General features: G+C 48.9%; 59 protein-coding genes and 2 pseudogenes (1 of these 61 cut by a window edge). 30 read left to right on the top strand and 31 right to left on the bottom strand.

Annotation, left to right across the window (positions count from 1 at the left end):
* On the bottom strand, positions 1–908 hold the 5' portion of the coding sequence (gene ydgH / locus D9734_RS17655) for a DUF1471 family protein YdgH (RefSeq protein ID WP_130209317.1). 37 nt of this gene lie to the left of the window's left edge; the window shows 908 of its 945 coding nt (coding positions 1–908); the start codon lies at positions 906–908; its stop codon lies beyond the left edge, outside the window.
* A gap of 522 nt (positions 909–1,430) precedes the next feature.
* Between ydgH and pntA the strand changes: the two genes are divergently transcribed.
* Together pntA and pntB are read left to right on the top strand one after the other, a co-directional pair.
* On the top strand, positions 1,431–2,963 hold the full coding sequence (gene pntA / locus D9734_RS17650) for a Re/Si-specific NAD(P)(+) transhydrogenase subunit alpha (protein WP_130209315.1): 1,533 nt from the start codon (positions 1,431–1,433) through the stop codon (positions 2,961–2,963).
* A gap of 10 nt (positions 2,964–2,973) precedes the next feature.
* On the top strand, positions 2,974–4,362 hold the full coding sequence (gene pntB, locus D9734_RS17645; RefSeq protein WP_130209313.1) for a Re/Si-specific NAD(P)(+) transhydrogenase subunit beta: 1,389 nt from the start codon (positions 2,974–2,976) through the stop codon (positions 4,360–4,362).
* A 24-nt stretch (positions 4,363–4,386) separates the two neighbouring features.
* Here pntB and tqsA read toward each other — a convergent pair whose 3' ends face one another.
* A complete protein-coding gene (tqsA, locus tag D9734_RS17640) occupies positions 4,387–5,421 on the bottom strand; it encodes an AI-2 transporter TqsA (protein ID WP_130209311.1) in 1,035 nt (344 codons plus the stop codon).
* Between the two features lie 406 nt (positions 5,422–5,827).
* Between tqsA and mdtJ the strand changes: the two genes are divergently transcribed.
* Both mdtJ and mdtI read left to right on the top strand, forming a co-directional pair.
* Positions 5,828–6,193: a multidrug/spermidine efflux SMR transporter subunit MdtJ gene (mdtJ, locus tag D9734_RS17630; RefSeq protein ID WP_130209307.1), complete on the top strand. Its 366-nt coding sequence runs from the start codon at positions 5,828–5,830 to the stop codon at positions 6,191–6,193.
* Complete coding sequence (gene mdtI / locus D9734_RS17625; protein ID WP_130209305.1) at positions 6,180–6,509, top strand: multidrug/spermidine efflux SMR transporter subunit MdtI; 330 nt, start codon at positions 6,180–6,182, stop codon at positions 6,507–6,509. Before mdtJ ends, mdtI begins: the two co-directional genes overlap by 14 nt.
* Positions 6,510–6,547: 38 nt before the next feature.
* On the opposite strand, the gene D9734_RS17620 is transcribed toward mdtI, so the two are convergent.
* From D9734_RS17620 to D9734_RS17605, 4 genes are all read right to left on the bottom strand, one after another.
* The gene (locus D9734_RS17620; protein WP_130209303.1) at positions 6,548–7,369 is read right to left on the bottom strand and encodes a serine protease; all 822 of its coding nucleotides are present in this window, start codon (positions 7,367–7,369) and stop codon (positions 6,548–6,550) included.
* Positions 7,370–7,468: 99 nt separating this feature from the next.
* Positions 7,469–7,552 carry a hypothetical protein gene (locus D9734_RS17615; protein ID WP_000233091.1) on the bottom strand — a complete coding sequence of 28 codons (84 nt, stop codon included), beginning with the start codon at positions 7,550–7,552 and terminating at the stop codon, positions 7,469–7,471.
* 92 nt (positions 7,553–7,644) lie between these two features.
* Entirely contained in the window at positions 7,645–7,953 is a 309-nt protein-coding gene (gene asr, locus D9734_RS17610; RefSeq protein ID WP_214678558.1) for an acid resistance repetitive basic protein Asr, read from the bottom strand.
* 413 nt (positions 7,954–8,366) lie between these two features.
* Positions 8,367–9,620: an MFS transporter gene (locus D9734_RS17605; protein WP_130209299.1), complete on the bottom strand. Its 1,254-nt coding sequence runs from the start codon at positions 9,618–9,620 to the stop codon at positions 8,367–8,369.
* 106 nt (positions 9,621–9,726) lie between these two features.
* Here D9734_RS17605 and D9734_RS17600 point away from each other — a divergent pair, with 106 nt between their 5' ends.
* The 3 genes from D9734_RS17600 to bioD all read left to right on the top strand — a co-directional run bounded on the left by D9734_RS17600 (position 9,727) and on the right by bioD (position 12,796).
* The gene (locus D9734_RS17600; RefSeq protein WP_130209297.1) at positions 9,727–10,620 is read left to right on the top strand and encodes a LysR family transcriptional regulator; all 894 of its coding nucleotides are present in this window, start codon (positions 9,727–9,729) and stop codon (positions 10,618–10,620) included.
* Positions 10,621–10,754: 134 nt separating this feature from the next.
* A complete protein-coding gene (gene mlc, locus D9734_RS17595) occupies positions 10,755–11,975 on the top strand; it encodes a sugar metabolism global transcriptional regulator Mlc (RefSeq protein WP_130209295.1) in 1,221 nt (406 codons plus the stop codon).
* Positions 11,976–12,100: 125 nt separating this feature from the next.
* Positions 12,101–12,796, top strand: coding sequence for a dethiobiotin synthase (gene bioD, locus D9734_RS17590; protein WP_130209293.1), 696 nt, complete (start codon positions 12,101–12,103; stop codon positions 12,794–12,796).
* Here the strand turns inward: bioD and clcB are convergent.
* The 4 genes and pseudogenes from clcB to D9734_RS17570 form a co-directional block, all read right to left on the bottom strand.
* Positions 12,749–14,041: a voltage-gated ClC-type chloride channel ClcB gene (gene clcB, locus D9734_RS17585; RefSeq protein WP_130209291.1), complete on the bottom strand. Its 1,293-nt coding sequence runs from the start codon at positions 14,039–14,041 to the stop codon at positions 12,749–12,751. The genes bioD and clcB overlap by 48 nt on opposite strands.
* 159 nt (positions 14,042–14,200) lie before the next feature.
* Complete coding sequence (gene dmsD / locus D9734_RS17580; protein ID WP_130209289.1) at positions 14,201–14,815, bottom strand: Tat proofreading chaperone DmsD; 615 nt, start codon at positions 14,813–14,815, stop codon at positions 14,201–14,203.
* Between the two features lie 42 nt (positions 14,816–14,857).
* A pseudogene (locus D9734_RS23575) lies at positions 14,858–14,944 on the bottom strand (hypothetical protein); the annotation flags it as partial.
* 52 nt (positions 14,945–14,996) lie between these two features.
* Positions 14,997–15,302, bottom strand: coding sequence for a DUF1161 domain-containing protein (locus D9734_RS17570; protein ID WP_130209367.1), 306 nt, complete (start codon positions 15,300–15,302; stop codon positions 14,997–14,999).
* Positions 15,303–15,408: 106 nt separating this feature from the next.
* Here D9734_RS17570 and D9734_RS17565 point away from each other — a divergent pair, with 106 nt between their 5' ends.
* Positions 15,409–16,119, top strand: coding sequence for a YnfC family lipoprotein (locus D9734_RS17565; RefSeq protein ID WP_130209287.1), 711 nt, complete (start codon positions 15,409–15,411; stop codon positions 16,117–16,119).
* Between the two features lie 2 nt (positions 16,120–16,121).
* Here the strand turns inward: D9734_RS17565 and speG are convergent, their stop codons facing one another.
* Positions 16,122–16,682, bottom strand: coding sequence for a spermidine N1-acetyltransferase (gene speG / locus D9734_RS17560; protein WP_064529978.1), 561 nt, complete (start codon positions 16,680–16,682; stop codon positions 16,122–16,124).
* A 34-nt stretch (positions 16,683–16,716) separates the two neighbouring features.
* On the bottom strand, positions 16,717–17,058 hold the full coding sequence (locus D9734_RS17555; RefSeq protein WP_130209285.1) for a DUF1283 family protein: 342 nt from the start codon (positions 17,056–17,058) through the stop codon (positions 16,717–16,719).
* A 134-nt stretch (positions 17,059–17,192) separates the two neighbouring features.
* On the opposite strand from D9734_RS17555, the gene D9734_RS17550 reads away from it, so the two are divergent.
* The 7 genes from D9734_RS17550 to D9734_RS17520 all read left to right on the top strand — a co-directional run bounded on the left by D9734_RS17550 (position 17,193) and on the right by D9734_RS17520 (position 24,433).
* Complete coding sequence (locus tag D9734_RS17550) at positions 17,193–17,519, top strand: YnfA family protein (protein ID WP_130209283.1); 327 nt, start codon at positions 17,193–17,195, stop codon at positions 17,517–17,519.
* A 219-nt stretch (positions 17,520–17,738) separates the two neighbouring features.
* On the top strand, positions 17,739–18,953 hold the full coding sequence (gene rspA, locus D9734_RS17545; RefSeq protein ID WP_130209281.1) for a starvation-sensing protein RspA: 1,215 nt from the start codon (positions 17,739–17,741) through the stop codon (positions 18,951–18,953).
* An 11-nt stretch (positions 18,954–18,964) separates the two neighbouring features.
* A complete protein-coding gene (locus D9734_RS17540) occupies positions 18,965–19,984 on the top strand; it encodes a Zn-dependent oxidoreductase (RefSeq protein ID WP_130209279.1) in 1,020 nt (339 codons plus the stop codon).
* A 44-nt stretch (positions 19,985–20,028) separates the two neighbouring features.
* Positions 20,029–21,003, top strand: coding sequence for a TRAP transporter substrate-binding protein (locus D9734_RS17535; protein WP_130209277.1), 975 nt, complete (start codon positions 20,029–20,031; stop codon positions 21,001–21,003).
* 49 nt (positions 21,004–21,052) lie between these two features.
* Positions 21,053–21,529: a TRAP transporter small permease gene (locus tag D9734_RS17530; RefSeq protein ID WP_130209275.1), complete on the top strand. Its 477-nt coding sequence runs from the start codon at positions 21,053–21,055 to the stop codon at positions 21,527–21,529.
* Positions 21,530–21,553: 24 nt separating this feature from the next.
* Entirely contained in the window at positions 21,554–22,837 is a 1,284-nt protein-coding gene (locus tag D9734_RS17525) for a TRAP transporter large permease (protein WP_130209273.1), read from the top strand.
* Between the two features lie 135 nt (positions 22,838–22,972).
* Positions 22,973–24,433 (top strand): mannitol dehydrogenase family protein, encoded by a 1,461-nt coding sequence (locus tag D9734_RS17520; RefSeq protein ID WP_130209271.1) that lies wholly within the window; start codon positions 22,973–22,975, stop codon positions 24,431–24,433.
* A gap of 39 nt (positions 24,434–24,472) precedes the next feature.
* Here the strand turns inward: D9734_RS17520 and ydfZ are convergent, their stop codons facing one another.
* The 3 genes from ydfZ to ydfG form a co-directional block, all read right to left on the bottom strand.
* Complete coding sequence (gene ydfZ / locus D9734_RS17515; RefSeq protein WP_000214710.1) at positions 24,473–24,676, bottom strand: putative selenium delivery protein YdfZ; 204 nt, start codon at positions 24,674–24,676, stop codon at positions 24,473–24,475.
* Positions 24,677–24,851: 175 nt separating this feature from the next.
* Entirely contained in the window at positions 24,852–25,538 is a 687-nt protein-coding gene (gene rspR, locus D9734_RS17510) for a DNA-binding transcriptional regulator rspR (RefSeq protein ID WP_130209269.1), read from the bottom strand.
* Positions 25,539–25,626: 88 nt separating this feature from the next.
* Positions 25,627–26,373 (bottom strand): bifunctional NADP-dependent 3-hydroxy acid dehydrogenase/3-hydroxypropionate dehydrogenase YdfG, encoded by a 747-nt coding sequence (gene ydfG / locus D9734_RS17505; RefSeq protein ID WP_130209267.1) that lies wholly within the window; start codon positions 26,371–26,373, stop codon positions 25,627–25,629.
* A gap of 136 nt (positions 26,374–26,509) precedes the next feature.
* On the opposite strand from ydfG, the gene dcp reads away from it, so the two are divergent.
* A complete protein-coding gene (dcp, locus tag D9734_RS17500; protein ID WP_130209265.1) occupies positions 26,510–28,555 on the top strand; it encodes a peptidyl-dipeptidase Dcp in 2,046 nt (681 codons plus the stop codon).
* A gap of 363 nt (positions 28,556–28,918) precedes the next feature.
* Positions 28,919–29,809 (top strand): diguanylate cyclase, encoded by an 891-nt coding sequence (locus D9734_RS17495; protein WP_130209263.1) that lies wholly within the window; start codon positions 28,919–28,921, stop codon positions 29,807–29,809.
* A 114-nt stretch (positions 29,810–29,923) separates the two neighbouring features.
* Here the strand turns inward: D9734_RS17495 and D9734_RS23570 are convergent.
* From D9734_RS23570 to ftrA, 3 genes and pseudogenes are all read right to left on the bottom strand, one after another.
* Positions 29,924–30,026 (bottom strand): annotated as a pseudogene (locus tag D9734_RS23570) (hypothetical protein).
* Positions 30,026–30,121, bottom strand: a complete 96-nt coding sequence (gene mgtS / locus D9734_RS17490) for a protein MgtS (RefSeq protein ID WP_064529968.1) — start codon at positions 30,119–30,121, stop codon at positions 30,026–30,028. Before mgtS ends, D9734_RS23570 begins: the two are co-directional and overlap by 1 nt.
* A gap of 107 nt (positions 30,122–30,228) precedes the next feature.
* Positions 30,229–31,200: a transcriptional regulator FtrA gene (gene ftrA, locus D9734_RS17485; RefSeq protein ID WP_130209365.1), complete on the bottom strand. Its 972-nt coding sequence runs from the start codon at positions 31,198–31,200 to the stop codon at positions 30,229–30,231.
* Between the two features lie 94 nt (positions 31,201–31,294).
* Between ftrA and D9734_RS17480 the strand changes: the two genes are divergently transcribed.
* Complete coding sequence (locus tag D9734_RS17480; RefSeq protein WP_001271101.1) at positions 31,295–31,690, top strand: rhodanese-like domain-containing protein; 396 nt, start codon at positions 31,295–31,297, stop codon at positions 31,688–31,690.
* Between the two features lie 40 nt (positions 31,691–31,730).
* Here D9734_RS17480 and ydeE read toward each other — a convergent pair whose 3' ends face one another.
* Positions 31,731–32,918 (bottom strand): efflux MFS transporter YdeE, encoded by a 1,188-nt coding sequence (gene ydeE, locus D9734_RS17475; RefSeq protein ID WP_130209261.1) that lies wholly within the window; start codon positions 32,916–32,918, stop codon positions 31,731–31,733.
* A 194-nt stretch (positions 32,919–33,112) separates the two neighbouring features.
* On the opposite strand from ydeE, the gene eamA reads away from it, so the two are divergent.
* Positions 33,113–34,012, top strand: coding sequence for an O-acetylserine/cysteine exporter (gene eamA, locus D9734_RS17470; RefSeq protein ID WP_130209259.1), 900 nt, complete (start codon positions 33,113–33,115; stop codon positions 34,010–34,012).
* Positions 34,013–34,042: 30 nt separating this feature from the next.
* On the opposite strand, the gene marB is transcribed toward eamA, so the two are convergent.
* Genes marB through marR form a run of 3 tightly spaced genes read right to left on the bottom strand, consistent with a single transcriptional unit; the run spans position 34,043 to position 35,130 of the window.
* Positions 34,043–34,261: a multiple antibiotic resistance protein MarB gene (marB, locus tag D9734_RS17465; RefSeq protein WP_130209257.1), complete on the bottom strand. Its 219-nt coding sequence runs from the start codon at positions 34,259–34,261 to the stop codon at positions 34,043–34,045.
* A 30-nt stretch (positions 34,262–34,291) separates the two neighbouring features.
* Positions 34,292–34,675, bottom strand: coding sequence for an MDR efflux pump AcrAB transcriptional activator MarA (gene marA, locus D9734_RS17460; RefSeq protein WP_130209255.1), 384 nt, complete (start codon positions 34,673–34,675; stop codon positions 34,292–34,294).
* Between the two features lie 20 nt (positions 34,676–34,695).
* Positions 34,696–35,130: a multiple antibiotic resistance transcriptional regulator MarR gene (marR, locus tag D9734_RS17455; protein ID WP_130209253.1), complete on the bottom strand. Its 435-nt coding sequence runs from the start codon at positions 35,128–35,130 to the stop codon at positions 34,696–34,698.
* A 210-nt stretch (positions 35,131–35,340) separates the two neighbouring features.
* On the opposite strand from marR, the gene marC reads away from it, so the two are divergent.
* Positions 35,341–36,006, top strand: coding sequence for an NAAT family transporter MarC (marC, locus tag D9734_RS17450; protein WP_130209251.1), 666 nt, complete (start codon positions 35,341–35,343; stop codon positions 36,004–36,006).
* Between the two features lie 24 nt (positions 36,007–36,030).
* Here the strand turns inward: marC and ydeA are convergent, their stop codons facing one another.
* Positions 36,031–37,221 (bottom strand): L-arabinose MFS transporter, encoded by a 1,191-nt coding sequence (gene ydeA, locus D9734_RS17445; protein WP_130209249.1) that lies wholly within the window; start codon positions 37,219–37,221, stop codon positions 36,031–36,033.
* A gap of 88 nt (positions 37,222–37,309) precedes the next feature.
* Complete coding sequence (locus D9734_RS17440; protein ID WP_130209248.1) at positions 37,310–38,191, bottom strand: LysR family transcriptional regulator; 882 nt, start codon at positions 38,189–38,191, stop codon at positions 37,310–37,312.
* A gap of 100 nt (positions 38,192–38,291) precedes the next feature.
* On the opposite strand from D9734_RS17440, the gene sad reads away from it, so the two are divergent.
* The 6 genes from sad (at position 38,292) to D9734_RS17410 (ending at position 45,391) form a co-directional block, all read left to right on the top strand.
* Positions 38,292–39,677, top strand: a complete 1,386-nt coding sequence (gene sad, locus D9734_RS17435; protein ID WP_130209247.1) for a succinate-semialdehyde dehydrogenase — start codon at positions 38,292–38,294, stop codon at positions 39,675–39,677.
* 63 nt (positions 39,678–39,740) lie between these two features.
* Positions 39,741–40,667 carry a glutaminase B gene (gene glsB, locus D9734_RS17430; RefSeq protein WP_130209246.1) on the top strand — a complete coding sequence of 309 codons (927 nt, stop codon included), beginning with the start codon at positions 39,741–39,743 and terminating at the stop codon, positions 40,665–40,667.
* On the top strand, positions 40,667–41,026 hold the full coding sequence (locus D9734_RS17425; RefSeq protein ID WP_001191034.1) for a DUF4186 domain-containing protein: 360 nt from the start codon (positions 40,667–40,669) through the stop codon (positions 41,024–41,026). Before glsB ends, D9734_RS17425 begins: the two co-directional genes overlap by 1 nt.
* A gap of 138 nt (positions 41,027–41,164) precedes the next feature.
* Positions 41,165–42,583: a diguanylate cyclase gene (locus D9734_RS17420; protein WP_130209245.1), complete on the top strand. Its 1,419-nt coding sequence runs from the start codon at positions 41,165–41,167 to the stop codon at positions 42,581–42,583.
* 245 nt (positions 42,584–42,828) lie between these two features.
* The gene (gene uxaB / locus D9734_RS17415; RefSeq protein ID WP_130209243.1) at positions 42,829–44,280 is read left to right on the top strand and encodes a tagaturonate reductase; all 1,452 of its coding nucleotides are present in this window, start codon (positions 42,829–42,831) and stop codon (positions 44,278–44,280) included.
* 196 nt (positions 44,281–44,476) lie between these two features.
* Positions 44,477–45,391, top strand: a complete 915-nt coding sequence (locus tag D9734_RS17410; RefSeq protein ID WP_130209241.1) for a bestrophin family protein — start codon at positions 44,477–44,479, stop codon at positions 45,389–45,391.
* Positions 45,392–45,394: 3 nt separating this feature from the next.
* Here the strand turns inward: D9734_RS17410 and tam are convergent, their stop codons facing one another.
* Genes tam through lsrA form a run of 7 tightly spaced genes read right to left on the bottom strand, consistent with a single transcriptional unit; the run spans position 45,395 to position 52,009 of the window.
* Positions 45,395–46,153, bottom strand: coding sequence for a trans-aconitate 2-methyltransferase (gene tam / locus D9734_RS17405; protein ID WP_130209239.1), 759 nt, complete (start codon positions 46,151–46,153; stop codon positions 45,395–45,397).
* 56 nt (positions 46,154–46,209) lie between these two features.
* Complete coding sequence (gene lsrG / locus D9734_RS17400; protein ID WP_130209237.1) at positions 46,210–46,500, bottom strand: (4S)-4-hydroxy-5-phosphonooxypentane-2,3-dione isomerase; 291 nt, start codon at positions 46,498–46,500, stop codon at positions 46,210–46,212.
* Between the two features lie 23 nt (positions 46,501–46,523).
* On the bottom strand, positions 46,524–47,399 hold the full coding sequence (lsrF, locus tag D9734_RS17395; protein ID WP_000774178.1) for a 3-hydroxy-5-phosphonooxypentane-2,4-dione thiolase: 876 nt from the start codon (positions 47,397–47,399) through the stop codon (positions 46,524–46,526).
* A gap of 26 nt (positions 47,400–47,425) precedes the next feature.
* Entirely contained in the window at positions 47,426–48,448 is a 1,023-nt protein-coding gene (gene lsrB, locus D9734_RS17390; protein ID WP_130209235.1) for an autoinducer 2 ABC transporter substrate-binding protein LsrB, read from the bottom strand.
* An 11-nt stretch (positions 48,449–48,459) separates the two neighbouring features.
* Positions 48,460–49,452: an autoinducer 2 ABC transporter permease LsrD gene (gene lsrD / locus D9734_RS17385; protein ID WP_130209233.1), complete on the bottom strand. Its 993-nt coding sequence runs from the start codon at positions 49,450–49,452 to the stop codon at positions 48,460–48,462.
* Positions 49,452–50,480, bottom strand: coding sequence for an autoinducer 2 ABC transporter permease LsrC (lsrC, locus tag D9734_RS17380; RefSeq protein ID WP_130209231.1), 1,029 nt, complete (start codon positions 50,478–50,480; stop codon positions 49,452–49,454). The genes lsrD and lsrC overlap by 1 nt, the downstream gene beginning before the upstream one ends.
* Positions 50,474–52,009, bottom strand: coding sequence for an autoinducer 2 ABC transporter ATP-binding protein LsrA (lsrA, locus tag D9734_RS17375; protein ID WP_130209229.1), 1,536 nt, complete (start codon positions 52,007–52,009; stop codon positions 50,474–50,476). The genes lsrC and lsrA overlap by 7 nt, the downstream gene beginning before the upstream one ends.
* Before the next feature lie 248 nt (positions 52,010–52,257).
* Here lsrA and lsrR point away from each other — a divergent pair, with 248 nt between their 5' ends.
* The 4 genes from lsrR to D9734_RS17355 form a co-directional block, all read left to right on the top strand.
* Positions 52,258–53,211: a transcriptional regulator LsrR gene (lsrR, locus tag D9734_RS17370; protein WP_130209227.1), complete on the top strand. Its 954-nt coding sequence runs from the start codon at positions 52,258–52,260 to the stop codon at positions 53,209–53,211.
* A gap of 78 nt (positions 53,212–53,289) precedes the next feature.
* Positions 53,290–54,882 carry an autoinducer-2 kinase gene (gene lsrK / locus D9734_RS17365; RefSeq protein WP_130209225.1) on the top strand — a complete coding sequence of 531 codons (1,593 nt, stop codon included), beginning with the start codon at positions 53,290–53,292 and terminating at the stop codon, positions 54,880–54,882.
* Between the two features lie 365 nt (positions 54,883–55,247).
* On the top strand, positions 55,248–55,514 hold the full coding sequence (gene hipB / locus D9734_RS17360) for a type II toxin-antitoxin system antitoxin HipB (protein ID WP_130209223.1): 267 nt from the start codon (positions 55,248–55,250) through the stop codon (positions 55,512–55,514).
* The coding region (locus D9734_RS17355) for a HipA N-terminal domain-containing protein (RefSeq protein ID WP_130209221.1) at positions 55,514–56,287 on the top strand (774 nt) is incomplete at its 3' end. The genes hipB and D9734_RS17355, both read left to right, overlap by 1 nt.

Below are 56,287 nucleotides of genomic sequence, written 5' to 3'. Positions count from 1 at the left end.
CCACGTTCCTGCCACTGGCGGGTGATGTGGTAATACTTAGCACCTTTCTTCGCGGCACGTTTAGCAACCTGGTAGGAGACTTCGGTCATGTTGCCGTAGTTACCCGAGAACTTAATGCTATCGAACGGAACCATCATTGCTGCGGTCGCTTTGTTCAGTTCTTCTACTTTGGTGCCGTCAGGAAGCGTGACAGTGTAACGTCCGCCTTTTGAGGACTGAGTTTCAAAGAAACGACCAACTTCAGCACTTGGTGATGCAGTGGTGGCAACGCCCGGGATTTCAACTTTCTTCGCGGCTTCGCCACCTGCGGCCAGTGCCGCGCGACCAGCATCAGAATCCGCAGGGATCACATCCGGGCTCTGGACGATGCGTTTTTTAGCATCTTGTTTGTAGATGAACGCAGTAATACGCTGGTTGCCGCCCTGGTTGGCATCTATCTGGCGAACGATGTAGTAAGAGTAGGCACCTTTCGCTTTTGCTGCTTTGGTGATGGCATCGTTCACTTCCGGTTGGCTGCGGAAGAAGCCCTGGACGGTCACGGTGTCATACGGTTCGATCAAAACAGCCTGGTCTTTAGGCAGTTCAATAACGCCATTAAAAACGCGATTCTTATCAGCTTCTGCTTTTTCAGCATCGGCTTTATAAAGATCGGCAACTACACGCCAGTTACCGCTGTTACCGAAATCTGAAGTGTCGACAACATAAAAAGAGGCGGCGCCTTCTTTATCAGCGCGACGGGAAACGGCTTTAACCGCTTCACCAATGGCATTAAAACGACCGGTAACCACTACACGGTCAAAAGGTTTAACCGCTGCCGCTTGCTCCGGTGTCAGTTCTGTTGCTGCGTTAACGGAAAATGCCGTAGCAGAAAGCAGTGCCGACGCCAGGAGGGTGTTCTTAAGCTTCATAAAAATAATCCTTCGCCTTGCGCAAACCAGATACTGGTATTGTTATTAACGAGAAACGTGGCTGATTATTGCATTTAAAGTGTGTAACTGTCTGCGTGATTTTTTGATATCAGACTTCTTGATTTGATTTTAAATCTGATCGAATGAGCATCCGCGCTTAAAAAATAGCCACAATAACAGAAGAATGACTGAACTGGCTGAATTGTATAAGTTAATTTAATGTTAACCGGTGGCTGGCCTCGGTGAAATCTCATGTTTTACCTGATTATCAAAGACAATTATCGCCCATTATCCTGTGTTCTATGGTGTTTATCCCGCTATCAAGGCTGAATCGTTAATATTTTGCGAGTTCACGCCGAAATACTGATTTTTGACGCTAGATCACAGGCATTATTTTCAGTACGTTATAGGCGTTTGTTACTAATTTATTTTAACGGAGTAACATTTAGCTCGTACATGAGCGGCTTGTGTATCAAAAACACAGGCAAACCATCATCAATAAAACCGATGGAAGGGAATATCATGCGAATTGGCATACCAAGAGAACGGTTAACCAATGAAACCCGTATTGCAGCAACGCCGAAAACAGTGGAGCAGTTGCTGAAACTAGGTTTTACCGTCGCGGTAGAGAGCGGCGCAGGTCAACTGGCTAGTTTTGACGATAAAGCGTTTGTGCAAGCGGGCGCCGAAATTGTAGAAGGGAATAACGTCTGGCAGTCAGAGATCATTCTGAAGGTCAATGCGCCGTTAGATGATGAAATTGCGTTACTAAATCCGGGAACCACGCTGGTAAGCTTCATCTGGCCCGCGCAGAATCCGGAGTTAATGCAAAAACTCGCGGAGCGTAACGTAACCGTGATGGCGATGGACTCTGTACCACGTATCTCACGTGCTCAATCGCTTGATGCGTTAAGTTCGATGGCGAACATCGCTGGTTATCGCGCCATTGTTGAAGCGGCTCATGAGTTTGGGCGTTTCTTTACCGGGCAAATCACAGCAGCAGGTAAAGTGCCGCCAGCAAAAGTGATGGTGATTGGTGCGGGTGTTGCAGGTCTGGCCGCCATTGGCGCAGCAAACAGCCTCGGCGCAATTGTGCGTGCATTCGATACCCGCCCGGAAGTGAAAGAACAAGTTCAAAGTATGGGCGCGGAATTCCTCGAGCTGGATTTTAAAGAGGAAGCCGGTAGCGGCGATGGTTACGCCAAAGTGATGTCGGAAGCGTTCATCAAAGCAGAAATGGAACTCTTTGCCGCCCAGGCAAAAGAGGTCGATATCATTGTGACCACCGCGCTTATTCCAGGCAAACCAGCACCGAAACTGATTACCCGTGAAATGGTTGATTCTATGAAGTCGGGTAGTGTGATTGTCGACCTGGCAGCCCAAAACGGTGGTAACTGTGAATACACCGTGCCGGGTGAAATCTTCACCACGGAGAATGGTGTCAAAGTGATTGGCTACACCGATCTTCCTGGTCGCCTGCCGACGCAATCCTCACAGCTTTACGGCACCAACCTTGTCAATCTGCTGAAACTGTTGTGCAAAGAGAAAGACGGCAATATCACGGTTGATTTTGATGATGTGGTGATTCGCGGCGTGACCGTGCTCCGTTCTGGCGAAATTACCTGGCCGGCGCCGCCGATTCAGGTTTCTGTCCAACCGCAGGCAGCACAGAAGGCGGCACCTGATGTTAAAACCGAAGAAAAATGTGCCTGCTCACCGTGGCGTAAATATGCGCTGATGGCGCTGGCAATCATCCTTTTCGGCTGGTTGGCAAGCGTAGCACCGAAAGAATTCCTCGGGCACTTTACCGTTTTCGCGCTGGCCTGCGTCGTAGGTTATTACGTGGTGTGGAATGTCTCCCACGCGTTGCATACGCCGCTGATGTCGGTTACTAACGCGATTTCAGGGATTATTGTTGTCGGAGCTCTATTGCAGATTGGCCAGGGCGGCTGGGTTAGCTTCCTTAGTTTTATCGCGGTGCTTATCGCCAGCATTAATATTTTCGGTGGCTTTACCGTGACTCAGCGCATGCTGAAAATGTTTCGCAAAAACTAAGGGGTAACATATGTCTGGAGGATTAGTTACAGCTGCATACATTGTTGCCGCGATCCTGTTTATCTTCAGTCTGGCCGGGCTTTCTAAACATGAAACGTCTCGCCGTGGTAACAACTTCGGTATCGCCGGGATGGCGATTGCGTTAATTGCAACCATCTTCGGGCCGGATACTGGCAATGTTGGCTGGATCCTGGTTGCGATGGTCATTGGTGGCGCGATTGGTATCCGTCTGGCGAAGAAAGTCGAAATGACTGAAATGCCGGAACTGGTGGCGATCCTGCATAGCTTCGTGGGGCTGGCGGCGGTGCTGGTTGGCTTTAACAGCTATCTGCATCATGACGCGGGAATGGCACCGATTCTGGCCAACATTCACCTGACGGAAGTGTTCCTTGGCATCTTTATTGGTGCGGTAACCTTTACCGGTTCGGTTGTGGCGTTCGGTAAGCTGTGCGGAAAGATTTCGTCTAAACCGTTGATGCTGCCAAACCGCCATAAAATGAACCTGGCTGCATTGGTCGTTTCCTTCCTGCTGTTGATGGTGTTTGTTCGTACCGATAGTGTTGGCTTGCAGGTGCTGGCATTGCTGATAATGACCGCTATAGCGCTGGTCTTCGGTTGGCATTTAGTGGCTTCCATCGGTGGCGCTGATATGCCAGTGGTGGTGTCGATGCTGAACTCCTACTCCGGTTGGGCGGCGGCAGCGGCGGGCTTTATGCTCAGTAACGACCTGCTGATTGTGACCGGTGCGCTGGTCGGTTCGTCGGGCGCGATTCTTTCTTACATTATGTGTAAGGCGATGAACCGTTCCTTTATCAGCGTCATTGCGGGCGGTTTCGGCACTGATGGTTCCTCTACCGGTGATGATCAGGAAGTGGGCGAGCACCGCGAAATCACCGCAGAAGAGACGGCGGAGCTGCTGAAAAACTCGCATTCAGTAATCATTACTCCAGGGTATGGCATGGCGGTAGCGCAGGCACAGTATCCGGTCGCAGAAATCACCGAGAAACTGCGTGCGCGCGGTATCAATGTGCGCTTCGGGATTCACCCGGTTGCGGGGCGTTTGCCAGGGCATATGAACGTGTTGCTGGCGGAAGCGAAAGTACCGTATGACATCGTGCTGGAAATGGACGAAATCAACGATGACTTCGCTGATACCGATACCGTACTGGTGATTGGTGCCAACGATACGGTTAACCCGGCGGCACAGGACGATCCGAAGAGCCCGATTGCTGGCATGCCTGTTCTGGAAGTGTGGAAAGCGCAGAACGTGATTGTCTTTAAACGCTCGATGAACACCGGCTATGCTGGCGTGCAAAACCCGCTGTTCTTCAAGGAGAACACCCACATGCTGTTTGGTGACGCCAAAGCCAGCGTGGATGCAATCCTCAAAGCTCTGTAACCTCAACGGCCTCTACGGAGGCCGTCACTCTTTATTGAGATCGCTTAACAGAACGGCGATGCTTTGGCCTCCCGCCGTTTGCTCAAGTGCAATTTTGACAATAATCGTCAACGGCACAGAAAGCAGCATACCTACAGGTCCTAACAACCATCCCCAAAAAATTAATGACAAAAAAACCACCAGTGTGGAAAGTCCTAACCCGCGCCCCATAATGCGTGGTTCCAGAATATTGCCGAAGACCAAATTAATCAGCAGATATCCCGCCAGTACAAGTAACGCCTCGTAGAAACCATTAAACACCAGTACCTGAGCAATAGGGGGAATTGCTGCCAGAACTGAACCAATATTGGGTATGTAATTAAGCGCAAAGGCCAGCAATCCCCAGACAAAAGCAAAGCGAACATCCAGTGCAGCGAGCATCGCCCAGGCGACCAGTCCGGTGACGATGCTGATAGCCGTTTTTAGTACCAGGTAATGCGACACACTGTCAATCGCGCGCTGTATTGCCGCCATCCCTTCAACCGGACGCGCCATCATTTGCTGGAGTTTACCGGGTAGTTGTGGAACTTCGAGCAGCATAAACAACACCGTCAGCAACAATAAAAATATTGACGACATGGCATTAGATAACTGAGTCAGTAAGTTGGTGAGCAACGTCATTGCCGAGTTCGGATCAATGTAATGAGCCAGTTGGTCAACTGAGACATCAATACCCACGCGCTGTAATAAAGGTTCCAGAGCCTGCAGCGGTTTTATGATTGAGCTGCGATACTGTGGCAAAGTGCGGGTCAGTTCATTGAGTGTTGAACCGAGATAGGCCAGCATTAACACCATCGCCATCACGATAATGGTCATCAAAATTGACACCGCCAGTACGCGCGGCACTCGCCAGCGAACCATGCGTTGTACCAGAGGATTAAGTATTACCGCGATAAATAGCGAGAGGATAAAGGGGACGATGATATCGGCGGCAAACCGGATACCGCACAGAATAATGACCAGCATTCCCAACATTATGACGATTTTTAGACCATTGAGTGTGATGATCGGCTTTGCCATGCTTATCCCCGTATATTCTTCCTTCGCTAATAATATTTTATTTTTAGCGGCGGCATTATAACGAAAATCAAACCACTCAGGTAAAGAAATGAAAATGTTTTGAGTTAATTCTTAAGCTATGATACAAATCAGACGTGTTCAACTACCGAGGACAATTATCATCCGCGATGACGAGAAGCAACACTGCGGATAATTGTAATTTTATGGACAATTTGTTCAGGACGTTATTTTCTACATTTACCCATCTTCGTACCTCATCCACTATCTTGCTCGCAGGTGAGCAGCACTGGCGCAACGCGCTTTAGTCCTTTCTTCTGCCGAAGCTTGCGCTATGCGCTGGGCTTGACCTCTTTACTTTCGCTGAATTAAGCGAATATTAAAATAATTCTCTTGCAGGAGAAGGACGATGTATTTTTATTGGATTTTATTAGGTCTGGCTATTGCCACAGAAATTACCGGCACGTTATCTATGAAATGGGCTAGCGTCAGTGATGGAAACAGCGGGTTTATTTTAATGCTGGTGATGATTTCTCTGTCATATATACTTCTCTCTTTCGCCGTTAAAAAAATTGCGTTAGGCGTAGCCTATGCGCTGTGGGAAGGTATCGGTATTTTATTTATTACGCTGTTTAGCGTTCTGTTATTTGATGAAAGTTTATCGCTGATGAAAATTGTCGGGTTAACAACTCTGGTTGCCGGGATTGTCTTGATCAAATCGGGTACACGTAAAGTGCGTAAATCTACGCTGGAGCAGAATCATGGCTCAGTTTGAATGGATTCACGCCGCCTGGTTGGCACTGGCGATAGTGCTGGAAATTATTGCTAACGTCTTTTTGAAATTTTCTGATGGCTTTCGCCGTAAAGTCTATGGCTTGTTGTCGCTGGCGGCGGTACTTGCTGCTTTTAGTGCACTATCCCAGGCAGTGAAAGGGATCGACTTGTCAGTGGCGTATGCGCTGTGGGGTGGGTTTGGTATTGTCGCCACATTAGGAGCCGGTTGGGTCCTGTTTGGTCAGCGGTTAAACCGCAAAGGCTGGGTTGGTCTGGTCCTGTTGTTAGCCGGAATGATCATGGTGAAACTCGCCTGATGTTTATGCTGCCCGTATTTTCGGGCAGCATTTAAACGCTATTGCCGGGATAACTCTTCCAGTTTGTCGCGAAAGCCGGTAACAGAGATAGCCCGGTTATCAGCCCGCCAGCGATCCTTAGCCGCAGGCGCCGAACTTTGCACGCCAATCAACTGCCAGCCGTCATCAGTATGCAGCATTAGCGGCGAACCGCTGTCACCCGGTAGGGTATCGCACTGATGCGACATCACCGACGTTTGCGCCCAGCCAGTCACTTCGCAATTTTTATGACTGTACAACGTATCCAGGTGATCCTCGGGATAGCCTGCCTGGGTCACTTTACGACCTGCCGTTTTTAATGCGGCGGTGAGTGCTGCTTTGTCTCCCTCGAAAAGTGGTAAGGGTGTAATGCCAGAAGGCGGATTGCGCAGCACAATCAAACCAAAATCCCACGGCGCGGCAGCAGGCGGGACAATCCAGCCATCTCCATTAGCCTTTAACCGTTTACCTAATGTCGGATCAACGCGGCCTTCAATGTTGTGGATCTCATAGCGCCATAGCCCCTTATTCGACACAAAACGCAGCGCAATTGCTTTGTCTGGTTTGCCTTTTGGCGGCGTTAATAAACAGTGCCCCGCCGTTAATGCGAGATTGGGCGCAATCAGGGTGGCCGTGCAGAGATTTCCACTGGCAGTCTCCAGTTGCCCAACCGCATCCCACGGAGATTGGGTCGTGTTAATTACTGGCACTCGATCGTCATGACCGAAAAAAAGGGTGCTGACTTCATCATTAGCCGATTCAGGACTGTCAGGTTTATCTGCAAATACCAATGCAGATGTCAAACTAATTGCACCCAGTACTACAGCAATGGTTGTACGCATATCACACTCTGGTGGGTAATTATGATTATTAAAAGCAAACCCTCATAAATACTATAGCCGGGACGGGATTAAAGTGGGAGTGAAATCAGATAACTACGATCAGAAAAGATAAAAGCGAGTGGCAATCAATGCACATAAAATAAGGATGATAAGAATGAACTCAAAGCGATAACGGCCCACCATAGTACCCTCCGCTTAAGGCGGCGCTAAACGTTATCCGTCTAGCGCCGTAATTTTCAGGCGCGAGGGGGCGCGCCATTATTGCTGCTGAAAACTTAAGCTGCTGGTTGGGCAGCTGGTTTTGCAGGTTGCTGATGGCTGTGTTTCTTGGTGTGCTTTTTCGCGGCTTGTGCTTTTTGTTCCGGAGCTTTCTGTTCGGTTTTCGCTTTTTTATGATGCTTTTTAGCCGCCTGCGCTTTTTGGGCTGGTGCTGCTTTATGCTGTTTTTTATGATGCATGGTTTTTGCAGGTGCAGCTTTGGTGGCAGTAGTTGCAGGGGCAGGTGTGGTCGCAGTCTCTGCGGCAAAAGCGGCAGAAGAGAGACTCATCGCAGCGGCAACAACCAGAGCTAATACTTTTTTCATTGTCATACCCTCAATTTGGTTTTTTTATGCAACCCCACTACGGGGCCGATGTAATGACTATATCTCGGGTAATGAGAGGCTTCCGTGAGTGGTTGGTTTCGGCATGTAACGATATGTACAAAGTAAATTGGTAAATAATAACGCGATGTGACTTAAGGTAAATTCCCTACTAATATCAGTAGTCTTGATCGAGTTTACTATTTCTCTGTTCCCAAAACGGTAGAATTACTTTGCATCATCAATAAATGACACACAGTAAATGAATCCGCTAATTTGGGTATTTATTATCCTGATGACATTAGATGCGCTGCGGGAATTGGCTGGCGCTTCGTCTATTTTAGGATGGTTATTAACGTTGAGTTGAGCAGACAATAAGCCCGGGTGGGTATTTTACTCAGCCCGGGCTTATTTTTTCAGGCGTGCAATCGATGGTGCAAACGTGTACCCACTATAATCGCGACCACCAGCATCGACGCAATAAAGGCGCCAACGCCGTTCCAGCCGTAGTTATGCCAGAAGACCCCACCTAATGTTCCAGCAATGCTTGACCCCAGGTAGTAACTGAACAGATACAGCGAGGAAGCCTGGCCTTTGGCGCGTTTAGCACGGGGGCCAATCCAGCTGCTGGCGACCGAGTGAGCAGCAAAGAATCCGGCGGAGAAGAGCAACATCCCGGCAAAAATCAGCCATATCGAACTGAACAATGTCATTAACAGGCCAACAAGCATGACACCTGTCGAAGACAGCATCACCGGACCGCGTCCGAAGCGGGTGGTCATGGTTCCAGCTTTTGGTGAACTCCAGGTACCGGTCAAATAGGCCAGCGATAATAAACCCACCACCGCCTGGCTGACATGCCACGGGGAAAGCATCAAGCGATAGCCAATATAATTAAACAGGGTGACGAATGAGCCCATCAGCAAAAAACCTTCTGCGAATAATAAAGGCAATCCCTGGTCGCGCCAGTGCAGACGGAAGTTGATAAACAATGTTTTAGGGCGCAGTGAGGAAGGGCGGAAATGGCGAGATTCTGGAAGAATTTTCCAGAACATTAACGCCGAGGCCAGTGCGAAACAGCCAATCGCTGCCAGTGCAATTCGCCAGTTGAAGAAATCGGTGAAGACACCGCTAATTAAGCGTCCGCTCATGCCGCCAATCGAGTTACCGCTGATGTACAACCCCATCGAAAAGGCGACAAAACTCGGGTGGATCTCTTCGCTAAGGTAGGTCATGCCCACCGCAGCCACGCCGCTTAATGAAAGGCCAATCAAGGCGCGCATCACCAAAATGCCGTGCCAGCTGGTCATCATCGTCGAAAGTAACGTGCAGATGGAGGCCAATAACAGCGCCGTAACCATCACTGGTTTGCGACCAATGGCATCGGAAAGCGGGCCAGTAAACAGCAATCCGATAGCCAACATTGCCGTTGAAATTGACAGTGAAATACTACTGTTTGCGGGTGTTAAGCCAAACTCCTGTGAAAGAACCGGAAGGATAGGTTGCACACAATAGAGAAGTGCGAAGGTTGCCAGTCCGGCAGAAAAAAGCGCCAGGGTCACGCGCATAAATTGCGGCGTACCGCGTTTAATGAACAGGTTTGGCTGGGAAACGTTTTGCTTGTCAGTGGCGCTTGCCGGAGCGCCATCAACAGTTGTGGTACGACTCACTTGAAATCCTTACTAAATATGCGCGTTGTGTTAGCTCAGGAATAGAGTAGGAAAATCGAATTGTTATGTCTAATATATTAATAGTCTCAAATAATATGTATGAAATATGAATATCGAATTGCGTCACCTACGTTACTTCATCGCTGTTGCAGAAGAATTGCATTTTGGTCGAGCTGCTGCGCGCCTGAATATTTCTCAACCGCCACTAAGCCAACAGATTCAGGCGTTGGAGCAACAAATTGGCGCGCGCCTGCTGGCCAGGACCAATCGAAGCGTCGCGCTCACCGCTGCAGGCAAACAATTTCTTGCCGATAGTCGTCAAATTCTTTCTCTGGTAGACGATGCCGCCGCGCGAGCAGAACGACTGCATCAGGGGGAGGCGGGAGAGTTACGCATTGGTTTTACCTCATCGGCGCCATTCATTCGCGCAGTGTCAGATACCTTATCGTTATTTCGCCGCGAATTTCCTGATGTCCATTTGCAGACGCGCGAGATGAATACCCGCGAGCAAATTGCGCCCCTTATCGAAGGGACGCTCGATATGGGACTGTTACGCAATACTTTGCTGCCGGAGACGTTGAACCATGCGGTAATTGTGCATGAACCGCTTATGGCGATGATTCCGCACGATCATCCGTTAGCCGGTAAATCTGTAGTTACGTTGGCGGAACTGGCAAAAGAGCCGTTTGTTTTCTTTGATCCTCACGTTGGGACAGGGCTTTATGATGACATTCTGGGCCTGATGCGACGCTACAATCTTACACCGGTTATTACCCAGGAAGTGGGCGAGGCGATGACCATCATTGGCCTTGTGTCTGCCGGTTTGGGCGTTTCGATTTTGCCCGCCTCATTTAAGCGTGTTCAGCTTAATGAAATGCGTTGGATACCTATTGCTGAAGAAGATGCGGTTTCTGAAATGTGGTTGGTCTGGCCGACGCATCATGAACAAAGTCCGGCAGCGCGAAACTTTCGTATTCAGCTGCTGAATGCTCTCAGGTGAGGTAAAATTCAGCTAAAAAACCCGAAAAGTGTGCTGTTAATCACATGGCTAAGTAAAAATTTGACGGCACGCATTGAAGTGTTTCACCATAGCCTACAGATTATTTCGGAGCGCGAAAATATAGGGAGTATAAGGTGGTTGCAGAAAACCAGCCTGGACATATTGATCAAATAAAGCAGACCAACGCGGGTGCTGTTTATCGCCTGATTGATCAGCTTGGTCCCATTTCGCGTATCGACCTTTCCCGCATGGCGCAACTGGCTCCCGCCAGTATCACCAAAATTGTCCGCGAAATGCTAGAAGCGCATCTGGTGCAAGAGTTAGAAATTAAAGAAGGGGGAAACCGTGGCCGCCCTGCGGTGGGGTTGGTGGTGGAAACAGAAGCCTGGCATTATCTTTCTCTGCGCATCAGTCGTGGTTTAATTTTTCTTGCCCTGCGTGATTTAAGCAGCAAGCTGGTGGTGGAAGAGACACAGGAGCTGGCGCTTCAGGATGAATTGCCTTTGCTGGAACGTATCATTGCGCATATTGATCAGTTTTTTATCCGTCATCAGAAAAAACTCGAGCGCCTGACATCCATCGCCATTACTTTGCCGGGAATTATTGATACGGAAAATGGTATTGTGCACCGGATGCCGTTTTACGAGGATGTGAAAGAGATGCCGCTCGGCGAAGCGCTGGAGCAGCACACAGGTGTACCGGTTTACATTCAGCATGATATTAGTGCATGGACGATGGCCGAGGCATTATTTGGAGCCTCTCGCGGGGCGCGCGATGTGATTCAGGTGGTAATTGATCACAATGTTGGCGCGGGCGTGATTACCGACGGTCACTTGTTACATGCTGGAAGCAGTAGCCTGGTAGAAATTGGTCATACCCAGGTGGATCCGTATGGTAAACGCTGTTATTGCGGTAACCACGGTTGTCTGGAAACCATCGCCAGTGTGGACAGCATCCTCGAACTGGCGCAATTACGTCTTAATCAGTCAATGAGTTCGATGTTGCACGGGCAGCCTTTGAGCGTGGATTCATTATGCCATGCGGCGTTGCAGGGTGACTTGCTGGCAAAGGATATTATCACTGGCGTAGGCGCGCATGTTGGGCGTATTCTGGCCATCATGGTGAATTTATTTAACCCACAAAAAATACTGATTGGCTCGCCGTTAAGCAAAGCGGCAAATATTCTGTTCCCTGTGATTTCTGACAGCATCCGTCAGCAGGCGCTTCCTGCATACAGCCAGCATATTAGCGTTGAGAGCACTCAGTTCACCAATCAGGGGACAATGGCAGGGGCCGCGCTGGTAAAAGATGCGCTATATAATGGATCTTTGCTGATTCGTCTGTTGCAGGGTTAACATTTTTTAACTGTTCTACCAAAATTTGCGCTATCTCAAATTGAGTGCAGAAAGCATAACTTAGACTTTCCACGTTGAATTATTTTCCTGGCTTATATTAGTGAAGCATAACGGTGGAGTTAGTGATGCTGAAGCGTTTCTTTATAACAGGTACAGACACTTCTGTAGGGAAAACGGTGGTTTCCCGCGCATTGCTACAAGCGTTAGCCTCCCAGGGAAAAACAGTTGCGGGATACAAACCCGTAGCGAAGGGGAGCAAAGAGACACCTGAGGGGCTGCGTAACAAAGATGCCCTGGTGTTGCAGAGTGTTTCATCAATTGAACTGCCTTATGAAGCAGTCAATCCCATTGCGTTAAGCGAAGAAGAAAGTAGCGTGGCGCACAGTTGTCCAATCAATTACACGCTCATTTCAAATGGTCTGGCTAACCTGACTGACAAAGTTGATCATGTTGTCGTTGAGGGGACTGGCGGATGGCGTAGCCTGATGAATGATCTGCGTCCGCTCTCTGAATGGGTGGTCCAGGAGCAGCTACCAGTGTTGATGGTGGTGGGTATTCAGGAAGGCTGTATTAACCATGCGCTTCTGACCGCACAAGCGATTGCGAACGACGGTCTGCCGCTCATTGGCTGGGTGGCTAATCGTATTAACCCTGGGTTAGCGCATTATGCTGAAATCATTGATGTGCTGGGTAAAAAACTTCCGGCACCGCTCATTGGTGAACTGCCTTATCTGCCCCGAGCTGAACAGCGAGAACTGGGTCAATACATCCGCTTAGCCATGCTGCGTAGTGTGCTGTCGGTAGATAGAGTCAGGGTGTAAGGTCCGCGACATTACCGACGCGATCACGCAGGCAATCAATAAACCGGGGAGTAGCTGATACTCCCCGGTCATTTCACATATCATCAATGTCGACATAATTGGCGCATGCGTGGTCGCAGCCAGCAGAGTTGCCATCCCTGTTAGTCCGAGTAAAAGCGTCATTTCTTCGCCGCCTGGAAGCCATAACCCCAGGTTACGTCCATACAGCATGCCAATTGCAAGCCCGATAAATAGCGTTGGCGTAAACACGCCGCCAGGCGCGCCGGAACCGCTACTGGCCAGCACGGCAAAAAGTTTGCAGATGAAGATCGCAGCAATGACCGTAAACAGTGGTGGGGTGGTTAAAAAGGATTGCACCGTACTATAACCATTGCCCCATACGGCAGGCGTGAGCAGGGAAAGCAGGCCGACGATCACCCCCCCTAACGCCAACTGCCAGGGCGGCGTCAGTTTTAGGTGAACAAAACCTTGATGACTGGCGCTCATCATTTTCAACAGTAATGGTCCGCAAAGACCAGCCAGTACGCCGGTACTGATAATTAGCGCATAGTCCCGCACATGCAGCGTCACCTCGAACTGAACGCTGTAGAGCAATGCATCGCTGTGATTAATAAGATTGCTGACAAGCAATGCCACCACGGCTGAAATCACCACTGGGCCAAGAGAGGCAAGCATCATGGTGCCAAACAGCACTTCGGCAATAAATAAACTCCCGGCAAGCGGTGCGCGATAGGCTGCAGCCATGCCTGCCGCAGCACCGCAGGCAATCCATAATTTCCACTCTTCACGCGGCGTAAAACGTTGGGCAAACCAGCATGCAGCAAGAGCCGCCAGCAGAATCATCGCCCCTTCACGGCCAATTGCGCTACCGCTTGTCACCACCAGCAGAGAGGCAAGTGATTTTACCAGGCTTGCTGCGTAATCGAACTGCCCCTCGCTCTGCAACGCTTCCATATAATCGGTCGGCGCATGGGGTCGTTGCTGCGTAACTCTCTGCCAACCCATGAGCAATAAACCTGCCGCCAGACCACCGAGCGCAGGAGTTAACAAGCGTCGCCACGGAGAAAGGTTTGTCGCAGCATTGACCAGACTCCCGGAATCATTGCTCAGGAACAACCACTCCAGCAACAGCATGGCATGACGGAATCCGGCAACGGCAAACGCCGCGAGAATACCGATTATCGTTGCGATAAGCAGACGACGGAACATGGTGCGCAGATCCGGGTAAAGGTGTAGATGATGCATGAGTAGAAATGGCAATTTAAACACGGGCATCTATTTTGCGGGAAAAGACGTCAGGCGCAAAAGCTGTGCGTGCTTTAAGTAGGGAAATGGTGTGACACTGTAACTTATTAAATATCGGATGGCGCGATATTGCCGCCATCCGGTGATGCTACGGTAACCTTAACGAAACAGTGGCTTAACTGCGACGGGAATCAGCAATTGTGACTGCCATTCAGCCAGCGTTAAGCGAGCCAGTTCACCAAGCGTGCGGTAAAAAGGGTGTTCTGCTTTTTCGATAAACACCTCGAGAAAGCGCGTCGACCACGGTAAAAGATGCCACGCCAGCAACTCTTCGCACTCTGTCTGACGACCGTTCTCCGCCAGCCAGGCCACCATCAGTAGCAAGGAGCCAAAATGATCTTCGGGTTCGTTTTGCTTCATCTCAAACTGAATGCCTTTTTCGCGCATCCATTGACGAAGTGCCAACGTTGAATCGCCAAACAGTACCGATTCACGATCCAACCAGACCGATCCCCACGGCGGGGACGGCAACGCCCACGGGCCAACGAATAAACGCTGCCAGGCCTGTGTACGCGACTCTTCACTCTGTTGCTGAAAAGCCGTTACCAGCGGCACTAAAGAAGTTTGCGGCAGAGGCCACTGAGTTTCCCAGCCATCGCTGGTCATTGCAGAAACCAGAGGCGCGGCTTCCTCGCTTTCTGGGGCGTAATAAAACAGCGCCCCCAGCACACGCGCCGCGACAGAAAAATTATCTTGTTGTGAAAAATGCGTCATTCTTATCATCCTGAAACGTGCGGCTTGCCCCGCACCAAGTTGTTAACCTGCGACGGCCATTCCTACCGTCATATGCAGGCCATAAAATCGCGCTCGCCCGATCATCTCACCGCCCGGTATGAGACACAAGCACGTTGCAGTATGTAGACCTGATAAGACGCGCCAGCGTCCATCATACTTTTTACTGCGGTTCGGCAGGCGCGCCATCTTGAGTCGGTTGTGCAGGGGCAGAATTGTTACCGCTGGTGGTGCGGTCATAGAGAATTTTATGAGTATCATTGGCACAATGGCCAACCACCCTGGTGTCAGGTTGATCGATCTGATCATTTGGCACAATACTTAAAGTAAAGCTACTTTCTGGCACACCGTTATTGATAATACGCTGTGAAATATCGCTCTTTATCCGTTCACAAGAATCTGGCGCGGCCAGCACGGCGGGTGAGGCAATTGCGAGCAGTAGCGCGGCGCAATAAGTTGAGATTTTCATCATTGGCTCCTTAAATGAATATTACTCACTAAGCATAGCATTTCACGTGTAAAGCACTGTATTTACTACTATGATTGATAATAATCTCTACTGTCTGGTGACTAAAGTGAATTTCAAATTACTGCCATGTTTGCTCGCGATAATGCTTACAGGATGCGATCGCGCAGAAGTGACGTTTTCTTTTACGCCAGAGATGGCCAGCTTCTCTAATGAATTTGATTTCGATCCGCTGCGTGGTCCGGTTAAAGATTTCACCCAGACATTGATGAATGAACAAGGGGAAGTGACGAAACGTGTTTCAGGCAGCTTATCGGAAGAAGGTTGCTTCGATTCGCTTGAATTATTGGATCTGGAAAATAATACCGTGGTTGCCTTAGTGCTGGATGCGAATTATTACCGTGATGCGCAGACACTGGAGAAAAAAGTACGTTTACAGGGTAAATGCCAGTTAGCAGAATTACCTTCCGCCGGAGTGAGTTGGGAAACCGATGATAATGGCTTTGTAGTTAAAGCCAGCAGTAAACAGATGAAAGTGGATTATAGGTATGATGAACAGGGCTATCCGTTGGGTAAAACCACGGTAAGCAACGATAAAACGTTATCAGTCACGGCAACACCATCAACTGATCCGATCAAAAAACTCGATTACACGGCGGTTACTTTACTGAATAATCAACAAGTTGGTAATGTGAAGCAAAGCTGTGAATATGACAGTCACGCCAATCCGGTGGACTGCCAATTGATCATTGTTGATGAAGCGGAAAAACCCGCCGTCGAACGGGTTTACACTATCAAAAATACCATTGATTATTATTAACGCTATTGCGCGGTCGGCTTCAGCATCGCCTGACCCGGCGTTTTATGTTCCGCCAGATACTGATGCTGGAATATACACATGCGAATGGCATTGCGATATTGACCATTAATAAAGAATTCATGCATCAGTTCACCTTCGACCGTAAAACCGAGCTTACGGTAAATGTGAATCGCTTTTTCATTCTCTTTATCGACAATCAGATACAGTTTATAGAGATTAAGAACAGTGAAGCCATAATCCATTGCTAATTTTGCTGCGCGTGTTGCCAGACCTTTGCCCTGGTATTCCGGGGAGATGATTATCTGAAATTCTGCGCGGCGGTGGACATGGTTAATTTCAACCAGTTCCACCAGACCCGCTTTTTCACCATCGCACTCCACCACGAAACGGCGCTCACTCTGATCGTGAATATGTTTATCGTACAGATCAGAGAGTTCAACAAAGGCTTCGTAGGGTTCCTCAAACCAGTAACGCATCACGCTGGCGTTATTGTCGAGTTGATGCACATAGCGTAAATCTTCACGCTCCAGCGGACGTAGCTTAACACTGTGGGCGCTTGTCATAACGTGTCCTTACATTCCTTATATCAATAACAGGTTAGGGGGTAATTACGCGGCCAGTACGACGGTCCAGGCAACGTAAAGTATTCGGTTCCCAGTAGGCATTAATGTTGGCACTTTGTTCGCATTTATCGCGGCTATCGAATGCGGAGTCAACTTTATCCCATTCTTTTTCGGCGCGTTTATTGACTTTTTGACGCAAATTGCGAGTTTCATTCCATTGTTCTTTTTCCATTGTCGCCTGTTGGCGACTCTGTGCGCTGTCGCCAGACTCAATCACCAGTTTATTGGTTTCTGCATGAGTAGTTGCGCTAAATGCCAGTGCGCAAGGTAGCAGAAAAGCGAGCAGTCCGAGCCGTTTGCTGGAAGTAATATTCATGATTCATTCCTTACATGAATGTTTAAAGGGGATTTTACACGATCCACTGCGAACGCAAAACGTACCAGAAGGATGTAGAGGGTGATGATATTATGTCGAGCCATAAATATACATGATGTCAATGAGTGACAAAAATGATTAAAACAACGTTACTGTTTTTTGCTACCGCCTTGTGTGAAATTGTCGGATGCTTCCTGCCCTGGCTATGGCTTAAACGGAACGCCAGCGTATGGCTGCTGGTTCCGGCGGGGATTTCTCTGGCGCTTTTCGTCTGGCTGTTAACATTGCATCCGGCGGCCAGTGGGCGAGTGTATGCAGCTTATGGTGGCGTTTATGTTTGCACGGCGCTGCTGTGGCTGCGGGTTGTGGATGGCGTAAAACTCAGTCTCTACGACTGGACTGGAGCATTGGTCGCGCTATGCGGGATGTTGATTATTGTTGCTGGCTGGGGACGAGTTTGATTTTGCCTGGAATGATAAATCTCTTTTATTATTAATAAGATATGCCATACATGGCGTCCAAAATAACAGTGAAATCTGGCTGTCTTTAGATCTATTCACGGCGCAAATACGCGCCTTTTTTTGTGATCATTCTGGCTTTTTTGTTTCTTCATACTTGTATGGCAGTGGTTCAACTGCGTAGATTTCATGCATCACGAAGATCGATGCAAGGAATAAAACATGAAGATCGTAGGGGCTGAAGTTTTTGTCACCTGTCCAGGACGTAATTTTGTCACCTTAAAAATCACCACCGAGGATGGTATTACCGGTCTTGGCGATGCCACGCTTAACGGACGCGAGCTTTCGGTAGCATCTTATCTGCAAGATCATCTTTGCCCACAACTCATTGGTCGCGATGCACACCGTATCGAAGATATCTGGCAGTTTTTCTATAAAGGGGCGTACTGGCGTCGCGGTCCAGTCACCATGTCGGCCATTTCAGCTGTTGATATGGCGCTGTGGGACATTAAAGCCAAAGCCGCCAACATGCCGCTTTATCAGCTACTGGGTGGCGCGTCTCGCGAAGGGGTTATGGTTTATTGTCACACGACCGGTCACTCCATTGATGAGGCACTGGATGATTATGCTCGTCATCAGGAACTGGGATTCAAAGCCATCCGCGTACAGTGCGGCATTCCAGGCATGAAGACCACCTATGGCATGTCCAAAGGCAAAGGGCTGGCTTATGAACCTGCGACAAAAGGGCAGTGGCCGGAGGAGCAGTTGTGGTCGACGGAAAAATATCTCGACTTCATGCCAAAACTGTTCGACTCGGTACGTAACAAGTTTGGTTTTGATGAACATCTGCTGCATGACATGCACCATCGCTTAACGCCTATTGAAGCGGCACGCTTTGGTAAAAGCATTGAAGATTATCGCATGTTCTGGATGGAAGACCCGACGCCTGCGGAAAACCAGGAGTGTTTCCGCCTCATTCGCCAACACACCGTCACGCCAATTGCGGTGGGTGAAGTCTTCAATAGCATTTGGGACTGCAAACAACTGATAGAAGAACAACTCATTGACTATATCCGCGCCACGCTGACTCATGCGGGCGGCATCACCGGTATGCGTCGGATCGCTGATTTTGCATCCCTGTATCAGGTACGCACTGGCTCACACGGTCCTTCTGATTTGTCACCTGTCTGCATGGCAGCGGCGCTGCACTTTGATCTGTGGGTACCAAATTTCGGCGTTCAGGAATATATGGGCTATTCCGAACAAATGCTCGAAGTCTTCCCGCATAACTGGACGTTTGATAACGGCTATATGCATCCGGGCGATAAACCGGGTCTTGGCATCGAGTTTGATGAAAAGCTGGCAGCGAAATATCCCTATGAACCTGCATATCTGCCAGTCGCACGCCTGGAAGATGGCACACTCTGGAACTGGTAAGGACGGAATATATGGTTAGTGTTGTGGTTGAAAAACCTGGACAAATACATCTGATTGATAGCGTTTCTTCTGCGCCAAAAGCTGATGAAGTTTGTGTCAAAGTTGAGTATGCAGGGATATGTGGTTCAGACCTGCATATTTATCATGGCGCAAATCCTTTTGCGGTTTACCCTCGTATCGTAGGACATGAATTTGTCGGAACGATAACCAGTGTAGGGGACAATATCTCTCCGCAACGCATTGGTGAACGCGTCGTGGTTGATCCAGTCATTAGCTGCGGTCATTGTTATCCATGTTCAATTGGGCGCCCGAATGTGTGCGAAAGCTTAAACGTATTAGGCGTTCATCGCGATGGTGGCTTTACCGATTATACCTGTGTTCCAGCAACTAACATCTGGCGAGTGCCGGAATCTATACCAGCAAACCTTGCAGCGGCAATTGAACCGTATGCGGTAGCCGCCAATGTAACCAATCGTACGGGGGTTTTCCCAACGGATGTTGCACTGGTATATGGAGCAGGTCCGGCAGGTTTAACAATTATTGATGTTTTGTGTAACGTCTGGCAGATTCCAGTAATTGTGGTGGATCAACGCGAAGATCGCCTGCTTATGGCAGGACGTTGTGGTGCGACTCATACTTTTAATAACCGGAATGGTTCATTACGGGAATTTCTGCACAATAATAAACTAACACCTACGTTAATTTATGATGCGGTTTGCCATCCATCTATCCTGGAAGAAGCCGTGACGTTAATCTCTCCTGCCGGGCGAATTGGACTTTTAGGTTTTTCTGCGACACCGTCCGCAATAGCGCAACAAGAATTAACTCGTCGTGAGTTAACCCTCTATTCATCGCGTTTAAATTGTCGTATGTTCCCTACAGTTATTGAGTGGATGGTGATGGGATTAATTCATCCGGAGAATATTATAAGTCATGTTTTTGATATTCAACATGTACATGAAGCATTTAAACTCATCGAGTCTCAACAAGAAGGGCTGTGCAAAGTATTATTGAAATTCCCCGAGTCCTGAATGTCTTATATAAAAGTAACTGTACCTACAAAGGAACATTAATCATGGAAAAGAAAAAGCTATCTCTGGCACTTTGTACTCTGTTTGGTGGATTATTAAGTTTTTCAGCTATCGCCGCAGATGTTACCCTAAAATTAGGGCATCCTGTAAATGAAGAACATAGTTGGCATAAAGCCTCACTGAAGTTTGCTGAGTTGGTAAAGCAAAAAACAAATAATGCGGTAGAAGTTAAAATCTATCCTAATGAATCATTAGGTAAAGAAATGGATATTATTAACGCAATTCAGCTAGGAAGCGTTGATATGACCATTACAGGTGAGTCATTACAAAACTGGGCACCTTCTGCGGCATTGCTGGCAGTGCCTTATATGATTACTTCTTCAGAACAAATGGCAAAAATTGTTAATGGTGAAGTTGGCGCACAAATATCCAAAGATATTGAAGAGCGTGTGAAACTGAAAACCATCGCCTGGTTTGAACGCGGCCCCCGTAACCTGACGTCTAACCGTCCGATTACCAATCCGGAAGAACTTAAAGGGTTAACTCTACGTTTACCGAACGTACCAATGTTCATCAACGTTTGGAAAGATTTGGGCGCGCAACCGACACCAATGGCATTTTCTGAAGTTTTTACTGGCTTGCAGCAGGGAGTGATTGAAGGGCAGGAAAATCCACTTTCTATGATTATGAGTGGTAGTTTCTTTGAAGTGCAGAAGTATCTTAACCGGACAGAACATGTTCGTAGCTGGATCTATCTGGTTATGGGGACGAAGAAGTTTAATAAGCTGAAGCCAGAATACCAGCAGGCTATTATTGATGCAGGCAAAGAGGCACAGGCCTATGAACACGAACTATATTTACAGGATGAAGCTAAATTAGTTGAAGCTCTGCAAGCGAAAGGGATGACGCTGGTTGATGTACATCAGAACGAGTTTGCTCGGATAGCAAATGAATCAGTTGAAAAATCAATTAATCCACAAATCAAACCTCTTTACGAAAAAGCTCGAGCAACAAAATAATATTAAACGGGGGAGATGTTCCCCCTTTTTGAGCTACTGAGGGGAAAATATGTTTAATAAGTTATATGGATATATAGAAAAAATTTATTTAACTATTGGTACGGTTTTATTAGTTGCGCTCATTGGTGTAGTATTGCTCCAGGTTATATCTCGTCCATTACCAATAAGTTCGCCAGCATGGACAGAGGAGGTCGCTCGCTTTCTACTGGTTTACGTTGTCGCATTTGGTTGTGCACTGGCAACGGGTAAACGTGAATTGGTGAACGTTGATTTGGTAGTAAGTCTGCTGCCATCTGGTTTGAAAAAATATCTGGTGCTACTTATTGATTTGGTTATTCTTACCTGCTCAATTACTCTAATGATCAATTCCGTAGAATATGTAGAAAGCACAATGTGGCGTATGGCTACTACACTGCCTATTTCACAGGCATGGGTGACATCCTCGGTGATTATCATTACCGGAAACATATCGCTTTTTACTTTGTTTAATTTGATTCGGGATTTTACGCCGCAAGGGCGGAAATAGAATTATCTAATGTGAGAACAGCGCATGAATCCGACTATTGGTCTGTTTGTGATATTCTTTGTTTCACTTATGCTGGGAGTTCCGGTTATTTTCTCCCTTGCGTTATCGTCAATCTTCTATCTACTGGTTACTGATATGGGACTCGCCATTATGGCGAATCAGTTCTTTAGTGGTATGGACTCTTTTGTACTGCTTTGTATCCCCGGTTTTTTGCTGGCGGGAGGATTAATGAACGGCGGCGGCATTACTGACCGAATTGTATCTTTCAGTAACGCATGGCTGGGTCACATTCGTGGCGGTTTAGCAATGGCCAACGTTAGCGGTTCAATGATCTTTGCAGGTATTTCCGGCACGGCAGTTTCCGAAGCCGCCAGCATTGGATCAGTAATGATCCCCGCAATGAAACGCAGTGGTTACGATGCACCATTTTCTGGGGCAATAACTGCAGTGGCATCGACAGTCGGTCCAATTATTCCGCCCAGTGTACCAATGATCATTGTTGGTACGTTAACCGGTTTGTCAGTGGGTAAACTTTTTATCGCTGGGGCAGTTCCTAGTTTAATGATGGGCTTAACCATGGCCAGTATCGCATGGTACCTGGCGCATAAACGGGGTTATCCAAAAGGTGAGCGGGCTACATTTCGTCAACGGTTACATGCTACGCGTGGGGCGATCTGGGCAATTTTAATGCCGGTCATGATTATCGGCGGTTTGGTTACTGGTCTGTTTACTCCGACTGAAGCATCTGTATTTGCTGTTGTGTTTTCGTTGATCGTGGGCTTTTTTGTCTATGGTGACTTGACTGTGAGCAAATTTATGGGATGTATGATGGAAAGCATCAGCGGTACGGCTGGCATTTTGATGCTGGTTGGTTTCGCCAATGTTTTTGCCTGGATCCTGACATCTGAAGGGATCCCGCAGCAAATTGCTGATGGCATGTTATCTATTACAAGCAACAAATATTTGTTAATTCTAATGATTAACCTGCTGCTGTTGTTGGTCGGCATGTTTATGGAAACCATCGCAGCACTATTGATTCTCTTTACCCCATTACTATCAGTTGCGACAGCTATCGGTATGGATCCAATCCATTTTGCAGTAATGATGGTAATGAATCTTGTTATCGGCCTGACGACACCACCTGTTGGCGTGTGCCTCTTCGTTTCGCAGGGAATTGCCCGTGTTTCTTTAGGAGAGATCAGTAAAGCGGTAATTCCGTTTATTACAGGAAATATCATTTTGCTATTTATGGTTTCTTATATTCCGGGACTTTCGCTGTGGCTACCGGCATTGCTAGGTATGAAATAATCCATTTTTATTCGTTACCCGGTTATATTTTCCGATAGTGTGGCCGGGCTTTCGCTAATGATAAGAGAAAAAATATACCACTGCGATATTTGCAACAGATACATCGTAGTTTAATTGACAGAAACAGGTCTTCTTATGGAAAACAGACTTTTTAACGCCAGAGCGACACTCCCTGGTTATGATCGTAATAACCTGGCACCCAAAATTGTTCATTTAGGTTTTGGCGCATTTCATCGCGCGCATCAGGGTGTGTATGCCGACATCCAGGCTGCCGAGCATCACAGCGATTGGGGTTACTATGAAGTGAACTTGATTGGCGGTGAACAGCAAATAGCTGATCTAAAACAGCAAGATAATCTCTATACCGTTGCGGAAATGTCGGCCGATGCCTGGACCGCTCGTGTAGTGGGGGTAGTGAAAAAAGCGTTGCACGTGCAAATAGACGGTTTGGAAGCTGTGCTTGCTGCCATGTGCGAACCGCAAATTGCAATTGTTTCTCTGACTATTACAGAGAAAGGCTATTTTCACTCTCCGGCGACCGGGCAGTTAATGCTGGATCACCCAATGATCGTTGACGATCTAAACAATCCCCACCAGCCGAAAACGGCACCAGGGGTTATTGTGGAGGCGCTGGCCCGACGCAAGGCCGCAGGGTTACCGGCATTTACGGTGATGTCGTGCGACAATATGCCGGAAAATGGTCATGTAATGCGTGACGTTGTCACTTCTTATGCGCATGCTGTTGATGCGGAACTTGCGCAATGGATTGTCGAAAACGTGACTTTTCCTTCGACAATGGTCGATCGCATTGTCCCGGCGGTGACGGCTGAAACGCTGAATAAAATAGAGCAGCTCACCGGTGTGCGCGATCCAGCAGGTGTAGCCTGTGAACCGTTCCGTCAGTGGGTTATTGAAGATAACTTTGTTGCCGGACGTCCGGAATGGCAAAAAGCAGGTGCTGAACTGGTCAGCGATGTGCTGCCTTATGAAGAGATGAAACTGCGTATGCTCAACGGCAGTCATTCATTCCTGGCGTATCTGGGCTATCTGGCCGGATATCAGCATATTAATGACTGCATGGAAGATGAAAATTATCGCCGTGCGGCACATGCCTTGATGTTGCAGGAACAGGCGCCGACGCTGAAATTGCAGGGCGTGGATCTGCAAAATTATGCGGATCGACTGATTGAACGCTACAGTAATCCAGCGTTACGCCATCGAACCTGGCAGATTGCGATGGATGGCAGTCAGAAACTCCCGCAGCGAATGCTGGATTCCATTCGCTGGCATCTGAAACAGGGCAGCGCGTTCGATCTGTTGGCGCTTGGCGTCGCCGGTTGGATGCGGTATGTCGGCGGTGTTGATGAGCAGGGTAATCCCATCGAAATTAGTGACCCGTTATTACCGGTCATTCAGGAGGCCGTGCAAAGTAGTGCAGAAGGGCAAGTGCGCGTGCAGTCCTTGATGGCGATTAATGCGATATTTGGTGATGATTTGCCGAACAATGCGTTGTTCACAGCAAAGGTGACGGAAGCGTATTTGTCTTTATTAGCGCATGGCGCGAAAGCGACCGTGGCGAAATATGCGGTGAAGTGATAAGTGACAGCAATGCCGCCATCGGCGGCATTCACACGCTTAGTTCATGCCGAGACGAATCAGGTCCAGAGGCGCGAGTTTTTCATCACAACCTTCAACTACTACGGTTTTACCGCGGCGGATTTGCTCTGCGGTCAGACCTTCAGTATCAATCGACAGGATCTTGCCAGTGTGACCGGTGCCGCTAACCATAACACGGCTGCCAGTAGTGATTGCGTTACGGTTACGATCGTAGGTCGTCATAGGTGTTTTCTCCTTTCTGATTTACAGTCGAAGCCCACGTAACGGGCGCAATATAAATACTCCTGTCGAGTGAATATTTTTTTGTTTATGATCAAGTTCACATCTTTTTTGATGCTTGCATAAACCAGAAGAAGGGGGATGAACTCTCACCCCGAATGGGATGAGAGGTAAAGAATTACTCTTCGCTGAACCAGTCGCTATTTTCCTGGCGGATTTGGCGCACAGATTCGCTGATTTCATGCAAATGTTGCGACATTGCACGTTCTACGGCATCGCCATCACGTTTTTGCAGAGCAGAGAAAATATCGAGATGTTGGCGTAACAGCATTTCTGGTGGGGAGACGCGGTCGAAACTCATATAGCGTACGCGATCAACGGTCGCTTTCAGATTCTCAATGGTATCCCACGCGAGTTGACAGTCAGCAATCTGAGTCAGGAGCTGATGGAAGTTGTCATCAAGTTCAAAAAAATCATCCAGTTGCTTGCGCTCAATGGCAATGCGTTGCTGATGAAGATTTTGCTCAAGTTGGTAGCACTGGCTTTCAGTGATCATGCTCGCTGCCCGCCGTGCCACCGCGCACTCAATGGCCTGTCGAATAAAACTGCCATTGCGAACCTGGGTCATGGATATTTTATTGACGTAGCTGCCACGCTGCGGGCGAATTTGAATCAGGCCGTTTTCAGCCAGTTTAATGAAGGCTTCGCGAACCGGCTGGCGTGACACATTGAAACGAACAGAAACTTCTTTTTCCGACAACGGCGTACCTGGTGCAATCAGGCAATGCACAATGTCGCGACGAAGAATACGATAAATTTGCTGATTGACAGGCTGTGTGGGATTAAGTTGTGTTTCGACGGTCATTCGTTATTGCTTTTGAGTGGGTTAACCGCAAGAGTCTACCACTTTTTTGTGACAAGCAATAACCCGGCGGTGAGGCCGGGTATAAAAATTAATGCCGATGGACATTCAGCCCGGCATAGCTTTGGGTAACCGGCATCATTTCCAGGGTATTGATATTAACGTGAGCGGGGAGAGTGGCTACCCACCAGACGGCTTCGCTGACATCTTCTGGCGTCAGTGCAATGGTATTTTGATAGGTTTTTTCTGCTTTGCCTTCATCGCCTTTAAAGCGGACATTGGAAAATTCGGTGCCACCCACCAGCCCTGGTTCGATGTCTGTGACACGTACTGCCGTACCGTGCAGATCTGTGCGTAGATTCAGGCTGAACTGACGAACAAAGGCTTTTGTCGCGCCGTAGACATTGCCACCTGCATATGGCCAGCTACCGGCCGTTGAACCAATGTTAATAATGTGACCACGATTGCGCTCAACCATGCCCGGCAAGACTGCCCGCGTCATATACACGAGGCCCTTATTGTTGGTATCAATCATGGTTTCCCAGTCTTCAACGCTCGCTTTATGTGCAGGTTCCATACCCAGCGCCAGTCCAGCATTGTTCACCAGAATATCAATCTCACTCCATTCGGCAGGAAGTGATGCCAGCATTTCTTCAATGGCGGCGCGGTTACGGACGTCCAGTTGGGCGATATACAAATTATCTCCCAGCTCGTCTTTTAACTCCTGCAACCGCTCCTGACGGCGACCAGTAGCGATAACTTTATGCCCTTGTTGAATAAAACGACGAGTAATGCATTCACCAAAACCTGCCGTTGCTCCAGTTACTAATACGATCATCTCACTGTTCCTCAACGCTTTTGTGTGTCACTAACATAGCACGTGATGCTTAAGAGCGGGTAATACTGGTTTGCAACATTGCACTCCGTTATCAGTAAGCCTACGCTATGGAACACCTCGTTTTCAGGAGTAGAAAATGTCAACGACGAATCCTTTTCTTACGCAGAGCACGCTGCCTTATATGGCGCCCCATTTTGATCAGATTGCAAATCATCACTATCGCCCGGCATTCGACGAGGGGATGCGGCAAAAGCGGGCTGAGATAGAAGCGATAGCGTTAAACCCGCAGACGCCCGATTTTACTAACACTATTCTGGCTCTTGAAAAGAGCGGGGAATTACTCACACGTGTAACCAGCGTCTTCTTCGCTATGACCTCGGCGCATACCAACGATGAATTACAGCGTCTTGATGAACAATTCTCGGCAGAACTTGCGGAACTGGCTAATGACATTTACCTGAACGGCGAATTGTTCGCTCGGGTCGATGCCATCTGGCAGCGCCGTGAATCTCTGAGTCTTGATAGCGAATCCATTCGACTGGTCGAGGTGATTCATCAACGTTTTGTTCTTGCCGGGGCCAGACTTGCAGAGGCCGATAAGGCAAAATTAAAAGTGCTGAATACAGAGGCTGCGACCCTCATCAGTCAGTTTAACCAGCGGTTATTAGCGGCGAACAAATCCGGTGGGCTGGTGGTTGACGATATTGAGCAACTGGCGGGGATGAGTGAGCAAGATATTGCCCTGGCGGCGGATGCAGCGCGCGAGAAAGGTCTGGATAACAAGTGGCTTATCCCACTACTGAATACCACCCAGCAACCGGCGCTTGCCGAACTGCGCGATCGCGCGACGCGTGAAAAACTGTTTACTGCGGGCTGGACGCGGGCAGAAAAAAATGACGCTAACGATACCCGTGCCATTATTCAACGGCTGGTGGAGATCCGCGCGCAGCAGGCGAAACTGCTTGGTTTCCCTCATTATGCTGCGTGGAAAATCGCCGACCAGATGGCAAAAACCCCCGAAGCAGCACTTAACTTCATGCGTGAAATTGTCCCGGCCGCGCGTAAGCGAGCAGACGATGAACTGTCGTCTATTCAGGCGGTTATCGAAAAGCAGCAAGGCGGATTTAGCGTCCAGCCGTGGGACTGGGCATTTTATGCTGAGCAGGTAAGACGCGAGAAATTCTGTCTCGATGAGGCGCAGCTCAAACCTTATTTCGAATTGAACACGGTGTTGAATGAGGGAGTATTCTGGACTGCCAACCAGCTTTTCGGCATTAAATTTGTCGAGCGCTTTGATATACCTGTCTATCACCCGGATGTGCGCGTATGGGAAATATTTGACCATAATGGAGTCGGGCTTGCGCTATTTTACGGTGATTTCTTTGCCCGTGATTCCAAAAGCGGCGGCGCGTGGATGGGGAATTTTGTTGAGCAATCCACGCTCAATGAAACACGTCCCGTTATTTACAATGTTTGCAATTATCAGAAACCAGCGACAGGCGAACCTGCATTGTTATTGTGGGACGATGTTATAACCTTATTCCATGAATTTGGGCATACGCTGCACGGCCTGTTTGCCAGCCAACGTTATGCGACGTTTTCTGGCACCAACACGCCGCGTGATTTCGTCGAGTTCCCTTCACAAATAAACGAACACTGGGCGACAAATCCGCAGGTATTCTCTCGCTATGCGAGGCATTACCAAACCGGAGAAACCATGCCGGAAGAGTTACAACAGAAAATGCGCAATGCCAGCCTGTTTAATAAGGGCTACGAGATGAGCGAGTTACTTAGCGCAGCACTTCTTGATATGCGCTGGCATTGTCTGGAGGAGAATGAAGCACGCCACGACGTGGACGATTTCGAACTTCGGGCGCTGGCGGCGGAAAACATGGATCTTCCCGCTGTACCGCCGCGTTATCGCAGCAGTTATTTCGCTCACATTTTTGGTGGCGGATATGCGGCGGGTTACTACGCGTATCTGTGGACGCAAATGCTGGCAGACGATGGTTATCAATGGTTTGTCGAGGAAGGCGGTTTAACGCGTAAAAATGGGCAACGTTTTCGCGACGCTATCCTTTCCAAAGGTAATAGCGAAGATTTAGAACGTTTGTATCGCCAGTGGCGAGGTAAGGCACCACAGATTACACCGATGCTGCAACATCGCGGCTTGAACGTATAATTCCCCCATATAGCACCGGGCTACATCCAGTCCGGTGCTATATTATAATATGCTGTTCATTTCTTTTTTAGTTATCCGGGATCTGCGTACATTTGCAGAAATAATTGGATTTATAATACTGCCAAAAGCCCTAATCTTTCAGGCCATTACCTTCTTCTCTTTGGCATGATCGGTATTATATCTTCTGGCTTGAATTTAACGTGTTCTGACAGATTTAATCACTTTTTTCTGTTTATTTTGTTTTAAATCACGCCGTTATATTTTTATCCATTAATTAATGTTTTTTCTATGGAATTGTTGACATAAATTTTCTTTTCTCTCGTTATAATAGAGCGCACAAGGAATTGTGAAAAAGGAGTGGCAATGATCAAGAAGACAACGGAAATCGATGCTATCTTGTTAGATCTCAATAAGGCTATCGATGCCCATTACCAGTGGCTGGTGAGTATGTTTCATAGCGTGGTAGCGAGGGATACCAGTCAGCCAGAAATTACGGATAACCATTCTTATGAACTGTGCCAGTTTGGTCGGTGGCTTGATCATCATGGACCACTCGATAGTGATGAATTACCCTACGTTCGGATAATAGATTCTACCCATCAGCATATGCATAACTGTGGCCGGGAATTAATGCTGGCTATTGTCGAAAATCGCTGGCAGGAAGTTCATTTTGACGAATTTCAGGAAGGGTTGCTTTCTTTTACCGCAGCATTAACAGATTACAAAATTTATTTGCTGACTATTCGTAGCAATATGGATGTATTGACGGGATTACCTGGCCGTCGGGTACTTGATGAATCCTTTGAGCATCAATTACGTAATGCTGAACCATTAAATCTTTATTTAATGCTGCTGGATATAGACCGATTTAAACTGGTTAATGATACCTACGGACATTTAATCGGTGATGTGGTATTACGAACCCTGGCGACTTACTTAGCCGGTTGGACGCGTGACTATGATACGGTTTATCGCTATGGTGGTGAAGAGTTTATTATTATCATCAAAGCGCAAAATGATGCTGAGGCGTGTCGTGCTGGGGTACGTATTTGTCAGTTAGTCGATAACCATGCCATAGCGCATCCTGGCGGACATATCCCAATAACAGTGACCGCTGGCGTGAGCCGCGCGTTTCCTGAAGAACCGCTGGATGTGGTAATTGGAAGGGCAGACAGAGCAATGTACGAAGGCAAGCAGAGCGGAAGAAATCGCTGCATGTTTATTGACGAGCAGAGTGTGATAGCCCGAGTTTAAGCTCTGTTTAACATTCATTGAGAAAAATAATGCTACTGTGTCAAAGAACCGTTACCAGCGCAGAGAAATGCCTGATAGCGTAAAAGCAAAACACAAATCGATCCATGCAAGCATTCACCGCCGGTTTACTGGCGGTTTTTTTTGCCGTCAGAAAATCAGGCCCCTTGCACACAACTGTAACAAGGGGCCGGTTAGGTGAGGGATTATCTCCGTTCATTAGTCATCCCATTTGTAGCTGAAATATGCGGCCAGAAAGCCAGAAAATAAAATTATTCCCAGAACAGCTATAAAAACATTCATATTACCCAACATTATTTTCCTCCGTTTATTGTGTGGTGTGTTTCCTCGCTTACCTTAATTTTCATCTCAATGAGAAAGATATTAGCAGAGATTACCTAAACAAAGGCTGAATCAGGCAGTTATTGTGATGGGGAATGGCTGTTTTTACGATATTGCGAAGGGGATAATAAAAAACGTTGGTGAAAGTGATGACGCAATAACGCTGAATTGCCAAAACCCGTCAGCTCGGCAATTTTATCGATGTTAAAAGCCGAATTTTGCAGATAATCCTGAACTCGTATTAAGCGCTCATTGAGCAGCCAGCGGGCGGGCGTCATGCCGGTTAAGGCCTCAAAACGTCTCAAAAAAGTGCGCGGACTCATATTTACCCGCTCGGCGAGGGAAGACACAGTATGTGTTTGTGCCAGATTCTGCTGCAAAAAGTCGAATAATGCACCTAACGTCTGACTTTCACGCGGTGAGGCCATTGGGCGCGTCAGATTTTGTGGTTGATCCCCCTGGCGATGTGGCTGTATGACCAGCCGTCGGGCGACATTATTAGCAATCTCATGGCCAAAATCTTTGCGCACGATATGTAAACACAGATCGATCCCCGCGGCGCTTCCGGCGGAGGTCATCACTTGTCCTTCATCCTGATATAACACATTGTCACTTACGCTGATTGAAGGGTAACGGTGCTGGAGTTGTTCAGTGTAGCGCCAGTGGGTGGTCGCTTTTCGCTGGTGAAGAAGGCCCGCAGCGGCAAGGACAAACACGCCAGAGCATATCGATACCAGGCGGGTACCGCGCTGGTGTGCTTCGCGCAATGACTGACATAGCATCTCTGGCACTTTTGCATCTATTCCACGCCAGCCAGGAATAATAACCATATCGGCGTTGGGCAATAATTCCAGCCCTCCATCTGCCACCACGTGGATCCCCCCGGTGGCTTGCAGCGCACCAGGCTCTACCGCAGCAACGGCAAAACGATACCAGTTATCGCCCAGTTCCGGTCGTGGCAGGCCGAATATTTCAACGGCTACGCCAAATTCGAAAGTACATAGCCCGTCATAAGCCAGTGCAACGACCAGCGGGCGTTGTAACGTTGTCATCATTTTGCTCTTTTCTGGCATATCGGGAGGCGGTCAGTGAAAAGTAGATTGGTTACATTATTGTTAACACAACAAACCAAAAGGAAAAAGCACTATGCGTTATGTCACTGAATTTACCACAGCGAAGCCAGAAGTTGCTGAGGCGCATTTTCTCGCGCGCTTGAGTGTCGAAACAGATTGTGCCGATGTTCATGACTCTCTGGCTTATATTGGCGATGATTTCGTTTTACTTCATGTGGTTGGTCGTGAAGAGGACTTCGCTCGTCGGCATATCCCAGGCGCTCTCCATTTACCCCATAAGCAAATGACCGCAGAAAGAATGGCCGAATGGCCGGACGATACGCTATTTGTGGTGTATTGCGCGGGGCCACATTGTAATGGTGCAGACCGTGCGGCACTCAAACTGGCTCGACTCGGAAAGCCGGTTAAAATCATGCTCGGCGGGATAACCGGTTGGGAAGATGAAGGCTATGCCTTTGCCTCAGAATAATGATTAGCAAAGCCGTGCCAGTAGTGGCACGGCACGAATGTCAACAGAGTGCTGGCTGCCCCTGGGGTCTGGCGTTAATACCTTTTAACATCAGCGCCCACGCGGCAATGATGACTAACGCCAGAATGATAAACAGCGAAGAAGACGGGAGAGTGGTAAGTACAACACCACTCACTAATGGATTTACCGCTGCCCCCAGCCAGCCTAATGACTGGGCGGAAAAATAGCTGGCTTTCATTCCTGGCGGCGCAATATGGTCAATCAACATATACTCACCGGGAGCATAAATAATTTCACCAACAGTAAATACCGCGGCTGAAATTCCCCACAATAGCAGGCTGTTTCCGGAAAAAATAAAACCGACCAGACCGACCACAAAACAGAGTGTGCCTACCGTCATCAGCGCGCGTATGTTGGTCGGGTTAATACGCCGCCCAACGGAATACTGCAACGTAACCACCATCGCGGCATTAACAGGCAGAACCACTGCGACCACTTTTTCTGCAAAACCACTATCCGCTATGACCATCACATATTGCGAGATACAAGAGGCAAAGGCACCGCTCACGAAAGAAGCCAGAAAGGCAGAGCAGGTGAACCACAGCAGCGCTTTATCCCGTAACAAAACCTTTGGCGACCAGACGCTGCCTGTTTCTGTGGCGATGATTTTCTCGCTGCGCTTTACCCAAATTTTAATGAAAACCATGGGAAACGCAGAGCAGATAGCTGCAAGCCAAAAGGGCAGATTGATGCTCTGCATGACCAACAGCGTGCCGAGTGGCGGGCCGACGGTCCAGCCAATATTGAGCATGGTGTAGTTGATCGAGAAGATCTTCGTTTTGCTGGTGGATGAAAGATTGTCGGCAAACCAGGCTTTCAATACAGTGGCAAAAACGGAATAGGCGCAGTTGATGAGTGCGAAAAAAAGCACCACCAGTGTGACGCTGTCCACCAGTGGAATGGCAATAAAACCGCTGGCGAAGGCCGTAATTGCCAGTAACATATAGCGTTTCTTGTCGAACTTATCCGCCAGGATACCAAAACCGAGGCTAAAAACGACACCAATAGTGAGCGCAATTGTCATCGCATAACCAATGAGATCGACACCCAGACTGTACTGGCGACTCAAGTAAATAGTCATAAATGGCAGCGTGGCACCGCGTCCGATAGTTAATAACAACGACGAGGCGAGAAGGGCGCAAGTAGAGTGTCTCAGAGATAAGTTCATTTGGCTGTCCGACAATGCATTTCGTTATGTTTTGTTTTTGAGATGTAAAGAAATAGCATGGCAAAAATCCGAAGTATAGCGACTTATTTGCCATTAATGCCGTGGTAAACGGTGATTAACGAATGAACTGTTAAAGAAAAGTAAATTCAGCTAAGTTGATTGCTGACAAAAAATGAAAATTCAGAGGCGGAAAAATGTCGCGGAAAGATGGGTTGTTGGCGCTATTAGTCGTCGTTGTATGGGGGCTTAATTTTGTGGTCATCAAAGTGGGGCTCCATAACATGCCACCGCTAATGCTGGCCGGTTTACGCTTTATGCTGGTCGCCTTCCCGGCAATCTTTTTCGTGGCGCGACCAAAAGTACCGCTGAATTTACTGCTGGGGTATGGTTTAACCATCAGTTTTGCGCAGTTTGCCTTTCTCTTTTGCGCCATTAACTTCGGTATGCCGGCAGGGCTAGCCTCGCTGGTCTTACAGGCTCAGGCGTTTTTTACTATCGTGCTCGGTGCTTTTACTTTTGGCGAACGGCTGCACGGTAAGCAACTGGCGGGGATTGCGTTAGCGATTTTTGGTGTACTGGTGTTAATCGAAGATAGCTTTAACGGTCAGCATGTGGCGATGCTCGGTTTTATTTTGACCCTGGCGGCGGCATTTAGTTGGGCGAGTGGCAATATCTTCAATAAAAAGATCATGTCTCATTCATCCCGTCCGGCAGTGATGTCTCTGGTCGTCTGGAGCGCATTAATCCCGATAATCCCGTTTTTTGTCGCCTCGCTCATTCTCGATGGCGCCGAAAAAATGATTCACAGTCTGGTCACTATCGACATGACCACCATTCTGGCGTTGATGTATCTGGCATTTGTGGCGACGATAGTTGGTTACGGGATCTGGGGTACGCTGCTTGGACGCTATGAGACATGGCGTGTCGCACCATTATCATTACTGGTGCCGGTAGTCGGTCTGGCAAGTGCAGCGTTACTGCTGGATGAACGCCTAACAGGTCTGCAATTCTTAGGGACCGTGCTTATTATGACCGGACTGTATATCAATGTGTTTGGTTTGCAGTGGCGTAAAGCGGTGAAGGTGAGAGGCTAACAAGCCCCGATATGCCGGGGCCTGAATAAACTACATGGCGTGTTGGTTATAATAGGGCACGCCCAGCGCATCCGATTTGTCACTGCCTGTACCCATGTGATTTAAATCGAACGGTGGTTGTTCCTGCGATGGGGGAACAATCACCACATCGCCACAGGAAGTAACGACCGGTTGCGAGGTTTGCTCCGCAAAGCTCTGCGCGGAAAAGAGAATAAGCGCGGTTACCATTGCGGATAAAAGTGGTTTCATGATTGCCTCTGTGACGTTGTCACATTTTTATTAACTGTTGTAATGGTTCAATGGATGCAAATACCGCGACTCGCACTGCATATTGGTCATCCGATATTTATGTGGCGGAACATCAAAGTAATTTTTGAAGGTGCGAGTCAGCGTTTGCTGTGACTCGAAACCATAACGTTCTGCCAGATAGAGGATTGGCTCGTTGCTTTCTTTCAGCTTTTGCGCGATTTCTGTCATCTTACGGCTGCGGATGTATTGACCTAATGAATGGCCGGTTTCTTTTTTAAACATCCGTTGCAGGTGCCATTTGGAATAACCTGAACGCTCTGACACTTTTTCCAGTGACAGTGGTGATTCCAGGTTGTCCTCGATCCAGTCCAAAATGCTATGAATGGTAATAGCGTCAGTATTGCGTCTGGACATCGTCATACCTCTTTTTTTGTTTACGGCAGGACTTTCTTAAGCAAATGCTCAAGCGTTGCCACTTCGTCCGCCGTCAGGTTTTTTGTTAATTCTTGATGCAGGTCCTGGCCAACTAATTGATGGCATTGTTCACATATTGCCGCGCCACTGCTGGTGAGTTTCACCAACACGCCGCGCTTGTCATTCGGGTTCGGCAACCGCTCAATCCAGCCTTTGCAAACCAGGCGATCCAACATGCGGGTCAGCGCGCCAAGGTCAACCGAAAGGACTTTTTTCAGCTCAACGGGAGTAATGCATGCTGCGCAGCGGATAGAGCAGAGCACTTTAAACTGTGCCGCGGTGATATCGAGCGGTGACAGATAATCGTTAAGCAGACGGTCTTTCTTCTGATTAACCATATGGATTAAGCGACCTAATGGGATGATTTCATTGAACAGGTCGCTGGTGCTTTTCACAATGGTTGCCCTGGCAAGTAATTAGTTGCAGGGGATAATATTGCCCAGGCAAGTATAAGTCAAACGAATGAATCCCTCGATGCCACGATTTGCTAAATCGGTTCAAGTATTGCGCAGTGTGCTGCAAGATTAGTTAAAGAGTGAAACTTTCTCCTTGTTTACCCTTTATACTTTTCGCAGGTAACTAGCGACACAGGATGACAACCACCAATGTTAGATTTGTTTAAAGCGATAGGCTTGGGGCTGGTGGTGTTATTGCCGTTAGCTAACCCGTTAACTACCGTAGCGTTGTTTCTCGGGCTTGCGGGTAACATGAACACCGCCGAACGTAATCGTCAGTCATTAATGGCCTCGGTATATGTTTTTGCCATCTTGATGGTGGCGTACTATGCCGGACAACTGGTGATGGACACATTCGGGATTTCGATTCCCGGTCTGCGTATTGCTGGCGGCTTAATTGTCGCTTTTATTGGTTTCCGTATGCTCTTCCCCCAGCAAAAAGCGATTGACTCACCGGAGGCGAAAAGCAAATCCGAAGAGCTGGAAGATGAACCCAGTGCCAACATCGCCTTTGTTCCACTGGCAATGCCAAGTACCGCTGGACCGGGGACCATTGCGATGATCATCAGTTCGGCGTCCACAGTACGTCAGAGTTCAACCTTCGCAGACTGGGTACTGATGGTTGCGCCGCCGCTGATCTTTTTTCTGGTTGCGGTCATTTTGTGGGGAAGCCTACGTAGCTCTGGCGCAATTATGCGGCTGGTGGGCAAGGGGGGAATTGAAGCGATCTCCCGCCTGATGGGCTTCTTACTGGTGTGTATGGGAGTGCAGTTTATTATTAACGGCATCCTGGAAATCATTAAAACGTACCATTAAAAAAGGCCCGAATGGGCCTTTCAACTATTGTGTCTGTTCCTCGAGTTTCACTGGCCAGCGGCGGAATATGACGATTGACCATATTAACGCAGCGAGAGCAGGCACCGCGCCAACATAGCCAATCATCGACATCGACCAGTGAAGACTCACCTGATTACCCACCAGCGCCCCGGCGCCGATACCAATATTGAATATCCCCGAAAATAGCGCCATCGCAACGTCGGTAGCATCCGGTGCCAGCGCCAGCACTTTTACCTGCATCCCAAGGCCGATGATCATCATCGCAATCCCCCAGAAAACGCTCAGTACGCCGAGGTGCATCTCACTGTTCGCCGCAGGTAACAGTAACGCCAGGCACACCAGCAATAACGCAATTGCCGCACTCACCAGCGTAGACGCATACTGATTGCCGAGTTTGCCGAAAATCACGCTACCAATAATGCCTGCGCCTCCGAGCATTAACAGCAATGCTGTAGCAAAATTGGCACTGAACCCAGCTACGTTTTGCACAAAAGGCTCAATATAGCTGTATGCCGTGTAATGCGCGGTAACCACCACTACCGTCAACAAATATATGCTCATCAATGCCGGGCGGCGGAACAGCTGCGGAAGACTTTTCAACGACCCGGAATGCTCGCTGGGGAGTAATGGAAGTAACTTAATCAGGTATAGCAGGGTGATAAGCGCTCCAATACCAATGGCAAAAAACGTCGTTCGCCAGCCGAAATATTGCCCCACAATTCGACCAATGGGTAAACCTAATACCATTGCCAGTGCTGTACCGGTAGCGATTAAACTCAACGCCTGCGCTCGTTTACCTGCTGGCGCCATGCGAATCGCCAGAGACGCCGTTATCGACCAGAAAATAGCATGTGCGAAAGCAACGCCGATTCGGCTGATCACCAGAACGGTAAAGCTCCACGATAAAAATGACAGCACATGGCTGGCAATAAACACCACAAACAGGCAGATCAGCAATTTGCGGCGTTCAACCTGACTGGTCATTAGCATAAAAGGCAATGACATTAGCGCTACTACCCATGCATAAATGGTCAACATGATGCCGACCTGAGCAGTTTGCATGTGAAAACTTTGCGCAATGTCAGAAAGCAGGCCAACAGGGACAAATTCGGTAGTATTGAAGATGAAGGCGGCTACTGCCAGCGTAACTACCCGTAGCCACGCCACTTTGCGGGAAACAGTGTTTGTTGTCATAACAGATTATCGGGTGAGTTGCGAAAAGGTGATGAAATGATCTTAAAACGGTTAATGATGTGAATACAATGACTTTGTGATCCACATCTCATTTTGCCGCTTCATGCTGTTCCAGCGATGTGTCAAGCAGTTCAATAAACGCCTCAAGCTGACGAGTCTTCGCGCCACGACGCCAGACCAGCCATGTCGTTAACCAACGCCATTGCTCACCTAATGGCCAGGCTTCTACCTGATGATGCCCCGGCATACTTTCCAGCATGGAGCGAGGAATAAGCGCAATTCCCGCTCCGGCGATTACACAGGCCAGCATACCGTGATATGACTCCATCTCATGAATTGTCCCCGGCGCTGCGCCGTCGGCATGAAACCAGCTCTCAAAGTGGCGGCGATACGAGCAGTTAGCGCGGAAGGCATAGATATTACAACCATTAACCTGACTGGCGCGGGTAACGGGAGTATGTCCTTGCGGCGTAACGATCATCAACTCCTCGCGGTACACCGGCATCCCGTCAATGGCTGTATGGTTAATCGGACCATCAATAAATGCCGCATTCAGTTTTCCCTCAAGTACACCGTCCAGCATAGTTCCGGAAGGGCCAGTGGAAAGGGAAAACTGAATTTTAGGATAACGACGGTTAAATTCTGCCAGTGTAGCTGGGATGCGTACCGCTGCGGTGCTTTCCAGCGAACCGAGAGAAAACAAGCCTTGTGGCTCATCGCCAGCGACAACGCTCCGCGCTTCATCCACTAACGCGAGAATTTGTTGGCTATAGCGTAAAAAGTTATGCCCGGCAGGCGAGAGACGTAAACGCTGATTCTCGCGAATAAACAGTTCAACGCCGAGTTCTGTTTCCAGCTGGCGGATACGGGTAGTCAGGTTAGATGGCACACGATGCACTTTTGCTGCCGCCTGGGTAATGCTGCCAGCCTCGGCAACGGCGTTAAACATCTCCAGTTGGGTCAGATCCATAGCATTCTCAATTCGTGAACAAGTGACTTAATATTATTCATTTTCACGAAAGAGTAAATCTGCGTATCTTCACACCATAACTCACGAAGGAGATACCCGGATGACCATTACTCCGCTTACCCATGCTATTTCAATAAATCCAGCCAATGGCGAACAACTTTCTGCACTGCCGTGGGCTGGCGCTGACGATATTGAACACGCACTTCGGCTCGCGGCGGCAGGCTTTCGCGACTGGCGCGTAACAAACGTAGATTATCGCGCAGAAAAACTGCGTGATCTCGGTAAGGCTTTGCGCGCCCGTAGCGAAGAGATGGCGCAAATGATCACTCGAGAAATGGGGAAACCGATCAAACAGGCGCGTGCCGAAGTGGCGAAATCGGCAAACTTGTGCGACTGGTATGCAGAGCATGGTCCGGCAATGCTGAAGAGCGAACCTACGCAGGTAGAACATCAAGCGGTTATTGAATATCGTCCTATGGGGACGATCCTGGCGATTATGCCGTGGAACTTTCCGTTATGGCAGGTGATGCGAGGGGCTGTTCCCATTATCCTGGCAGGTAACGGTTATTTGCTTAAGCATGCGCCAAATGTGATGGGCTGTGCACAGTTAATTGCTCAGGTCTTTAACGATGCAGGTATCCCACAAGGCGTATATGGCTGGTTGAATGCCGACAATGACGGTGTAAGCCAGATGGTTAAAGACCCGCGCATTGCTGCGGTTACCGTCACCGGAAGTGTCCGTGCGGGAGCAGCCATTGGCGCGCAGGCTGGGGCGGCGCTGAAAAAATGTGTGCTTGAACTGGGCGGTTCCGACCCGTTTATTGTGCTTAACGATGCCGATCTGGACCTGGCCGTGAAAGCCGCGGTTGCCGGACGTTATCAGAATACCGGGCAGGTTTGTGCAGCAGCAAAACGCTTTATCCTCGAAGAGGGGATTGCCTCTGCATTTACCGAACGTTTTGTGGCGGCGGTATCGGCGTTGAAAATGGGCGATCCGAGTCATGAGGAAAACGACCTCGGACCGATGGCGCGTTTCGATTTGCGAGATGAGCTACATCATCAGGTTGAAAAATCACTGGCACAGGGCGCCCGTCTGTTACTCGGAGGGGAAAAGGTAGCAGGCGCAGGAAACTACTATCCGGCAACGGTTCTGGCAGACGTCACGCCAGAAATGACCGCGTTTCGTGAAGAATTGTTTGGACCCGTCGCGGCAATCACCATTGCGAAAGATGCTGAACATGCGCTTAAACTGGCTAATGACAGCGAGTTTGGACTTTCTGCAACCATTATTACCTCTGATGAAGCACAGGCGAAACAAATGGCAGCACGTCTGGAATGTGGAGGGGTGTTTATCAATGGTTTCAGCGCCAGTGATGCACGGGTAGCGTTTGGCGGTGTGAAGAAGAGCGGCTTTGGTCGTGAACTTTCCCATTTTGGGTTACATGAGTTCTGTAATATCCAGACAGTATGGAAAGACCGGATCTGACGTCACATATTTAGCTCTGTTATACTCGCAGGTCTTTTCAGACCTGCGAGCAAGGAGCAGAGAGTGGCAGTCGCCATGGATAATGCAATTTTAGAAAACATTTTGCGGCAAGTACGTCCGCTAATTGGTCAGGGGAAAGTCGCGGATTATATTCCGGCACTGGCAACGGTAGAGGGTTCCCGACTGGGCATTGCTATCTGTACCGTTGACGGGCAGCTTTTTCAGGCCGGAGACGCGCAAGAGCGTTTTTCAATTCAGTCTATTTCCAAAGTGCTCAGCCTCGTTGTTGCAATGCGTCATTACTCCGAAGAAGAGATTTGGCAACGTGTGGGCAAAGATCCGTCGGGATCGCCATTCAATTCCCTGGTGCAACTGGAAATGGAGCAGGGTATTCCACGAAATCCTTTTATTAATGCCGGTGCGTTGGTGGTCTGCGACATGTTGCAAGGGCGATTAAGCGCCCCACGGCAACGTATGCTGGAAGTGGTGCGTAGACTAAGCGGCGTGTCTGATATTGCCTACGATACGGTGGTAGCGCGTTCAGAGTTCGAGCATTCTGCGAGAAATGCGGCGATAGCCTGGCTGATGAAGTCGTTTGGCAATTTCCATCATGATGTGACAACAGTACTGCAAAACTACTTTCACTACTGTGCACTAAAAATGAGCTGCGTTGAGCTGGCCCGAACGTTTGTCTTTCTGGCAAATCAGGGGAAGGCTATTCATATCGATGAGCCGGTGGTAACGCCAATGCAGGCGCGACAAATTAACGCGCTGATGGCAACCAGTGGTATGTACCAGAACGCGGGCGAGTTTGCCTGGCGGGTGGGACTTCCGGCGAAATCTGGCGTTGGTGGCGGTATTGTGGCGATCGTCCCACATGAAATGGCCATTGCGGTCTGGAGTCCGGAACTGGATGACGCAGGTAACTCTCTTGCCGGTATTGCAGTACTTGAACAATTGACGAAACAATTAGGACGCTCGGTTTACTAATGCAGTCTCTTGATCCACTCTTCGCGCGTTTATCCCGTTCAAAATTTCGCTCCCGCTTTCGTTTAGGTGTGAAGGAGCGTCAGTATTGTCTGGAGAAGGGCGCGCCGGTTATCGAACAACATGCGGCGGATTTTGTCGCTAAACGTCTTGCCCCGGCCTTACCTGCGAACGATGGCAAGCAAACTCCCATGCGCGGGCATCCGGTGTTTATTGCCCAGCATGCTACAGCAACATGTTGTCGCGGCTGTCTGGCTAAGTGGCACAACATTCCGCAGGGTGTTTCGTTAAGTGAGGAACAACAACGTTATATTGTGACGGTTATCTACCACTGGCTGGTTATTCAGATGAATCAGCCATAAGAATGTCAGATTTCGACAAAGCCGTATCGGATTAATATCTTTATTTGTCACCGCTGCCAGTGAACATGCTATTCTTTATGAGAATTTACTTATTGCGTTAAAATAATTGCAGCCTGCAATTGTATGGACAGATAATTAATGCGTGTACTCCCCATCTCAACTTTCCATTTGTTCCTGGAAGGCCATTTGCTACGTAATAGCATCGCGATTTTTGCGCTAACCACGCTGTTCTATTTTGTTGGTGCAGAGTTACGTCTGGTTCATGAACTCTCTCTCTTCTGGCCGCTGAATGGTGTGATGGCAGGGGTTTTTGCCCGGTATGTCTGGCTCAATCGGCTGCATTACTATGCAATCAGTTACGTGGCAATGATGGCTTATGATGCGATGACTACCGAATGGGGTTTAGTTTCACTGGTCATCAACTTGTCCAATATGATGTTTATTGTGACCGTGGCTCGGTTAGTGCTGAGGGATAAGCGACTGGGGAAAAATAAGTATGAGCCAGTAAGTGCCTTACGCTTGTTTAATTATTGCCTTATAGCCGCATTATTATGCGCAATTGTCGGGGCGGTTGGTTCAGTAAGTATTGATAGTCTGGATTTCTGGCCCTTACTTGCTGACTGGTTTAGCGAACAGTTTTCGACGGGCGTGTTAATTGTTCCGTGTATGTTGACGCTGGCGATCCCCAGGGCGTTGCCACGCTTTAAAGCAGAACAGATGATGCCGTTTATTGCGCTCATTGTATCGGTCATTGCCTCGGTAGTTATTGGCGGTGCGGGGAGTCTGGCGTTCCCATTGCCTGCATTGATCTGGTGTGCGGTACGCTATACCCCGCAGGTAACGTGTTTGCTGACTTTTTTGACGGGCGCGGTGGAGATCGTGCTGGTGGCAAATTCGGTGATAGATATCGCCGTCGGTTCGCCGTTCTCTATCCCACAAATGTTCTCCGCTCGTCTGGGGATTGCTACCATGGCAATTTGCCCAATCATGGTTTCCTTTAGCGTGGCGGCAATTAACTCGCTGGTTAAGCAAGTTTCTCTGCGTGCCGATTTTGATTTTCTCACCCAGGTTTACTCGCGCTCAGGTCTTTTTGAGGCATTAAAAAATCCGTCACTACAACAGACACAACATCTGACGGTGATGCTGCTTGATATCGACTATTTCAAAAGCATAAACGACAACTATGGTCATGAATGTGGCGATAAAGTTTTAAGCGTGTTTGCCCGGCATATACAGAAGATAGTTGGTGATAAAGGGCTGGTGGCGCGGATGGGCGGCGAAGAATTTGCTGTTGCAGTGCCTTCAGTGAATCCAGTGGATGGTCTGCTGATGGCGGAAAAAATCCGTAAAGGCGTAGAAATGCAACCGTTTATCTGGCAACAAAAAACGCTTTATTTGACGGTTAGCATTGGTGTCGGAAGTGGGAGTGCAACATTTCGTACGTTAATCGATGATTTCAACAAACTGATGGTAGAAGCCGATACTTGTCTTTATCGCTCGAAAAAAGACGGGCGAAATCGAACCAGCACTATGCATTATGGCGAAGAAGTTGTCTGACAGGTTGTGATTTTTTGGCGGTGAACATCTAATTTGTTCTACCAATTTTGTCATTTCCCATTTTTACCGGAAATCATGATTACAAGCTTTCACTTTCCGGAACCTTGACCAACAGCACATTTTTCGCCAAAAAACGTGAATTGTTCGCCGCGAGTTGATCAAAACAGGGGTTCAGCGTATCAAAGTTTGCTAACCTGTCGTACCAATTCAAACAGGTTGTATGACTAATCAAAAGGGAACCCATTGTGAAAACACTAAATCGTCGCGATTTTCCCGGTGCACAGTATCCAGAACGTATCATTCAGTTTGGTGAAGGTAACTTCCTGCGTGCCTTTGTCGACTGGCAAATTGATCTCCTGAATGAGCACACCGATCTGAATTCTGGTGTGGTCGTAGTTCGTCCGATTGAAACTTCATTCCCGCCGTCACTGAGCACTCAGGATGGTCTGTACACCACCATCATTCGTGGTTTGAATGAGAAGGGCGAGGCGGTCAGCGATGCGCGTCTGATTCGTTCTGTTAATCGTGAAATCAGCGTCTACAGTGAATACGATGAATTCCTGAAACTGGCGCACAACCCGGAAATGCGCTTTGTTTTCTCTAACACCACCGAAGCAGGTATCAGCTACCATGCAGGCGACAAATTTGATGACGCGCCAGCGGTAAGCTATCCGGCAAAACTGACTCGCCTGTTGTTCGAACGTTTTAGCCATTTCAACGGTGCGCTGGATAAAGGTTGGATTATCATCCCGTGTGAACTGATCGACTATAACGGCGATGCGCTGCGTGAACTGGTTCTGCGCTACGCGCAGGAGTGGGCGCTACCAGAAGCATTTATTCAATGGCTGGATCAGGCTAATAGCTTCTGTTCAACGCTGGTGGACCGTATCGTTACCGGTTATCCGCGTGATGAAGTGGCGAAACTGGAAGAAGAACTGGGGTATCACGATGGTTTCCTCGATACCGCTGAACACTTTTACCTGTTTGTAATTCAGGGGCCGAAATCTTTAGCGACTGAACTGCGTCTGGACAAATATCCGCTCAACGTGCTGATTGTTGAAGATATTAAACCGTATAAAGAGCGCAAAGTGGCAATCCTCAACGGTGCACACACCGCGTTGGTGCCAGTTGCGTTCCAGGCAGGGCTGGATACTGTAGGCGAAGCGATGAACGATGCTGAAATTTGCGCATTCGTTGAGAAAGCCATCTACGAAGAAATTATTCCAGTACTGGATTTGCCACGTGATGAACTGGAATCTTTCGCCAGTGCGGTAACCGGGCGTTTCCGTAACCCGTATATCAAACATCAGCTGCTTTCCATCGCGCTCAACGGTATGACCAAGTTCCGTACCCGAATTCTGCCTCAGTTGCTGGCAGGGCAGAAGGTGAACGGTAAACTTCCGGCCCGACTGACCTTCGCGCTAGCGGCATTGATTGCATTCTATCGTGGAGAACGTAACGGGGAAGCGTATCCGGTACAGGATGATGCCCACTGGCTGGAACGTTATCAGCAGCTCTGGAGCCAGCATCGTGACCGTATCATCGACACCCAAGAGCTGGTCGCTACTGTGCTGGCAGAAAAAGACCACTGGGAACAGGACCTGACGCAAGTGCCTGGCCTGGTCGAACTGGTTGCTAATGACCTGGATTCCATTCTGGAAAAAGGGATGCGCGAAGCTGTACGTCCGTTGTGCTAATACTCTGAACCCGGTTTCGACCGGGTTTCTTATTTCACTATATTAGTTACAACATCCTATGTGCCTTTATCATTAACAGGTGCCACATGCAGCACCTGTTAATGTTGTAAGCTTGTAGGTAATTTGTAAGTAGTATCTTGAGAATGTGATCGTAATCACGTTTAATAGGGCGACTTTTCCACGCCTGAAGATAACCATGATTGTTCGTCCACAACAACACTGGCTGCGCCGTATTTTTGTCTGGCACGGTTCAGTATTATCCAAGATATCCTCGCGCTTACTACTCAATTTTCTCTTTTCTATCGCTGTTATTTTCATGCTGCCCTGGTACACGCATTTGGGCATCAAATTCACCCTCGCACCGTTCAGCATTCTCGGTGTCGCCATCGCCATCTTTTTGGGTTTTCGTAATAACGCCGGTTACGCCCGTTACGTTGAAGCGCGAAAACTTTGGGGGCAGTTGATGATTGCTTCACGGTCGTTACTGCGTGAGGTAAAAACGACATTGCCAGATTCGGCAAGTGTAAGGGAGTTTGCCCGACTGCAAATCGCCTTCGCCCACTGTTTACGCATGACGTTACGCAAACAACCACAGGCGGAAGTGCTGGCACATTATCTCAATGCCGAAGATCTTCAGCGTGTACTGGCTTCAAACACTCCAGCCAACCGTATCTTGTTAATAATGGGGGAGTGGTTGGCGGTTCAGCGACGCAATGGACAACTTTCAGATATTCTGTTTATTAGCCTCAACGATCGGCTTAATGATATTTCAGCGGTTCTGGCAGGCTGCGAGCGCATTGCCTATACGCCAATTCCCTTTGCCTACACCCTGATTTTGCATCGTACCGTTTATCTGTTTTGTATCATGCTGCCGTTCGCGCTGGTCGTGGATCTGCATTACATGACGCCTTTTATCTCTGTGCTGATTTCCTACACCTTTATTTCGCTGGATTGTCTGGCGGAAGAACTTGAAGATCCGTTCGGTACAGAAAACAACGATTTACCACTGGATGCCATCTGCAACGCTATTGAAATTGACCTGTTACAGATGAACGATGAAGCAGAAATTCCAGCGAAAATTCTTCCCGATCGCCGTTACCAGCTGACGTGATAATTACTCCGTACGTCGGGCAACAATAAAAAGTCGCGGGAATGCCAGCAGTATCTGCCCGTTCTCCTGGAGTGGATACTGCTCTTCCAGCATCTGATGGTAGCGCGTAAGAAAATGCTGCTGTTCGCTCTCAGTCAGATCCTGCAACCACGGGCGTAATCCGGTTGCGGTCACCCAGTCAATAATCGCCTGGTGCGACGGCATCTGGTGATAGTAAGTGGTTCGCCAGATATCAATCTCGCATCCGGCTTCGCTCAAAATATCGTAATAAGCATGAACGCCAGCCAGCGGCTCACGCCCGCGATCTGGATAATTTTGTTCCCAGGCGACTTCGCGCATCAGCACATGGGTCGGCTCCAGCCAGTTATCTGGCATCTGTACTGCCAACACACCATGGAGATTAAGTAATGAAACCAGATGAGGAAACAATTCGTAGTGGTCGGGCAGCCATTGCAGTGAGGCATTAGCAAAAATCAGATCGAGTGCCTGTTTCGGTTGCCAGTTGCGGATGTCTGCTTCCACAAACTGACATTTTGGAAGAGCACTGCGCGCTTCGGCAATCATCGCCGGAGACGAGTCGATGCCCGTTATCCTGGCCGCAGGCCAACGTTGATGCAGCAGGGCGGTGCTGTTACCTGGGCCACAGCCAAGATCGGCAACGTATTCGACATTCTCCAGCGGCACTCTGGCAAGCAGCTCCATCGCCGGACGCGATCGTTCAGCGGCAAAGTGCAGATATAAAGAGGGGTTCCAGTCAGACATTTTTTTACTCCCGTCAGCGCGTTACCCCAATTGTAGATAAAACTGATGAATTCGCCTCACGGCATCAACCCATTGAACACACGTTTTTTACGCGGCCCGGTCATTAGCGCTTCCAGTTTCGCGACACAGGTTTTGTAGTGGGGCGTAGTTTTATGGAACGCCACTGCGTCTTCATCTTTATAGGCTTCGTAAATATAAAAGCGCGAATTTACTTCCGGGTCCTGTAAGACATCGAAGCGTAAATTACCTTCTTCCTGTACCGAACCCAGGTGGTTCTGGCGAAAGACCTCGATAAACTCGTCAACCTTGTCTTCATGAACGTTAATTTCAACCAGTGTGACGTGCATGATTCTTCTCCTTAAATCCGCAGTTACTGTTTTTCACTCAGATAGAGTTCATATGCCCGATCAGCCGTTTCGTTATGGTGTACCACCGCCTGTACGGCTTTCATCATCGCCACCGGATGGTCTGACTGGAAAATATTTCGCCCCATATCCACACCAGAAGCGCCCTGATCGATAGCCTGCCAGCACATTTCCAGCGCTTCGCGCTCCGGTAATTTTTTACCGCCAGCAATAACAATAGGTACCGGACATCCGGCAACAATCCGTTCAAAACCTTTATCGACATAATAGGTTTTGATAATTTGCGCCCCCATTTCAGCGGCGATTCGAGTCGCGAGCGAGAAATAACGCTGATCGCGCACCATATCTTTGCCCACGCCAGTGACTGCCATGGTCGGCATTCCCACTTTCATTCCAGCATCGACCAGCTGAATAATATTTTTGATCGACTGATGTTCATATTCGCTGCCGATATAAACCTGCGCCGCCACCGCACAACTGTTCAGGCGCACGGCGTCATCCATCGATAACGCCACTGCTTCATTACTTAATTCCGCAAGGATAGAGTTCGCACCTGACGCCCGCAGTACCACTGGCTTATTGGTCGCGGGTGGCACCACGCTGCGCAAAATACCGCGTGTACACATTAATACATCGGCATGTTCAAACAGTGGGGCGATATTTATATCAATGCGTTCAAGTCCGGTAGTCGGCCCCTGAAAATAACCATGATCAAAGGCCAGCATCACGGTTTTACCCGTTTTCGGATTAAATATCCGCGATAAACGAGACTGCATTCCCCAGTCCAGAGCACCGCAACCTTTGAGGGTAAAAGGGATATTTTGTTGCGGTTGATCGGTGCGAAAATCTTTACCATCTTTAATATCGTCTAAATCTGCCATAACTTACTCCGGTTAAGTAATGCACATCAGAAATCGTATTTGCCGATATTTTCTTTATTGAAAACCACGCGCTCCGGTAACAGTACAATGCCATTACCATCCGCTTCGTAGTCATAGCCCTGAACGCTGTTTGGCGAGACTTCCACCTGACCTACGCCCTGAATATCCAGCTTGTCGCCCGTTTTCATTGCACCTTTTTTCAATAATGCATCTGCGACATAGACCGAAATTTTGCCTTGCTGAACCACATCCCACAGGCCAAACTCTTTCACCGTGCCGCGCTCTACATACGGACGCATCACATTTGGCGTACTGAATCCGACAATCGCAACTTTGTCATTTTTCAGGTTTTCTGCGGCTTGTGCGGCAGCGGGCAGGGCGTTGGCATCGGGGGCGATAATGACATCGAGATCGCTATAGGCTTTTAATATCCCTTCCGCAGTTTGTAATGACTTGGTGGCATCGTTATAGCCAAACTGCGTAGTGACAATTTCCCAGCCTGGATGTTCTTTGGCGATTTTCGCTTTCGCTTCTTTCACCCACTGGTTTTGGTCCGTCACTGTGGGGCTGGAGTAGAAAAACGCGACTTTGGCTTTGTCTTTATTTACCTGGCGCGCCGCCATATCCACCAACATACCTCCCAACTGGGCGGGCGTTCCCTGGTTAATGTAGTAAGAACGGCACTCCGGTTTGGTGTCAGAATCCCAGGTAAGTACTTTCACCCCACGTTGCATGGCGCGTTTCAGTGCCGGGCATAAACCATCTGGTGAAACCGCAGAAACGATAATGGCGTTATATCCCTGATTGACGAAGTTATTAATCAACTGTACCTGACCAGAAACACTGGGTTCTGTCGGCCCGTCGTAGGTCACATCAACGCCCAACTCTTTACCAGCTTGTTGTGCGCCGTTGCCACCGCTGGTAAAAAATCCCACGCCAACCAGTTTGGGAATAAATGCAATACGCTCTGCGGCCTGCACATTCATAGAGATTGCGGCAATGCCAAGGGCGCTAAGTAAGGCGATTTTCTTAAAGCGATGAAGTGTCATGAAGATATCCTTTATGGCAATGGGTTATTGGCCCGACGCGCCAGCCACTCTTTAATTTGCTGGCGATGCAGGCTAACGGAACGACCAACGACAACGACGATAAGCAGCGCACCGGAAAGGGCGCTGGACACCTGATTTGGCACTCCTGCCATTTGCAAACCTTGTTGCAAATATCCCACTAATAAAACCGCAATGGCGGTGCCGATAATGGAACCGGAGCCACCATAAATATTGGCACCGCCGAGCACCACTGCGGTGATGGCGGGCATCAGAAACGACGCACCGAGATCGGAACGCGCGGAACCAAAATACGACACTAGCAGCACAGCGGCGACCGCAGACGCCAGCCCTGTCATGGCATAGAGCGCACATAAGGTACGGTTAACTGGAATCGCGCTATAAACCGCCACGCGTGGGCTTTGCCCAATCAAAAACACGTTACGTCCGGCATGGGTTTTATGCAGCCACAGCCAGAAAACGAGGAGACATATCAGGAAGATAATCAGCGGAACAGGGAGTCCCAGCACATCCAGGTTAGCGAAATCAGTAAACGCCATCGGGAATCCACCAATACCTTCGTACCCTGTCGCTCCGGCCATCCCGGAAAGCAGCAGAGCGCTTCCGGCAAACAGATACAGTGTGCCAAGCGTAATCACCAGCGGGTTAACTTTGGTATAGATGATTAATCCGGCGTTGATCAGCCCGCACAATGCGCCGAGCAGTAATGTCAGAAGAATCGCCAGTGGCATCGGCACACCACTTTGAAACAGTACGCCCAATGCAATGGCGCAGAGGCCGATGGTCGAACCAAACGAAATATCGATCCCGCCACTGACAATCACCATCGTCAGCGGTAGGGCGACAATGCCAATGCAGATAAAGTCACTGGTGCTGAACAGCAACATATTGAGATCTAACATCCGCGAGTTAATTGCACCAAATGCGACGATCTCAATAACGAGCAGTGCGGCAAGGGCCAGTTCCCAACCGTAGCGAATACGCATTACGCGGCCTCCCGTTTTTTACCTGACGAAGCGGGTTTAACGGATGGCGGTTGCGTCATAAAGCGGGCATATTTTTGCCGCCGCAGATTACGTTCCAGCGCGCAACGCAGGCGTCCATCAAACACCAGCACCGCCAGCAGAACCAGGCCCGCGATAAAATCATTCCACCATGCCGGAATGCGCAACAGCACCAGTACGCTATCGATCTGCGTCAGGAACCAGGCGCCGAGCACCGCTCCGATAATCGCGCCGGAACCGCCGAGCAAACTAATGCCGCCCAGCACGCAGGCAGCGATAGCTTTCATTTCCAGCCCGGTGCCGGTCTGATTAGGGATAAACCCAATCTGCGAAGCAAACACAATCCCCGCCAGTGCCGCCATGCAGCCGTTCAACGAAAATGCCACAATCCGAATGGCTTCTGTACGAACGCCCAATTGACGAGCGCCCTGTAAATTATCGCCCGTGGCATAAAAACTGCGTCCAAACGCCGTCTTCGCCAGCAGCCAGGCCATAAATGCCACCAGAATTATCGTCAACCAACCAATCGCGGAAACGCCAAACAGTAGCGGGGCGGAGAGTTGTTTCAGTTCGGCGGGTAACCCTTCAATCCATTTACCGCCAGTCCACAGCAGCATGATGCCTCTGTACAATCCTAATGTACCGAGCGTAGCGACAATGGCAGGGATCTTTAGCCACGCGACCAGTACACCGTTGAAAAATCCCGCGAGCAAGCCGAGCAGTAACGTCGCGACACAAGCAACAGGCAGTGAATACCCCGCGTTCAGTAATATCCCCAACAGCACCGCGCACATACCCGTAATTGAGCCTACCGAAACATCAATATTGCGCGTCAGCATCACCAGCGTCGCGCCCATCGCCAGCAGGATCAAGATTTGTGCGCTGCTATAAACCATGGTCAGCGTTTGCAGACTTAAATACTGACGGTCGAGAAAACCTGGCAACAAAAACAGCAGCACCACCGCCAGCAGTGCCGTGATTTCACGGTTGTTCTGAATAAACTTCAGCATGACGCCTCCTGACGCTGACTATCGCCGAAGGCAACGCGCATAATGGTCTCGACATTAATATCGCGCCCGGTCAGTGCCGAGTGGGTAATTTCACCCTGATGCATCACATACACGCGGTCAGCCATCAGTTCGATCTCTTCCAGATCGGAGGAAATAAGCAGCACGGCCACATTTTGTGCGGCGATGCTGCGCAACAGCTGGTAGATATCATTACGCGCCGAGACATCCACGCCGCGCGTCGGCTCATCAACAATCAATACTTGCGGCGAAGCTTCCAGACATTTGGCAATCAGGATTTTTTGCTGGTTGCCACCGGATAAAGTTCGTGCAGCTTGTTCCGATTCGTTAAATTTAATATTCAGCGCGCGACGATATCGTTCCAGTGTGGCGTTATCTTTCGCGGTTTTTGCCCAGAATCCGCGTTGATTATGGGTGAGGGCGCAAACGTTCCACGCCAGCGAAGCATCGAGATTCAATCCTGAGGACTGGCGATCTTCTGGTAGATAAACCAGACCGCAATGCAAACGTTCTCCGGTAGATAATTTATTGATCTCTTTACCATTCAACATGATGCACCCGCCACGCAAAGGCCGCAGACCATATAACGTTTCTGCCAGTTCAGTGCGCCCGGCCCCCACTAGCCCAGCCAGGCCAAGAATTTCTCCGGCATTCAGCGTAAAACTGACATTCATAAAACCTTCGCCAGTCAGATTTTCCAGCGCCAGTACCGATGTTCCAGCTGCATGTTGTGGGCGATTACCGGGCAACTCCAGCCATAACTTTTGACTGGCTGAGAGAGATTTTTCCCGCGTTGCTGGCGTAATGGCCTGAATGATGTCGTCGGTAGACAGCTCACTGGTTTTGCCACTTAACGCGATAGTTCCGTCGCGCATCACGCTAATCCGATCGGCAATCTGGCGAATTTCCGGCAGCTTATGTGAGATAAAAACAATACCCACGCCAGTGGCGAGTAGTTCCCGCAAACGGCCAAACAAGCGTTCGGTTTCCGCAGGGGTAAGCGACGCTGTAGGTTCATCGAGAATAAGAATTTGCGAATCGCGCATCAGACCGCGCAGGATTTCCACCATTTGGCGGTCGGCAACATCCAGTGAGCCCGCCAGACTATGCAGATCAAACTGGCAGCCCAGCGCCGCCAGCAAGTTCTTCATTTTCTGCATAGAAAGCTGTTTTTTTGCCAGCCCATACAGGATGTTTTCTTTTATCGACAGACTTGGGAAAAGCAGCGGTTCCTGGGGAACGAGATAAATACCTAGCTGATGAGCATAAACTGGCGTTAATCTGGCGTAATTGTTGCCTCCAATCTCCAGCGTACCGCTATCAGCAGGGGTAATACCGGCGATGATTTTCATTAGCGTCGATTTACCCGCGCCGTTACCGCCGAGCAGGGCGTGGACTTCCCCCTGATGCAACGTAAAATCGATGCCTTTCAGGACATTAACCCCTGAATACTGTTTATAAACCGAGCGGGCGCAAAGTAGCGGTAACGCGCGGGTATCACTCGTTTGCATATTTCCCCCATTCAGTTTTGCAGGTGAGTTTTGAACAAATGTATTTTTACTTTTAATTTGTTCATAACCTTAGGTGGCTATTGCGCATAATTCCGACGAATAGATCACAATTTATGCTATTTTGATTTTTATGGTTGCGTTTGTTCATTGCTGTTTGACCAAACTGTGGTGGTTATCACAGATATAAGCGCGCAATAACTGAACAATTGCATTAAAGATTTAAATATGTTCAAAGTGAAGAATGAATTATGACAATCAACGATTCGGCAATTTCAGAACAGGGAATGTGCGAAGAAGAACAGGTCGCGCGGATCGCGTGGTTTTACTATCACGACGGGCTGACCCAGAGCGAGATTAGCGATCGCCTAGGGCTAACGCGTTTGAAAGTGTCGCGGTTACTGGAGAAAGGGCATCAGTCCGGCATTATTCGCGTGCAGATTAATTCTCGCTTTGAAGGCTGTCTGGAATATGAAACGCAATTACGTCGCCAGTTTTCATTACAGCATGTGCGGGTGATCCCTGGACTCGCAGATGCAGATGTCGGCGGGCGCTTAGGAATCGGCGCAGCGCATATGTTGATGGGATTGCTCCAGCCACAGCAAATGCTGGCGATTGGCTTTGGCGAGGCAACGATGAACACGCTGCAACGCTTAAGTGGGTTTATTTCGTCACAGCAAATCCGCCTGGTCACGCTCTCCGGTGGTGTCGGCTCTTATATGACAGGCATCGGGCAACTTAACGCAGCGTGCAGCGTCAACATCATTCCGGCGCCATTACGGGCATCTTCGGCTGAAATTGCCCAAACGCTGAAAAATGAAAACTGCGTCAAAGATGTCCTGTTAGCCGCACAAGCTGCGGATGTGGCCATTGTCGGCATTGGCGCAGTGAATCAAAAAGAGAATGCGACGATTATTCGCTCCGGTTATATCAGCCAGGGCGAACAGTTAATGATTGGTCGAAAAGGGGCCATTGGCGATATTTTAGGTTACTTTTTTGACGCTAAAGGTGACGTTGTCACGGATATCAAAATACATAATGAACTGATTGGCTTACCTTTAACCGCGATGACAACTATTCCAACTAGAGTAGGTGTCGCAGGGGGCGAAAATAAAGCCGAAGCGATCGCCGCTGCGATGAAAGGCGGCTACATCAACGCGCTGGTTACCGACCAGGATACTGCCGCTGCGATTTTACGTGGTTAATTTAGCATCACCTTATTACCGGGAACGATGGAGAACGTATAGAGGAACAGACAGAACGCTTAAGCCGAGGATAATCTAATGGCTCGACTCTTTACCCCTTCAGAATCAAAGCATTACCTGATGGCGCTGGACGCAGGCACCGGAAGTATTCGGGCTGTGATTTTCGACCTGGAAGGCAATCAAATCGCGGTAGGACAGGCGGAGTGGCGGCATCTGGCAGTACCTGACGTTCCCGGTTCAATGGAATTTGATCTGAATAAGAACTGGCAACTGGCGTGCGAATGTATGCGCCAGGCGTTACATAATTCTGGTATCGCGCCGGAATATATTGCAGCCGTTTCGGCATGTTCGATGCGCGAAGGTATTGTTTTATATAACAATGAAGGAACACCGATCTGGGCCTGCGCCAATGTGGATGCCAGAGCGGCGCGGGAAGTCAGCGAACTTAAAGAACTGCATAACAATACCTTTGAAAACGAAGTTTATCGCGCGACCGGACAAACGTTGGCTTTAAGCGCCATTCCCAGATTACTTTGGCTGGCGCATCATCGTTCTGATATCTACCGACAAGCGTCGACCATCACCATGATCAGCGACTGGCTGGCCTATATGCTCAGCGGCGAACTTGCGGTGGATCCCTCTAACGCTGGCACCACGGGACTTCTTGATCTAACCTCCCGTGACTGGAAACCTGCATTGCTGGATATGGCCGGACTGCGGGCTGATATTCTTTCTCCTGTCAAAGAAACCGGCACATTGCTGGGCGTGGTAAGTTCACAAGCTGCGGAACTTTGCGGCCTGAAGGCTGGCACTCCGGTGGTCGTGGGAGGAGGGGACGTACAGCTTGGTTGCCTGGGATTAGGTGTAGTGCGCCCGGCACAAACTGCCGTACTTGGCGGCACATTCTGGCAGCAAGTTGTAAACTTAGCCGCGCCGATGACAGACCCAGAAATGAACGTGCGCGTTAATCCCCATGTTATTCCTGGCATGGTACAAGCTGAATCTATAAGCTTTTTTACCGGACTCACCATGCGCTGGTTCCGCGATGCTTTCTGTGCCGAAGAAAAACTGATTGCCGAACGTTTAGGTATCGACACTTACACGCTGCTGGAAGATATGGCCAGCCGGGTGCCACCTGGGTCGTGGGGCGTGATGCCGATATTCTCCGACAGAATGCGCTTTAAAACCTGGTATCACGCTGCGCCTTCTTTTATTAACTTATCCATTGACCCGGATAAATGTAACAAAGCGACGTTGTTCCGCGCGCTGGAAGAAAATGCGGCGATTGTATCGGCGTGTAACTTGCAGCAAATTGCTGATTTCTCGAATATTCATCCTACATCGCTGGTCTTTGCAGGCGGAGGTTCAAAAGGGAAATTATGGAGTCAAATTCTCGCTGATGTCGCGGGATTACCCGTTAATATTCCGGTGGTCAAAGAAGCCACTGCATTAGGATGTGCCATTGCAGCTGGCGTCGGTGCCGGGATTTATTCATCAATGGCAGAAACTGGAGAACGTCTTGTACGCTGGGAACGGACGCATACACCAGACCCGGAAAAGCATGAACTTTATCAAGATTCACGCGATAAGTGGCAGGCTGTATATCAGGATCAACTGGGGCTGGTTGATCACGGACTGACGACATCGTTATGGAAAGCGCCTGGGTTATAGTTTTATTGACAGCCACATCCTGATAACCGTGGCTGTTAATTTTTGAGTATCGGTATTCCTATTTCTTTTCTTTATTAGGATTAGGTGATAACGGCTGGGCATGCCGGGAGTGAAATATATCTGCTAAACCGTATCAAGCCGCATGCCGAAGATGGTATGCGGTTTAGTATTGACGACTTTAGTCAGCAACCTCAAATGGCACATCAGCGCCGTTTTTTAATCCTCCATTTTATCCGCGATCGCGGATATCGCAGCGTTTATCCTGTATAGCGGATAAAATGCGTTTACAGATTGACTTTATCCTCACTAAGGGATAAAACTGACAATATCCCCTTGAGCGGATAAACTTCTTGTGGACGTATGGCATGATGAGCTTTCCGATGATCTATAGCCCAACGCAATTAGCGAATGCAATGAAACTGGTTCGTCAGCAAAATGGCTGGACGCAGAGCGAGCTGGCGAAAAAAATCGGCATTAAGCAGGCGACGATTTCGAATTTCGAGAATAATCCCGATAACACCACGCTGACGACATTTTTTAAGATATTACAGTCACTTGAACTCTCAATGACGCTATGCGACACGAAAAACGCTGCGCCAGAATCAACAGGACAGCAAGATCTGGAGTGGTAATGCCTAAACTTGTCACTTGGATGAACAACCAGCGGGTAGGCGAGTTAACGAAGTTGGCCAATGGCGCGCACACTTTTAGGTATGCGCCGGAGTGGTTAGCCAACCGTTATGCCAGGCCGTTGTCGCTATCGCTGCCATTGCAGAGGGGGAATATCACCTCTGATGCTGTGTTTAACTTCTTCGATAACCTGTTACCCGATAGCCCGGTTGTACGCGACCGGATCGTTAAACGTTATCATGCTATATCCAGACAACCGTTTGATTTATTGTCAGAAATAGGGCGAGACAGCGTTGGCGCCGTGACGTTATTACCAGAAGATGAAGCCGTAACGCACCCGATAATGGCATGGGAAAAGCTTACTGACGCCAGACTTGAAGAAGTATTAACGGCTTATAAAGCAGATATTCCGCTAGGCATGATAAGAGAAGAAAATGACTTTCGCATCTCGGTTGCTGGCGCGCAGGAAAAGACCGCGCTGCTCAGAATGGGCAATGACTGGTGCATTCCGAAAGGAATAACGCCAACGACGCATATCATTAAATTACCGATTGGTGAAATCAGGCAGCCCAACGCGACGCTCGATCTCAGTCAAAGCGTGGATAATGAATATTACTGTCTGCTGCTGGCGAAAGAACTCGGGTTGAATGTTCCGGACGCAGAAATCATAAAAGCGGGTAGAGTGCGCGCGTTAGCGGTCGAACGCTTTGACAGGCGCTGGAATACTGAACGAACGATTTTACTTCGCTTGCCACAGGAGGATATGTGTCAGACA

This window comes from Escherichia sp. E14S1 (genome assembly GCF_004211995.1).
GTDB lineage: Bacteria > Pseudomonadota > Gammaproteobacteria > Enterobacterales > Enterobacteriaceae > Escherichia.
This window is presented reverse-complemented; position numbering and strand designations above follow the sequence as displayed.

What these genes read in the sequence shown, in the direction of transcription:
- ydeE (WP_130209261.1), bottom strand. Translation starts at nt 32,918, where the DNA reads ATGAACTTATCTCTGAGACACTCTACTTGCGCCCTTCTCGCCTCGTCG.
- ydfZ (WP_000214710.1), bottom strand. Translation starts at nt 24,676, where the DNA reads ATGACGACCTACGATCGTAACCGTAACGCAATCACTACTGGCAGCCGT.
- tqsA (WP_130209311.1), bottom strand. Translation starts at nt 5,421, where the DNA reads ATGGCAAAGCCGATCATCACACTCAATGGTCTAAAAATCGTCATAATG.
- mdtI (WP_130209305.1), top strand. Translation starts at nt 6,180, where the DNA reads ATGGCTCAGTTTGAATGGATTCACGCCGCCTGGTTGGCACTGGCGATA.
- D9734_RS17410 (WP_130209241.1), top strand. Translation starts at nt 44,477, where the DNA reads ATGATTGTTCGTCCACAACAACACTGGCTGCGCCGTATTTTTGTCTGG.
- dcp (WP_130209265.1), top strand. Translation starts at nt 26,510, where the DNA reads ATGTCAACGACGAATCCTTTTCTTACGCAGAGCACGCTGCCTTATATG.
- marC (WP_130209251.1), top strand. Translation starts at nt 35,341, where the DNA reads ATGTTAGATTTGTTTAAAGCGATAGGCTTGGGGCTGGTGGTGTTATTG.
- ydfG (WP_130209267.1), bottom strand. Translation starts at nt 26,373, where the DNA reads ATGATCGTATTAGTAACTGGAGCAACGGCAGGTTTTGGTGAATGCATT.
- pntB (WP_130209313.1), top strand. Translation starts at nt 2,974, where the DNA reads ATGTCTGGAGGATTAGTTACAGCTGCATACATTGTTGCCGCGATCCTG.
- rspR (WP_130209269.1), bottom strand. Translation starts at nt 25,538, where the DNA reads ATGACCGTCGAAACACAACTTAATCCCACACAGCCTGTCAATCAGCAA.
- marB (WP_130209257.1), bottom strand. Translation starts at nt 34,261, where the DNA reads ATGAAACCACTTTTATCCGCAATGGTAACCGCGCTTATTCTCTTTTCC.
- tam (WP_130209239.1), bottom strand. Translation starts at nt 46,153, where the DNA reads ATGTCTGACTGGAACCCCTCTTTATATCTGCACTTTGCCGCTGAACGA.
- D9734_RS17535 (WP_130209277.1), top strand. Translation starts at nt 20,029, where the DNA reads ATGGAAAAGAAAAAGCTATCTCTGGCACTTTGTACTCTGTTTGGTGGA.
- D9734_RS17440 (WP_130209248.1), bottom strand. Translation starts at nt 38,191, where the DNA reads ATGGATCTGACCCAACTGGAGATGTTTAACGCCGTTGCCGAGGCTGGC.
- dmsD (WP_130209289.1), bottom strand. Translation starts at nt 14,815, where the DNA reads ATGACGCATTTTTCACAACAAGATAATTTTTCTGTCGCGGCGCGTGTG.
- eamA (WP_130209259.1), top strand. Translation starts at nt 33,113, where the DNA reads ATGTCGCGGAAAGATGGGTTGTTGGCGCTATTAGTCGTCGTTGTATGG.
- lsrD (WP_130209233.1), bottom strand. Translation starts at nt 49,452, where the DNA reads ATGCGTATTCGCTACGGTTGGGAACTGGCCCTTGCCGCACTGCTCGTT.
- hipB (WP_130209223.1), top strand. Translation starts at nt 55,248, where the DNA reads ATGATGAGCTTTCCGATGATCTATAGCCCAACGCAATTAGCGAATGCA.
- D9734_RS17425 (WP_001191034.1), top strand. Translation starts at nt 40,667, where the DNA reads ATGCAGTCTCTTGATCCACTCTTCGCGCGTTTATCCCGTTCAAAATTT.
- D9734_RS17420 (WP_130209245.1), top strand. Translation starts at nt 41,165, where the DNA reads ATGCGTGTACTCCCCATCTCAACTTTCCATTTGTTCCTGGAAGGCCAT.
- asr (WP_214678558.1), bottom strand. Translation starts at nt 7,953, where the DNA reads ATGAAAAAAGTATTAGCTCTGGTTGTTGCCGCTGCGATGAGTCTCTCT.
- ftrA (WP_130209365.1), bottom strand. Translation starts at nt 31,200, where the DNA reads ATGACAACGTTACAACGCCCGCTGGTCGTTGCACTGGCTTATGACGGG.
- D9734_RS17550 (WP_130209283.1), top strand. Translation starts at nt 17,193, where the DNA reads ATGATTAAAACAACGTTACTGTTTTTTGCTACCGCCTTGTGTGAAATT.
- sad (WP_130209247.1), top strand. Translation starts at nt 38,292, where the DNA reads ATGACCATTACTCCGCTTACCCATGCTATTTCAATAAATCCAGCCAAT.
- D9734_RS17615 (WP_000233091.1), bottom strand. Translation starts at nt 7,552, where the DNA reads ATGGTGGGCCGTTATCGCTTTGAGTTCATTCTTATCATCCTTATTTTA.
- D9734_RS17495 (WP_130209263.1), top strand. Translation starts at nt 28,919, where the DNA reads ATGATCAAGAAGACAACGGAAATCGATGCTATCTTGTTAGATCTCAAT.
- mgtS (WP_064529968.1), bottom strand. Translation starts at nt 30,121, where the DNA reads ATGTTGGGTAATATGAATGTTTTTATAGCTGTTCTGGGAATAATTTTA.
- mdtJ (WP_130209307.1), top strand. Translation starts at nt 5,828, where the DNA reads ATGTATTTTTATTGGATTTTATTAGGTCTGGCTATTGCCACAGAAATT.
- D9734_RS17525 (WP_130209273.1), top strand. Translation starts at nt 21,554, where the DNA reads ATGAATCCGACTATTGGTCTGTTTGTGATATTCTTTGTTTCACTTATG.
- D9734_RS17540 (WP_130209279.1), top strand. Translation starts at nt 18,965, where the DNA reads ATGGTTAGTGTTGTGGTTGAAAAACCTGGACAAATACATCTGATTGAT.
- rspA (WP_130209281.1), top strand. Translation starts at nt 17,739, where the DNA reads ATGAAGATCGTAGGGGCTGAAGTTTTTGTCACCTGTCCAGGACGTAAT.
- lsrC (WP_130209231.1), bottom strand. Translation starts at nt 50,480, where the DNA reads ATGCTGAAGTTTATTCAGAACAACCGTGAAATCACGGCACTGCTGGCG.
- D9734_RS17480 (WP_001271101.1), top strand. Translation starts at nt 31,295, where the DNA reads ATGCGTTATGTCACTGAATTTACCACAGCGAAGCCAGAAGTTGCTGAG.
- lsrG (WP_130209237.1), bottom strand. Translation starts at nt 46,500, where the DNA reads ATGCACGTCACACTGGTTGAAATTAACGTTCATGAAGACAAGGTTGAC.
- bioD (WP_130209293.1), top strand. Translation starts at nt 12,101, where the DNA reads ATGCTGAAGCGTTTCTTTATAACAGGTACAGACACTTCTGTAGGGAAA.
- D9734_RS17520 (WP_130209271.1), top strand. Translation starts at nt 22,973, where the DNA reads ATGGAAAACAGACTTTTTAACGCCAGAGCGACACTCCCTGGTTATGAT.
- marA (WP_130209255.1), bottom strand. Translation starts at nt 34,675, where the DNA reads ATGTCCAGACGCAATACTGACGCTATTACCATTCATAGCATTTTGGAC.
- D9734_RS17570 (WP_130209367.1), bottom strand. Translation starts at nt 15,302, where the DNA reads ATGAAAATCTCAACTTATTGCGCCGCGCTACTGCTCGCAATTGCCTCA.
- lsrF (WP_000774178.1), bottom strand. Translation starts at nt 47,399, where the DNA reads ATGGCAGATTTAGACGATATTAAAGATGGTAAAGATTTTCGCACCGAT.
- lsrA (WP_130209229.1), bottom strand. Translation starts at nt 52,009, where the DNA reads ATGCAAACGAGTGATACCCGCGCGTTACCGCTACTTTGCGCCCGCTCG.
- clcB (WP_130209291.1), bottom strand. Translation starts at nt 14,041, where the DNA reads ATGCATCATCTACACCTTTACCCGGATCTGCGCACCATGTTCCGTCGT.
- D9734_RS17530 (WP_130209275.1), top strand. Translation starts at nt 21,053, where the DNA reads ATGTTTAATAAGTTATATGGATATATAGAAAAAATTTATTTAACTATT.
- lsrB (WP_130209235.1), bottom strand. Translation starts at nt 48,448, where the DNA reads ATGACACTTCATCGCTTTAAGAAAATCGCCTTACTTAGCGCCCTTGGC.
- D9734_RS17620 (WP_130209303.1), bottom strand. Translation starts at nt 7,369, where the DNA reads ATGCGTACAACCATTGCTGTAGTACTGGGTGCAATTAGTTTGACATCT.
- lsrK (WP_130209225.1), top strand. Translation starts at nt 53,290, where the DNA reads ATGGCTCGACTCTTTACCCCTTCAGAATCAAAGCATTACCTGATGGCG.
- D9734_RS17555 (WP_130209285.1), bottom strand. Translation starts at nt 17,058, where the DNA reads ATGAATATTACTTCCAGCAAACGGCTCGGACTGCTCGCTTTTCTGCTA.
- lsrR (WP_130209227.1), top strand. Translation starts at nt 52,258, where the DNA reads ATGACAATCAACGATTCGGCAATTTCAGAACAGGGAATGTGCGAAGAA.
- pntA (WP_130209315.1), top strand. Translation starts at nt 1,431, where the DNA reads ATGCGAATTGGCATACCAAGAGAACGGTTAACCAATGAAACCCGTATT.
- D9734_RS17600 (WP_130209297.1), top strand. Translation starts at nt 9,727, where the DNA reads ATGAATATCGAATTGCGTCACCTACGTTACTTCATCGCTGTTGCAGAA.
- speG (WP_064529978.1), bottom strand. Translation starts at nt 16,682, where the DNA reads ATGACAAGCGCCCACAGTGTTAAGCTACGTCCGCTGGAGCGTGAAGAT.
- ydeA (WP_130209249.1), bottom strand. Translation starts at nt 37,221, where the DNA reads ATGACAACAAACACTGTTTCCCGCAAAGTGGCGTGGCTACGGGTAGTT.